Source organism: Mesorhizobium sp. M0938 (assembly GCF_040319125.1).
GTDB classification, from domain to species: domain Bacteria; phylum Pseudomonadota; class Alphaproteobacteria; order Rhizobiales; family Rhizobiaceae; genus Mesorhizobium; species Mesorhizobium robiniae.
This window is the reverse complement of sequence record NZ_JAMYNS010000012.1, coordinates 1-56,283: the sequence shown is the minus strand read 5'-3', so window position 1 is coordinate 56,283 and position 56,283 is coordinate 1. Positions and strand designations below refer to the sequence as shown.

55 protein-coding genes and 1 pseudogene (1 of these 56 only partly in view) are annotated in these 56,283 nt (G+C 62.3%); 23 read left to right on the top strand and 33 right to left on the bottom strand.

The features are described from left to right. From NKH73_RS21310 to NKH73_RS21300, 3 genes are all read left to right on the top strand, one after another. On the top strand, window positions 1-13 hold the 3' portion of the coding sequence (locus NKH73_RS21310; protein ID WP_352935899.1) for an SRPBCC family protein. 878 nt of this gene lie to the left of the window's left edge; 13 of the gene's 891 nt are visible here — the last part of the coding sequence; its start codon lies off the left edge, out of view; the stop codon is at window positions 11-13. 134 nt (window positions 14-147) lie between these two features. Beyond that, on the top strand, window positions 148-378 hold the full coding sequence (locus NKH73_RS21305) for an AbrB/MazE/SpoVT family DNA-binding domain-containing protein (protein WP_352935896.1): 231 nt from the start codon (window positions 148-150) through the stop codon (window positions 376-378). Further along, a complete protein-coding gene (locus NKH73_RS21300) occupies window positions 368-775 on the top strand; it encodes a PIN domain-containing protein (RefSeq protein WP_352935893.1) in 408 nt (135 codons plus the stop codon). Before NKH73_RS21305 ends, NKH73_RS21300 begins: the two co-directional genes overlap by 11 nt. A 101-nt stretch (window positions 776-876) precedes the next feature. Here NKH73_RS21300 and NKH73_RS21295 read toward each other — a convergent pair whose 3' ends face one another. From NKH73_RS21295 to NKH73_RS21245, 11 genes are all read right to left on the bottom strand, one after another. After that, window positions 877-1,503 carry a LysE family translocator gene (locus NKH73_RS21295; protein ID WP_352935890.1) on the bottom strand — a complete coding sequence of 209 codons (627 nt, stop codon included), beginning with the start codon at window positions 1,501-1,503 and terminating at the stop codon, window positions 877-879. Window positions 1,504-1,615: 112 nt separating this feature from the next. Then, complete coding sequence (locus NKH73_RS21290; protein WP_352935885.1) at window positions 1,616-2,053, bottom strand: hypothetical protein; 438 nt, start codon at window positions 2,051-2,053, stop codon at window positions 1,616-1,618. Between the two features lie 140 nt (window positions 2,054-2,193). Then, window positions 2,194-2,574, bottom strand: coding sequence for a hypothetical protein (locus NKH73_RS21285; RefSeq protein ID WP_352935882.1), 381 nt, complete (start codon window positions 2,572-2,574; stop codon window positions 2,194-2,196). A gap of 166 nt (window positions 2,575-2,740) precedes the next feature. Beyond that, a complete protein-coding gene (locus tag NKH73_RS21280) occupies window positions 2,741-5,419 on the bottom strand; it encodes an ATP-binding protein (RefSeq protein ID WP_352935879.1) in 2,679 nt (892 codons plus the stop codon). A gap of 289 nt (window positions 5,420-5,708) precedes the next feature. Continuing rightward, a complete protein-coding gene (locus NKH73_RS21275; protein WP_352935876.1) occupies window positions 5,709-6,794 on the bottom strand; it encodes an ABC transporter ATP-binding protein in 1,086 nt (361 codons plus the stop codon). Window positions 6,795-6,806: 12 nt separating this feature from the next. After that, window positions 6,807-7,595 carry an ABC transporter permease gene (locus NKH73_RS21270; RefSeq protein ID WP_352935873.1) on the bottom strand — a complete coding sequence of 263 codons (789 nt, stop codon included), beginning with the start codon at window positions 7,593-7,595 and terminating at the stop codon, window positions 6,807-6,809. 4 nt (window positions 7,596-7,599) lie between these two features. Beyond that, on the bottom strand, window positions 7,600-8,457 hold the full coding sequence (locus tag NKH73_RS21265; protein ID WP_352935870.1) for an ABC transporter permease: 858 nt from the start codon (window positions 8,455-8,457) through the stop codon (window positions 7,600-7,602). A 206-nt stretch (window positions 8,458-8,663) separates the two neighbouring features. Further along, entirely contained in the window at window positions 8,664-9,818 is a 1,155-nt protein-coding gene (locus NKH73_RS21260) for an ABC transporter substrate-binding protein (protein WP_352935868.1), read from the bottom strand. 317 nt (window positions 9,819-10,135) lie between these two features. Then, window positions 10,136-10,954 carry a carbohydrate ABC transporter permease gene (locus NKH73_RS21255; protein WP_352935865.1) on the bottom strand — a complete coding sequence of 273 codons (819 nt, stop codon included), beginning with the start codon at window positions 10,952-10,954 and terminating at the stop codon, window positions 10,136-10,138. Between the two features lies 1 nt (window position 10,955). Next, window positions 10,956-11,678 carry a carbohydrate ABC transporter permease gene (locus NKH73_RS21250; protein ID WP_352935863.1) on the bottom strand — a complete coding sequence of 241 codons (723 nt, stop codon included), beginning with the start codon at window positions 11,676-11,678 and terminating at the stop codon, window positions 10,956-10,958. A gap of 269 nt (window positions 11,679-11,947) precedes the next feature. Then, entirely contained in the window at window positions 11,948-13,222 is a 1,275-nt protein-coding gene (locus NKH73_RS21245) for an ABC transporter substrate-binding protein (RefSeq protein ID WP_352935860.1), read from the bottom strand. Between the two features lie 269 nt (window positions 13,223-13,491). On the opposite strand from NKH73_RS21245, the gene NKH73_RS21240 reads away from it, so the two are divergent. Genes NKH73_RS21240 through NKH73_RS21225 form a run of 4 tightly spaced genes read left to right on the top strand, consistent with a single transcriptional unit; the run spans window position 13,492 to window position 18,724 of the window. Next, window positions 13,492-14,652, top strand: coding sequence for an ROK family protein (locus NKH73_RS21240; RefSeq protein WP_352935857.1), 1,161 nt, complete (start codon window positions 13,492-13,494; stop codon window positions 14,650-14,652). A 31-nt stretch (window positions 14,653-14,683) separates the two neighbouring features. Next, window positions 14,684-16,171 (top strand): M81 family metallopeptidase, encoded by a 1,488-nt coding sequence (locus tag NKH73_RS21235; protein ID WP_352935854.1) that lies wholly within the window; start codon window positions 14,684-14,686, stop codon window positions 16,169-16,171. A 57-nt stretch (window positions 16,172-16,228) separates the two neighbouring features. Next, window positions 16,229-17,596, top strand: coding sequence for a Xaa-Pro aminopeptidase (locus tag NKH73_RS21230; protein WP_352935851.1), 1,368 nt, complete (start codon window positions 16,229-16,231; stop codon window positions 17,594-17,596). A gap of 27 nt (window positions 17,597-17,623) precedes the next feature. Then, window positions 17,624-18,724, top strand: coding sequence for an ABC transporter ATP-binding protein (locus NKH73_RS21225; protein ID WP_352935849.1), 1,101 nt, complete (start codon window positions 17,624-17,626; stop codon window positions 18,722-18,724). A 43-nt stretch (window positions 18,725-18,767) separates the two neighbouring features. Here the strand turns inward: NKH73_RS21225 and NKH73_RS21220 are convergent, their stop codons facing one another. From NKH73_RS21220 to NKH73_RS21180, 9 genes are all read right to left on the bottom strand, one after another. Beyond that, entirely contained in the window at window positions 18,768-19,424 is a 657-nt protein-coding gene (locus tag NKH73_RS21220) for a GntR family transcriptional regulator (RefSeq protein ID WP_352935846.1), read from the bottom strand. A 102-nt stretch (window positions 19,425-19,526) separates the two neighbouring features. Then, complete coding sequence (locus NKH73_RS21215; RefSeq protein WP_352935843.1) at window positions 19,527-21,164, bottom strand: choline dehydrogenase; 1,638 nt, start codon at window positions 21,162-21,164, stop codon at window positions 19,527-19,529. 54 nt (window positions 21,165-21,218) lie between these two features. Beyond that, a complete protein-coding gene (locus NKH73_RS21210) occupies window positions 21,219-22,718 on the bottom strand; it encodes an aldehyde dehydrogenase family protein (RefSeq protein WP_352935840.1) in 1,500 nt (499 codons plus the stop codon). Between the two features lie 85 nt (window positions 22,719-22,803). Next, window positions 22,804-23,715 carry a dihydrodipicolinate synthase family protein gene (locus NKH73_RS21205; RefSeq protein ID WP_352935837.1) on the bottom strand — a complete coding sequence of 304 codons (912 nt, stop codon included), beginning with the start codon at window positions 23,713-23,715 and terminating at the stop codon, window positions 22,804-22,806. Between the two features lie 110 nt (window positions 23,716-23,825). After that, window positions 23,826-24,917: a Gfo/Idh/MocA family protein gene (locus NKH73_RS21200; protein WP_352935833.1), complete on the bottom strand. Its 1,092-nt coding sequence runs from the start codon at window positions 24,915-24,917 to the stop codon at window positions 23,826-23,828. Then, on the bottom strand, window positions 24,910-25,494 hold the full coding sequence (locus tag NKH73_RS21195) for a DUF1349 domain-containing protein (RefSeq protein WP_352935830.1): 585 nt from the start codon (window positions 25,492-25,494) through the stop codon (window positions 24,910-24,912). Before NKH73_RS21195 ends, NKH73_RS21200 begins: the two co-directional genes overlap by 8 nt. A gap of 75 nt (window positions 25,495-25,569) precedes the next feature. Then, entirely contained in the window at window positions 25,570-26,598 is a 1,029-nt protein-coding gene (locus NKH73_RS21190; protein ID WP_352935827.1) for a proline racemase family protein, read from the bottom strand. A gap of 330 nt (window positions 26,599-26,928) precedes the next feature. Further along, window positions 26,929-28,446: a S10 family peptidase gene (locus NKH73_RS21185; RefSeq protein ID WP_352935824.1), complete on the bottom strand. Its 1,518-nt coding sequence runs from the start codon at window positions 28,444-28,446 to the stop codon at window positions 26,929-26,931. A 92-nt stretch (window positions 28,447-28,538) separates the two neighbouring features. After that, entirely contained in the window at window positions 28,539-29,636 is a 1,098-nt protein-coding gene (locus tag NKH73_RS21180) for a lactonase family protein (protein WP_352935822.1), read from the bottom strand. Between the two features lie 191 nt (window positions 29,637-29,827). On the opposite strand from NKH73_RS21180, the gene NKH73_RS21175 reads away from it, so the two are divergent. Genes NKH73_RS21175 through NKH73_RS21140 form a run of 8 tightly spaced genes read left to right on the top strand, consistent with a single transcriptional unit; the run spans window position 29,828 to window position 37,353 of the window. Next, window positions 29,828-30,379: a MaoC family dehydratase gene (locus NKH73_RS21175; RefSeq protein ID WP_352935819.1), complete on the top strand. Its 552-nt coding sequence runs from the start codon at window positions 29,828-29,830 to the stop codon at window positions 30,377-30,379. A 3-nt stretch (window positions 30,380-30,382) separates the two neighbouring features. Next, window positions 30,383-31,543 carry a CaiB/BaiF CoA transferase family protein gene (locus tag NKH73_RS21170; protein ID WP_352935817.1) on the top strand — a complete coding sequence of 387 codons (1,161 nt, stop codon included), beginning with the start codon at window positions 30,383-30,385 and terminating at the stop codon, window positions 31,541-31,543. Further along, window positions 31,540-32,706 (top strand): extracellular solute-binding protein, encoded by a 1,167-nt coding sequence (locus NKH73_RS21165; protein WP_352935815.1) that lies wholly within the window; start codon window positions 31,540-31,542, stop codon window positions 32,704-32,706. Before NKH73_RS21170 ends, NKH73_RS21165 begins: the two co-directional genes overlap by 4 nt. Before the next feature lie 22 nt (window positions 32,707-32,728). Next, complete coding sequence (locus NKH73_RS21160) at window positions 32,729-33,916, top strand: ABC transporter substrate-binding protein (RefSeq protein WP_352935813.1); 1,188 nt, start codon at window positions 32,729-32,731, stop codon at window positions 33,914-33,916. Between the two features lie 57 nt (window positions 33,917-33,973). Continuing rightward, on the top strand, window positions 33,974-34,711 hold the full coding sequence (locus tag NKH73_RS21155) for an ATP-binding cassette domain-containing protein (protein ID WP_352935810.1): 738 nt from the start codon (window positions 33,974-33,976) through the stop codon (window positions 34,709-34,711). Further along, entirely contained in the window at window positions 34,704-35,435 is a 732-nt protein-coding gene (locus tag NKH73_RS21150; RefSeq protein ID WP_352935807.1) for an ATP-binding cassette domain-containing protein, read from the top strand. The genes NKH73_RS21155 and NKH73_RS21150 overlap by 8 nt, the downstream gene beginning before the upstream one ends. Then, the gene (locus NKH73_RS21145) at window positions 35,432-36,382 is read left to right on the top strand and encodes an ABC transporter permease (RefSeq protein ID WP_352935804.1); all 951 of its coding nucleotides are present in this window, start codon (window positions 35,432-35,434) and stop codon (window positions 36,380-36,382) included. Before NKH73_RS21150 ends, NKH73_RS21145 begins: the two co-directional genes overlap by 4 nt. 5 nt (window positions 36,383-36,387) lie before the next feature. Beyond that, window positions 36,388-37,353, top strand: coding sequence for an ABC transporter permease (locus NKH73_RS21140; RefSeq protein ID WP_352935801.1), 966 nt, complete (start codon window positions 36,388-36,390; stop codon window positions 37,351-37,353). 6 nt (window positions 37,354-37,359) lie between these two features. Here the strand turns inward: NKH73_RS21140 and NKH73_RS21135 are convergent, their stop codons facing one another. Continuing rightward, window positions 37,360-38,196 carry an amidohydrolase family protein gene (locus tag NKH73_RS21135; protein WP_352935798.1) on the bottom strand — a complete coding sequence of 279 codons (837 nt, stop codon included), beginning with the start codon at window positions 38,194-38,196 and terminating at the stop codon, window positions 37,360-37,362. Between the two features lie 67 nt (window positions 38,197-38,263). After that, on the bottom strand, window positions 38,264-39,049 hold the full coding sequence (locus NKH73_RS21130; RefSeq protein ID WP_352935796.1) for an IclR family transcriptional regulator: 786 nt from the start codon (window positions 39,047-39,049) through the stop codon (window positions 38,264-38,266). A gap of 162 nt (window positions 39,050-39,211) precedes the next feature. Here NKH73_RS21130 and NKH73_RS21125 point away from each other — a divergent pair, with 162 nt between their 5' ends. From NKH73_RS21125 to NKH73_RS21090, 8 genes are all read left to right on the top strand, one after another. After that, window positions 39,212-40,531, top strand: coding sequence for a type 2 periplasmic-binding domain-containing protein (locus NKH73_RS21125; protein WP_352935793.1), 1,320 nt, complete (start codon window positions 39,212-39,214; stop codon window positions 40,529-40,531). A 144-nt stretch (window positions 40,532-40,675) separates the two neighbouring features. After that, window positions 40,676-41,572 carry a carbohydrate ABC transporter permease gene (locus NKH73_RS21120; RefSeq protein WP_352935790.1) on the top strand — a complete coding sequence of 299 codons (897 nt, stop codon included), beginning with the start codon at window positions 40,676-40,678 and terminating at the stop codon, window positions 41,570-41,572. A gap of 2 nt (window positions 41,573-41,574) precedes the next feature. Next, a complete protein-coding gene (locus NKH73_RS21115) occupies window positions 41,575-42,441 on the top strand; it encodes a carbohydrate ABC transporter permease (protein WP_352935787.1) in 867 nt (288 codons plus the stop codon). Window position 42,442: 1 nt separating this feature from the next. After that, window positions 42,443-43,540, top strand: coding sequence for an ABC transporter ATP-binding protein (locus NKH73_RS21110; RefSeq protein WP_352935783.1), 1,098 nt, complete (start codon window positions 42,443-42,445; stop codon window positions 43,538-43,540). Between the two features lie 4 nt (window positions 43,541-43,544). After that, the gene (locus tag NKH73_RS21105) at window positions 43,545-44,657 is read left to right on the top strand and encodes a mandelate racemase/muconate lactonizing enzyme family protein (protein WP_352935780.1); all 1,113 of its coding nucleotides are present in this window, start codon (window positions 43,545-43,547) and stop codon (window positions 44,655-44,657) included. A gap of 10 nt (window positions 44,658-44,667) precedes the next feature. After that, on the top strand, window positions 44,668-44,997 hold the full coding sequence (locus NKH73_RS21100; RefSeq protein WP_352935778.1) for an L-rhamnose mutarotase: 330 nt from the start codon (window positions 44,668-44,670) through the stop codon (window positions 44,995-44,997). Further along, a complete protein-coding gene (locus NKH73_RS21095; protein ID WP_352935776.1) occupies window positions 44,990-46,066 on the top strand; it encodes a Gfo/Idh/MocA family protein in 1,077 nt (358 codons plus the stop codon). Before NKH73_RS21100 ends, NKH73_RS21095 begins: the two co-directional genes overlap by 8 nt. A gap of 1 nt (window position 46,067) precedes the next feature. Continuing rightward, complete coding sequence (locus NKH73_RS21090) at window positions 46,068-46,526, top strand: MaoC/PaaZ C-terminal domain-containing protein (RefSeq protein ID WP_352935773.1); 459 nt, start codon at window positions 46,068-46,070, stop codon at window positions 46,524-46,526. A 21-nt stretch (window positions 46,527-46,547) separates the two neighbouring features. Here the strand turns inward: NKH73_RS21090 and NKH73_RS21085 are convergent, their stop codons facing one another. The 11 genes and pseudogenes from NKH73_RS21085 to NKH73_RS21035 form a co-directional block, all read right to left on the bottom strand. Further along, on the bottom strand, window positions 46,548-47,504 hold the full coding sequence (locus NKH73_RS21085; RefSeq protein WP_352935770.1) for a C-terminal binding protein: 957 nt from the start codon (window positions 47,502-47,504) through the stop codon (window positions 46,548-46,550). A gap of 11 nt (window positions 47,505-47,515) precedes the next feature. After that, window positions 47,516-48,274, bottom strand: coding sequence for an HpcH/HpaI aldolase family protein (locus NKH73_RS21080; RefSeq protein WP_352935768.1), 759 nt, complete (start codon window positions 48,272-48,274; stop codon window positions 47,516-47,518). Window positions 48,275-48,317: 43 nt separating this feature from the next. Further along, complete coding sequence (locus tag NKH73_RS21075) at window positions 48,318-49,037, bottom strand: hypothetical protein (RefSeq protein WP_352935765.1); 720 nt, start codon at window positions 49,035-49,037, stop codon at window positions 48,318-48,320. Window positions 49,038-49,063: 26 nt separating this feature from the next. Beyond that, complete coding sequence (locus NKH73_RS21070) at window positions 49,064-50,374, bottom strand: TRAP transporter large permease (RefSeq protein ID WP_352935762.1); 1,311 nt, start codon at window positions 50,372-50,374, stop codon at window positions 49,064-49,066. 3 nt (window positions 50,375-50,377) lie between these two features. After that, window positions 50,378-50,890 (bottom strand): TRAP transporter small permease, encoded by a 513-nt coding sequence (locus NKH73_RS21065; protein ID WP_352935760.1) that lies wholly within the window; start codon window positions 50,888-50,890, stop codon window positions 50,378-50,380. 59 nt (window positions 50,891-50,949) lie between these two features. Next, window positions 50,950-51,927, bottom strand: coding sequence for a TRAP transporter substrate-binding protein DctP (gene dctP / locus NKH73_RS21060; RefSeq protein WP_352935758.1), 978 nt, complete (start codon window positions 51,925-51,927; stop codon window positions 50,950-50,952). Window positions 51,928-52,024: 97 nt separating this feature from the next. Next, entirely contained in the window at window positions 52,025-52,573 is a 549-nt protein-coding gene (locus NKH73_RS21055; protein ID WP_352935755.1) for a flavin reductase family protein, read from the bottom strand. Then, window positions 52,570-53,664 carry an LLM class flavin-dependent oxidoreductase gene (locus NKH73_RS21050; protein ID WP_352936149.1) on the bottom strand — a complete coding sequence of 365 codons (1,095 nt, stop codon included), beginning with the start codon at window positions 53,662-53,664 and terminating at the stop codon, window positions 52,570-52,572. Before NKH73_RS21050 ends, NKH73_RS21055 begins: the two co-directional genes overlap by 4 nt. Next, complete coding sequence (locus tag NKH73_RS21045; protein WP_352935752.1) at window positions 53,664-54,380, bottom strand: GntR family transcriptional regulator; 717 nt, start codon at window positions 54,378-54,380, stop codon at window positions 53,664-53,666. Before NKH73_RS21045 ends, NKH73_RS21050 begins: the two co-directional genes overlap by 1 nt. 384 nt (window positions 54,381-54,764) lie before the next feature. Then, window positions 54,765-55,412 (bottom strand): Vgb family protein, encoded by a 648-nt coding sequence (locus tag NKH73_RS21040; RefSeq protein ID WP_352935749.1) that lies wholly within the window; start codon window positions 55,410-55,412, stop codon window positions 54,765-54,767. Window positions 55,413-55,421: 9 nt separating this feature from the next. Then, window positions 55,422-56,111 (bottom strand): annotated as a pseudogene (locus NKH73_RS21035) (helix-turn-helix domain-containing protein); the annotation flags it as partial. Window positions 56,112-56,283 lie beyond the last annotated feature (172 nt).

Here is a 56,283-nt window from a genome sequence, read left to right as displayed (position 1 = left end):
GCATCCAGGCTGACGGATGGCCCGATGAACTCTGCCATGAATAAACCGGACGATTAGGGTTTTTGCGTCCAAAAACTAGCGCCATTCCTTGATCTCAGCCTCCCACGGATATACATTTAGCTCGACGTATATCCATAGGAGAGAGTGATGCAGGTCGCCAAATGGGGCAACAGCCTCGCCATCCGTCTTCCGGCCGTTGTGGTCGAGGCCCTCGAACTCAGGGAAGGCGATGAGATTGAAATCCATGTCGCCGATGCCCGACGTTTCGGCGTCGCGCGCAAACCTGCGCGCGAGGAATTGCTGAAGCGACTTCGCGCCTTCCGCGGCCGCCTTCCCGCCGATTTCAAGTTCGACCGGGATGAGGCGAATGCCCGGTAGCTTCTTCGACACCAATGTCCTTGTCTATATCGCGTCGGGCGATCCCGTAAAAGCCGACCAGGCGGAGATGGCCATCGCCGCTGGCGGTGCGATCAGCGTGCAGGTTCTCAACGAACTCTCCAATGTCGCCCGCCGCAAGATGAGGCTGTCGTGGATCGACACCCACATGTTTCTGTCCACGCTGCGCGGCCTGTTGACCGTCCATCCCCTCACCGTCGAAACGCACGAGACAGGACTGGCGCTGGCCGAGCGTTACAGTTTTTCCATTTACGACGCCATGATCGCCGCAGCAGCGCTTCATGCTGGCTGCGACACGCTGTGGTCAGAAGATATGCAACATGGGATGGCGCTCGACGAAGGGCTTCGTATCGCCAATCCGTTTCGGCCAAGCGCCTAAAAGAACGACCCGGAATCTCTTAGTGGCCATTCAGTGACAGTTCCCCAATGGTAAACATCCTGCGCAACTTCCCGACTGACGGCATAGCCGTGCGTAGCTCCTCAGGTGGATTGAAAGGCGGACAGGGCCGAGACGACAGCCAGGACAGCGAGCACGGCACCCGCCACCCGGCAGATAACGCGGTGACGCCGCATTGCGGCTGCGCGCACGACTGGGCGCGAAAGGACAATGGCCAGGAATCCGTACCAGCCAATATCGAAGATCGCGACGACGGTCGCCACCAGGAGCATCTCGCTCGAGTTCTGGATCGGCAGCATCAGCCCCATGAAGGCGACCGCAAAGAAAGTGGCGGCTTCAGGCGAAAGAAAGCTGATGAGAAACCCTCCGGCGAACAAGCCGGCCTGCCGTTTGTGAGGCGTTTCGTCCGTGGCAGGCGGCGCTGTTCTGGCGATGCGCAGTGCCATCCAGCAAAGGACTGCCGCCCCTGCGATCTTGACAGTCGGCATCGACAGGGAGGCCGCAAGGTGAACGGCGCCAAACGCCACTAGGACCGCCAGAACGGCGGTTCCGGCGCCGATGCCCGCCAGCAGCGGGATCGTCCTGCCGAAGCCATGCAGCGAGGCGAGGCTGCCGGTAGCCAGTCCGATCGGCCCAGGCGTGATCGTGATCACCGTGTAGGCCGCCAGGAATTGGAGCATCGCCGTCGACAAAAGAAGCGAGCTTGACATGGCACCCCTCCCTGATTGTTGCGTTCCACCGCTACCCGAAGCGGGCTGGCGGGTACGCAAATCGCGCCCCATGGGCGAACGGTTTCGCGGGCATGTTCTTGCTTTTGCGGGATTACCCAATTTCTTGCGGTTCTGGCGCGTCGGGGACTAAGCGTTCTTTTGCGCGGCGCACCGAGGTTTCATGACGTTCGCCAAGCGACGGGAAGCGGTTGAGGGCCTCGGGCTGAGCGCGTTTGGGATCGACCGCATCGCCATCCGTCTGGTGCTGGCTGCGAAGCTCGCGACGCTTGTGAAACGTGAGCAGGATGATAACGATGCAGCAAACGGCGTTGATCGCGAACACCGTCACCATCTGCCAGTCCCCCACCGCTACGAGGGCGTAAACGACGGTGGAAAGATGCGATGCGGCGAAAAGGCTCCAGGTCCAATAAGAGACCGCAGTCGCACCGTTCGTATCCCGGATAATGGCTGCCATCTGAGGAAAATATGCGAGAACACGAACCGCGTTGAATGAAGTGAAGGCAAGGAGCGCCATTTCGATCCTGGTCATGGGAAACCTCGTGGACTCCGGGAAAGCACTCGATGGCCGCGGTTCGCCAGGCTTGGCCTGTCGGCGGTTCTCGACCGAGGACTCGGCTGGCCTGCATCGCCTCGCCCTTCGAGACCGCACTAAACGGCTGAACTACCGGCTCACCGTTGGAGAGCGCCTTGGATCGATGCTTGTTCCATCGGATCGGCCACCGGAGTGGCGGCGGGCTCGCTCACGAGAACCGTGGCGCCGTCCCGCACGATCTCGAAATCGAGAGATGGCTGGCCGACGGCTTGAGGCACGGAGATCATCATGCGTTGCCCCGGTCCGAGCGTGGAGACGAACCGCATCGGCACTGCATCGCCCGCGGAAGCCAGAGTTGCAACGACCCGGTAGCCGTCTTGCTCGACCGTGTAATAGACGGCACCTTTGACGTGGCCGAGGCGGATGCTGTGGCCGTTCCCCGGCCCAAGTTCCGAGGTTGCGGCGATGCCCGTGGTGGCGAGCAAGATCGCTGCAAATGCAGTAGAACATCTGACCATTGCCGTTTCCTCCGATTGGCGAGCTCATGGACTGCCTGGCAGTCCGTTCCAAACTCATGAGCTCATCCTGCACGCGGCAGCACCCGCGCACATCGGTACGGCCACCTAGTTTCCCGGCAGCTGATTTCCTAGTTTTCGCAAGCTTGCCTAGTTTTCACGGACTTGCCTAATTTTCACCGGCTTGCAGTGCGCCTGTCGGCGGCAAAAGCCAGGGCTCGCCGCGAAGGCGGAGCAGAATTTCCATCCGATTTGCTGCGTTGAATTTGCCGAGCACGGCGGAAACCTGGTGCTCGACTGTCCGCGGCGAGCGCGACAGGCGCCGTGCCGCCTCCTTGTTGCCCAGACCTTGAGCAATCATTGTGAGCACCTGTTGTTCTTGCCTCGTCAGGCCCAGTGGATGCTGCCTGGCCACTGTGTACGGCCCCCGACGCTGCTTCGGCAGCTGATTGGAAGCCCCGATGCGCTGCGCCAGCTTTCGCGCCAGCGCTGCGGCGGGGCGCGCTTCGACGCCTTCGAATGTGGTCACGGCGCGGGCCAGTGCCGCGCCGGCATCGTTTCCGCGAGCCTGCATAAGGGCGAGCGCTGACTCATAGGGAAGACCCAGGCGGGACCATTCGGCCGAGGCCGCCATCGGGTCGCCGCGGAGTTCCAAAGCTTGCGGCAAAGGAATACGGGCGATCGGCACCGGCAGGGATCCCGCCATTCCGCAGCGCTGCCACCAGACTGCCAGTTCGCCGATATCCCACGGGCGGAAATTGTCGAGGTCCATTTCGGCAAGCGCCGTCAGCGGCTCCCGGCCGGCGCCCGGCTCCTCGGCAAGCCAGGCAGCCTCGGCCAACGCCAAGCGAACTGGGATAACACGTTGAGCCTCGCCGGTCGTCAGACCCTCCTTGAGCGCCTGCTCCAGTAACGCCGGGCCATCAGGCTCACCCAGCCGGACCCTCACCCTGCCGAGTTCCGTCAGTGCCGGCAGGTGCATCACCATCGGCAGCCGCTCCAGATTCATGACGCCCTGGGCAATCGTTTCGGCTTCGCGAAAGCGCCCCTGCTCGGTGCGAAGCTGTGCCTGCCGGCCGAGCAGGTATTGCGCCGCCGAATCGAGGTCGTGCCTGGCGCAGTGGGCAATCCCTTCGGCGAGCAGCCGCTCGGCCAAGGCGAAGTCCTTGGCCACCACCGCGCATTCGGAGAAGTTCGTGTAGGCTCGCGACGCATGGTCGTGAAACCCGTGATCGAGCGCCAGGGCAAGGCTTTCCTCCAGCCGCTCGCGACCGCCCGGGCGGTCGGCGAACATCAGCGCTGTGCCGACATTGTTCAAGGCGTGGACGCGTGTCTCGACCTCACCAAACCGGTCCGCCAAGCTGATCGCGCGCTCGCCCCACTCGATCGCCTCGTCGAAGCGATAGTGCAGCATGTGCAGCTGCGAGCGCGTGCTGTAGGCCATTGCCAGCTCCGGTCCTGGCGGCAGGTTCTCCACTTCGCGCACGGCCTGATCCGCGTAGTCTTCCGCCTCCTGACCCTCTCCGCGGCGCCAGTGGAGACGCGACAGCCAGCGCAGATTGGCCCCGACCTTGTCGATGCGCCCAAGCTCCCGCCAGATCGCAATGGCGCGATGCCGTGCCTCGATGATTTCGTCGTAGACGAACTGTGACAGGCCCGCCTCGTAGGCCCAGTCTTCACAAAGCTGGGCAGCCAGCGCCGACGGAGCCTCTGAAACGTATCTGAGTGCGGTCGCCAGATGTGAAGCCGCCTCTCTATGCGCGCCCAGACGTGCGGCCTGGCCGGCGGCCTGCGGTGCAAGCTCCAGGACGCGTTCGCCGTTGTCGGCGCCTCCGGCATGGTGCACCCGTCGCGACAGCAGGGCGCTTGCCTGCGCCGCCGGAAGTTCGGAGAGTGCCGCTTCGACTTTCGCATGCAGCGACCGTTGGACCGACGGGGCGAGCCGGTCGAGCGTAGCTTCCCTGGCAAGCTCGTGGCGAAACGTCAGCGCGCCCTGAGCATCCCGCCGCAGCAATCCCCGTCCCACACACTGATCCACGAGAACTTCGGTCTCGTCTCCGAGAAGTGCCCGGATCAGCCACGGCTCAACGCTGCCCGGCATGATGCTCATGACCTCCAGCACCTCGCGCTCTCCCGGGGTCAGGCGCGCCAGGCGCGACCAGACTGCGTCGCGTATGGAATCGGGCACGCGCCCCGGTTCGGCCTCACTGCTGGACAGGAGTTCTGTTACGAAGAAGGGATTGCCCTCGGTGATGCGATAAAGCCCGTCGACGGAGCGGCCGGCCTGCTCGGCCAGCACCGTCACCGCCTGGGCCGACAGCGGTTCCAGCGTCACGCGGCGCACCGAGGCGGACGGAAGGTCGCCGAGCACGTGGGTGAGAGGATGATCGGCACTGATCTCGTCTCTGCGCATGCTGAGCACCAGCATCGTGCGAAGCAGGGAGACGCGGCGACCGAGGTATCTTACCAGGTCAAGTGTCGCATTGTCGGCCCAATGCATGTCCTCGAAAATGAGCACGGTCGTGCCCCTGGTGTGCTGAAGCGCGTTCAACAACGCCGGAAAAAGCCGCTCCGGCGCGGCGGTCTCCTCGAGCAGCGCCGCCACGCGGAGGTCTAGCAGGTGCGCCATGTCCTGAAGAGGACCGAGCGGACGGGGTGTGAAGAGCGCCTCGCACCAGCCCCACAGCATCCGGTAGTTCCCGTCAGCGCTTTCCGCGAATTCGCGCAGGAGGGAAGTCTTGCCTACGCCCGCTTCGCCGTCCACCAACACGGTGCCGCCGTGTCCGGCTGCAGCTCTCTCGGCCCTGGCCAATAAAATTCCAAGCGGCCCCTCTCGCTCAAGCAGCATAAAAGCTCACGCCTCCATAAGCTTCGAAGGTACAGCAGTAAGCCTCGAGTGCAACAACGTCATTTCATGCGGATTGATCGGCCTGACGGTTTTCGTCTATTTCGGCTCGAATCACATCCTGCACAGCCGCCAACTGCGCCAGGATACCCTGATACCGCCGCCGAGGAAAACCCGTCGGCTCAGGCGCTAAACGCTGCCTGGAGGCAGTTTGCTCGCATCGTGAAAGTGACTGCCGGCAGGCCAAGTCGCTTCGGCTGGTCTTCCCGCGGATCTGATCGACAGCCGGCAATCAGGATTGCGGAAGGATGACGACATTTTCGGCGTCCCAGAAGATTTCTGCCGTCTCACCCGGTTTCGGCAGGCTTGTGCGGGTACTCCGTTGGACCTGAACGCGAACGCGGGCGCCGTCAGCCAAGCAGATTGTATAGAACGACCTGCTGCCGATGAAGATGACATCCTCGACCCGCCCCATCGCCGATTGCGTGGTGTCGTTGTCCCTGTTGAAGCGGAAGGACTCCGGTCGGATTGAGACGATCACCTTGCCGCGCAATTCACCGGCGGGAACGATAGTGCTGTGAAAGCGGAGCCCCGATCCAGCGATGGCTGTTATGCCGGAAACGCCATCGTTTGCCAGTGTCGCCTCGAACAAATTGGTCTCGCCGAGGAATTTGGCGGCGAAAAGCGACTTTGGCGCTGCGTACATGATTTCGGGCCGGTCGATCTGTACGATGCGGCCCTTCTCCATGAGAACGACGCGATCCGAGAGGATCATCGCCTCGTCCTGGTCGTGCGTCACATAGACGAAGGTGGCGCCGGTCTCGGCGTGAATGCGCTTCATCTCGACCAGCATGTGCTGGCGGATCTTCAGATCGAGTGCGGCGAGCGGCTCGTCGAGCAGCAGGACTTTCGGACCGTTGACCAGCGCCCGGGCGAGCGCCACGCGCTGGCTCTGGCCGCCGCTCAACTCGGTAATGTAGCGGTTGGCGAAGCTGTCGAGCTGGACGATGTGCAGCATGCGCTGGACCCGCTCGCGGATTTCCGCCCTGGGCGTGCCCTTGACCTTGAGGCCGAAGGCGACGTTCTCGAAAACGTCGAGATGCGGAAAAAGCGCATAGCGCTGGAAGACCATGTTCACGGGCCGCCGCTCGGGCGGCTGGTCGGCACAATCCTTGCCATCGATCTTGACGGTACCCGCAGTCACTGTCTCGAAGCCTGCTATGAGCCGCATCAGGGTCGTCTTGCCGCAGCCGCTGGGACCAAGCAACGTGACGATCTCGCCCTGTTCGATGGACAGGTCTATGTCGCTCAGCGCCTGAAACGAGCCGAACATTTTCTGGGCCGCGGTGATCTCGATCACGGGCGGGCGGGTTGTCATGCCTGTCGATCCTTATGACACGGTGCGGCCGGCGACGGCCGATCTTCTGCGCAGATGGCCGATGAGCCAGGCAGCGAAGAGGATGGCGATGGAGAACACCAGCGCCAGCGTGGAGATGGCGTTGATGAGCGGCGTCACGGTGCGGCGCATCATCGACCAGATATACATGGGCAGCGTCGTCTCGGTGCCGGCGACGAAGGAGGTCACGACGAATTCGTCGAAAGACACGGCAAACGCCAGTATGGCCGAGGCGATCAATGTCGGTGCGATCAGAGGCAGCGTCACCTTGCCGAAGGTCTGCATCTGACTGGCGCCGAGGTCGCGCGATGCCTCCTCCAGCGATGGATCGAACAAAGCAAGCCTGGCGCGCATCGCCACGATCAGGATAGGCAGCGCCAGCACCACATGCGAGATGACGATGGTAACCGTCGAGAGCTGGACGCGGGCCTGCGCGAACAGCACCAGAAGCGAGACGCCGACAAAGAGGCCGGGCAGTGCGATCGGTGTCAGGCACAGCACCTCCAGCAGGGCGCGGCCCCGATGCCCCAGGCGAAGCCAGGCAAGCGAAGCCGCCGCTCCGAGGATCAGCGTGATCAACGCGGTGAAGCCGGCGACGGTGAGGCTCTTGACCAGGGCCGAGCCGAGCTGGGCATTGCCGAGCACATCGGCGTACCAGCGCAGGCTGAAGCCGGCAAAAGGAAAGGACAGCGAAGGGCTCGCGTGGAAAGAGAACAGAACGATGATCACCAGCGGCATCAACAGGAACGCCAGGATCGACCAGACCACCAGTTTGAGCAGCATCGCGTCAGCCCCCCGCTTTTCTTGCCGGCCGGCGCTTGACGATCAGGCCCGTTGCGCGCCCAAGCCCCATCACCGAGAGGTAGATGACGATCGACACCAGGAACATCAGGAAGGCCTGGGCGGCACCCAGCGGCCAGTTGCCGGTCTTGCGGAACTGATCGGCGATCAGCAGTCCCGTGGTCTGTCCCGACGAGCCGCCCAGCATCTGCGGCGTGACATAGTCGCCCGCAACCATGACGAAGGTCAGCATGAAGGCGCCGACCAGGCCGTTGGCGGCGTTTGGCGCGATGACGCGGAAGAAGGCGCCGAGCGGAGAGGCGCCGAGATCGCGCGCGGCATCAACAAGATCCTTCTTGATCTCGCTGAGCGAGGAGACCACCAGAAGGATGCAGAACGGCAGATAGATGTGGATCAGCGTAATGGCGACCGCAAAGCGGCTGAACAGGAACACCCCGACGGGGGTGTCGACGATGCCAGCCTGGATCAGAATGGTGTTGAGGACGCCGCTGGTGCCAAGCAAGGTGCGCCAGGCATAGATGCGGACCAGATAGCTGGAGAACCAGGTGATCAGGATAAGATAGAGGATGACCTGCGAGCGGCTGACATAGACGAGGTAGTAGCCCACGGGAATCGCCAGCACCAACGTGACCGATGCCGTGACCAGCCCGATCAGGATGGCGTTGATGGTCACCGTCCAGAACAATGGCGACATCAGCGAATTCAGATAGTTCGAAAACACGAAGTCCGGCACGATCCTGTACGAGGCCGCCGTCCAGAAACTGTAGACGAACAGAATCAGGCTCGGCACTACGAAAAACACGACCATGTACAGAACGGCGGGAGCCGCCAGCAGGCCGCCCATGCTAGAGCGCCGCGCATCCTTTTGGACGCGCAAAGGACGCTCTAACACTTTAAATCTACGCATCGTGCTTTCCGAAAATCGAGTGCGATTTTCGGGCCGATGCGGTAATTCTTGATGCCTTCATGGACCGATCCCACGCAAGAACGCGCTATCGGCAACAACGCCGATAGCCAATTCTCAATTCAACCTGTTGAAACGGGGAATATCTACATCCCTGCCTTGAATTCCTGCCACGCCGCGATCCAGTCGTCATAGGTGGCATGGGTGTCGGATGCCCGCGGCGGAATGCCGGGCAGGCCGGCTGCGAACATCGTGTCGATGGCGTCATAGTCGATGCGGCTGCGCGACTTCTCATCAAGCAGTGCGACCGCCTTCCTGGAAACCGGAGCCTGTACTACAGCCATGGCAACCTTGGCCTGCACCGCGGGATCGAGCGACTGGTTGATGAACGCGTGAGCGGCCTCGATATTGTCCGCCGAAACCGGAATGAACCAGGCGTCCACCCACAGGATCGGACCTTCCTTCGGCATCGCCATTTCGATCTTCATGTTCTGCTGGTCCGTCTGCGTGATGATCGAGGGATCGGCGCAAAGGGCTGCTACGACCTCGCCGGAAACCATGAGGTTGACAAGCTCACCCTGGTTGAGGGCGATGACGCGGGCCTGAGCACGGTATTTGGAGAATTCCTGGAAAGTCTTGCCGAGCTCGTCCTTGGTCAGCAGCGGATATTTGTCACCGAAGCCGGCAACGCGCGCAGCCACCGGCCAGGAACTTACCGTGTCGTCCATAATGGCGATCTTGCCCTTGAGCGAGGGATCGAGCAGGTCGGCATAGGATGCCGGCTTGGCCAGTTTGTCGGCATTGAACAGGATCGTATTGAAGCCCCAGATATAAGGCGATCCCCAATGTTGCCCGTCAGCGAACCATGTCGGCTGGTCGTAAAACTGGCCGAAGAGATCGTCGGCATTGTAGTTCGGCACTTTCGACATATCGATCGGATTTACGATCTTCATTTCCCTGATGTAGAGATCGGCATAGGCCTGATTGTATTCGGCCAGATCGATAGGCGGCGGGTTGCCGGCCACGAACTTTGCCTGCACGTCGTCCTGATTAGCGATCGACGTGGCCTCCACCGTCACGCCATTTGCCTTGCACCAGTCAGAAAGCTCGCTGGTCAAGTCATAGCCTTCCCAAGCCATGACCTGGAGTTCGCCGCCCGCAGCGGCCTGCGCCGGCAGCGAGGACAGTCTAAACAGGAATGCCCCGGCTCCCAGGCCGGCCATCCCGGCAAGAGCGGCTCTCCTGCTGATCGCCGATGTGAACAAGCACGAATTGGCTTCGTCTCCTGCTTTGCGCGTCATGGTGAGTTCCCCTTTTTGTTGGCAGCTTCGACAACCTTGCTTTACAGGATATTGGATACAATAATCATCGGAGTCAAACGAAATCGTCCTGCCGCTCAAGGCCTGGCTTTGATTTCCTTTTGAAGATTTCGTGGCGGATCGGGATATCGGACGCCTCGGACGCCGGTCCGCTCAAGGGGTTACGAGCGCTTGTATGGCAGTGGCTGACGCTTAACGTTTCATGCGCGTGCGAAAAGGCCGGCCGCCAATGTGACGAGCCCGAAATTGGGGTTGTGTCGCCGTCCGTTCGGGCGGCCACGATCCAGATCGAGCTGGAATTACTTCCCGGCTCCGCCAAGCAGGCCGTGCACAAATGCCTTTTGGAAGAGCAGATAGGTGACCATCACCGGAAGAAGCGAGATAAGCGTGGCTGCCATCAGCGGACCGTACTCGACCTGCAGGCTGCTGGCGAAGCCGGCTATCGTCGCCGTGACAGGCGTCGCTTTGTCACTCGTCGTCAAGGTGATGGCAAAAAGCAGGTCGTTCCAGATGGCGCGGCTCTGGATGATCGCAAGCGCAGCGAGACCTGATCCCGACGCCGGAAGCAGAAGCCGCCAGAAGTAACCTGCCGGAGTGCAGCCGTCGATCAGCGCCGCCTCATACATCGACCTCGGTACCGAGGCGAAGAAATTGCGCATGAAGAAGGTGCAGAAGGGAACGCTGTAGGCGGTGTGCACCAGCCACATGCCGGGAATGCTGTCGTAAAGACCGATCGACCTGATCAGAAAGAATAAAGGAATCTGAACGATCTGGAACGGCACGAGCATGCCCGTCAGCAGGAAAAAATAGACCGCCCGTCCGCCGGCTCCGCGCATATAGGCAAGCGGATAGCCTGAGATCGCGCCGACCAGCAGCGAGAAGATCACCGATGGCACCGTGATCGCAATCGAGTTCAGGAAGCTTCGCCCCATCCGATCGTAAGCGATGGCGTAATTCTGGAAGTAGAGCTCGTTCGGCAACGCGATCACCCGCGTTATTTCGGATGGCGATTTGAGCGACGTCAGGAATGCGACGACCAAGGGCGCGGCGAATATCACCGCTGCCGCCACCAGGATCGAAAAGGGCAACGCCGTGCGCCTGGCAACCGCTGTGTTCATGCTATTCCGCCTCGGCGTTCTGGACGCGTTTTGCCAGTTGGTGGATGTAAGGCATGATGATGACGCCAGCGATCACGAGAAGGTAGACTGAGATCGCACTGGCACGGCCCATTTCGAACCTGCCGAAGGCAGTATCGTACATCTGCGTGGCGAGTACCTCGGATGCGTATGCGGGGCCGCCATTGGTCATCGCCCAGACGATGTCGAACAAGCGCATCGCGTCGACCGCTGCCATGCCGAGGACGACGATCGTCGAGGGCCACAGAAGCGGGAAGCTGACCTTCCAGAACACCTGCCAGGGCGTCGCGCCCTCGATCCTCGCGGCCTCTATGTACTCCACCGGAATATTGCGAAGGCCGGCGAAGAACACCAGGAAGGCGAAACCGGTCGTCCACCACAGCATCGAACCCATGAGCGCGAAATTGACGATCGAAGGGTCGCCCAGCCAGTTCTGGGCCAGGCCGCCCAGCCCGATCGACTGGAGGATCGTCGTCAGCAGGCCGCTGGTCGGCTCATACATCCAGCGCCAAATCGCAGCCACGGCAACGGCCGGGATGGTGAAAGGCAGGAAGAAGACGACCCGGAAGACCGACTCGCCTCTCATGCCCCTGTCGAGCAGGGCCGCCAGGAGCAGGCCGAGGCTTGTCGGTCCAAGCAAGAGGAAGACGAGCCAAGAAATGTTGTTGAGGACGGCGTGGTAGAAGCGCGACTGGTGAAGCAGCACGACGTAGTTCCGCAGCCCTACATATTTCGGCGTGGGCGAGAAACCATCCCAACTGTGAAGCGACAAATTAAATGTGGAAATGATGGGATAGACATAGAAAACAGCAAAAAGGGTCACGGGGAGCGACAAGAAGATTGCCTGCGTCATCCCTGCGGTCTGAAACTTCCGGCGTATGAGTTGGAAGTTGGGCATGTCGAATTGTCTCTTGTGAGCTGATGCCGCGCGGTCAAGGAGGAAGTCGGGCCGGCATGGTCGGCCCGACCCGGAGATCACCACTTCAGGTAAGCACCCTCCGCCTGGGCTTCCTGCCGGAGGCTCTCAAGCGTCGAGATCAACTCGCTCTCATTTGCATCGGAAGGGTCGATCGCGAATTTCTCGAGCTGGACGCCGAGTTCGGTGCCGACTTTCGTCGGCAGTAGGAAGAACAGGTTCGGCAGCACCGCGTTGGTCTTCGACGCATCCGCCAGCTGCTCGGCGAATTTCGCGCCGACGGCACCATAGATCGACGGATCGACGGTCACGTTTGGCGCGAGCGAGCCTTTCGGGACAGCAAAGGCTGCCTGGCCTTCTGCCGACGCCGCCGAGATGACGAATTTCTCAGCGGTTTCGAGCGTGTCGGCCGGACCTTCCGGAACGGCAAAGGCATCCATCTGGAAGATGGCCTTGCCCTCCGTGCCAGGCGCTGGAAACACGTCAAACTTCTCAACGGGTGCGAAACCCGCCTGTTTGAAATAGGCCGCCGCCCAGGCGCCCATCATGAACATCCCGGTATTGCCGTTGACGACATCGTCGGCTGTCTGGGTCCAGGTCTTGCCGCTCCAGTTCTTGGCGTAGCACTTGACCATGGTATCGCGATAAAGCTCGATAGCCTTGCGGAATTCCGGGCTGTCGAAGCCAAGCTCGCCGCTCGCGATCTTGTAGTAGCCCTCGGTGCCAACGGTGGAGACGAGCGGCGCGTAGAAATTGTACAGGCTCCAGAATGGGCCTCCTGCATTGCCCAGGGGCTCGACGCCGGCAGCACGCAGCTTGTCGCAAACGGCGACCAGGCCCTCATAGTCGTTGGGAGGCTGAAGCCCGGCCTTTTCGAAGATCGCCTTGCTGTAGAAGATGTTGTTGATCAGCGACAAATCATAGGGGATGCCATAGGGCTTGCCGTCGACCTTGACGACGCGCTGCACGCCCTCCGGGAAAATCTCGTCGCCCTTGATTTTCGCCCAGGTCTCCGAAAGATCATGGAGCTTGCCGCTGTCGACGAAGGTCTTGAGTTCGAACGCCATCGAGCTCTGATATGCGGCCGGCGGCGTGTCTCCCATGAAGGCAGTCTGCAATTGGCGACGCATTTCAACCGCGTTGCCCGGGATCACCTTGCCTACGATCTGATTGTCGGGATTCTGTTTGTTGGCGAAAGCGATCAAGGCTTCGATGCCGGCCTTTTCAGATCCGGCCGCATAATAATGCCAAAGCTCCTTCGGACCGTCGGCCCTGGCCGCTGATGCGCCGGCGAGCACGCCAAGCGCCACGCCGATCCACTTCAAGTTACGCATTGTTCTACCCTCTGTTGAGCCGAGCGTTGGTGTCCTCGGCATATATTCTGTAAACAAGAAAAACCTACCTCCAAAAATCGACAGACGTCAACAGATTGCGCGCAAAATATCCGAATCGTCGAATGCGATCGACCAGAGATTTGGCCTACATCTTTGTTTTACCTTAGCTTTTTTGAAACATGGGATTCGATGACTGCCCGGAGATTGACAATGCGGTTGATCTCCTCGTATCAATTATTCTCATAACAAGAAAAATATCGGAGCGAGGCTTGGGCAAGTCGTACATCAGGCATTTCAATGCCAATGCGATCTTTCACAGGATACGCATCGAGCCCAACGTTTCGCAGCGCGATATCGTTGCAAGGACGGGCATCGACAAGTCGGTCGTTTCCTCGATTATCAATCAATTCAGTGAGTTGGGCCTGGTCGAACGCAATCCTGTAGCGACCAGCAACAAACCTGGCCGCCCCATGGAAGGTCTTACCATTTCTCCTGAAAGCGGTCTGATCGTCGGCGTCCAGATCGAGGCGGACACAATCGGCTATGTCGCTGCCGCGCTCGACGGAATCCCCCTATCCTCGAGGGCCCAGGCCTTCGACGGAAAGCTCGACGGGGTCGCCGATCTCGTCGCCCAAGGAGTCAAGGAAATCGTCGCGGAATGCGGCCGCACCAGCGACACGCTCGGTGTCGGCATTTCGCTCCCGGGCCTCCTCACCGACGAAGGCGTGCTGCTTCACGCACCCGTCCTTGGATGGCGCGGGGTCCCGGTGGTGGATATGTTCTCCGAGGCACTCGATGCGCCCATTTTCGCGGGCAATGACGGCAAGGCCGCCGCTATGGCGGAATACATGTTCGGCGAATGCATCGACATCAAGGATTTCATCTACCTGTTTTCGGGCTCGGGTGTCGGCGGCGCCCTGTTCCTTGACGGCAACATTTATCGCGGCGCCAGCGGACTGGCGGGCGAACTGGGGCACATCAAGGTTGTCCCGCAGGGCCGCTATTGTTCGTGCGGCGCCTCGGGTTGCCTTTCGCCTTATCTTTCCGAGCCCGGGCTGGCAGAGGAGATCGACAGGCTGACCGGGAATCGGCCATCCTCGTTCAAGGACATTATGGAGCGCGCCGACGCCAATGACGAAGTGGTTGTCGGCGTGCTCGACAATGCCGGCGCCGTCCTCGGTTCGGCGATTTCCAGTCTCGTGAACATCTTCAATCCGCCGCTGGTTTGCCTCGGCGGCGATATGGCGAGCGCCGAGCCCTATCTGCGGCCGGCGGTCGAGCGCGCGATGCAACGACTGGCGCATCCTTCGATGTCGGTTCAGACCAAGGTCATTTTCTCGCAACTGTCGACCGTCAGCCCGTTTCTCGGCGGTGTCGCGCTCGCGCTCGATGGTGTCACCGGTCTCGACTCCCCCCACGTGCTTCCGTGAATTCAGCTCAGGTCAGTTCGAAAGTCAGAGAATGCGCATAGCTATTGTCGGCCTCTCCATCGAGATCATGCTCGCCTCCCCGGTCCCGACCACATGGGACGCAATACAGCACTACACCGGCAAGGACATGTCCGAAGGCGATGTCTGGATGGTCCGAGGCATGCTGGCGCGCATGGCGGAAGATAGCGACGTCGAGGCGGTGCCGTTGTACTGGGCCACTGCGTTGCCCGGCGGCCCGCTCGAATTGTCGGCATACCGAGAGGTCAAGGACAAGACGCTCGCGCTCATCAGCACACACGGTCCGTTCGATGGGATGCTGATCGCCAATCATGGCGCGTTGGAAGTCCAGGGGCTGGACGTCGACGCAGATACCGATTTCATCCGTGCCATCAGGAATGCCCTCGGACCGGATGTGCCGATCGGACTGTCGCTTGATCTGCATGGCGACATGACTCCGGAACTTCTCGACGCATCAACGGTGATCAGCGTTCTGCGCACCGCGCCACACCGTGACGACAGGCAGACGGGGTACCGGGCGGCAGACCAGCTTATCCGGGTCATCCGAACCGGTATCACGCCCAAGAAATCCGTCGTCAGCCTGCCGATCCTCGTCCCTGGCGAGACTGCGGTCACGGCACTGGAGCCCGCGAAAAGCCTCTACGGCGCGCTGCCGGAATACGACAGCGTGCCGGGCATGATGGAAGCAAACATCCTTGTCGGGTTCGCGTGGAACGACAGGCCGTGGACCGCCGTGTCGGCGATTGCGGTAAGCGATGGCGATGCCGAGGTCGCGCGTGCACAGGCGACACGATTGGCGCAGGCGATATGGGCCAGACGCGCCGAATTCGATCTCAAGATGGAGACTGCGGAGGTTCGCCACGGGTTGCGGCTCGCGGTCGAATGTCCCGAGCGTCCCGTTTTCGTATCCGATTCCGGAGACAACACGACGGCGGGTGCGGCCGGAGACCTGACGCTTGTATTGCAGGCGGCGCTTGCAGACGAGCTGGTCAGCGACATCGTGGTCGCTGGCATTACCGCTCCCGAAACCGTCCGCAGGCTCGTCCAGGCCGGGGTCGGCTCGACGGTCGAGATCGAGTTGGGAAGCGAGCACCTTTCCCGCCCGAAGACGGCGTATCGCGTGAGCGTGCTCGTCGAGGCATGCGGAGAGGAATTGGTGCTGCCGGGGTTCCAACCATACCGGTCCAGGGAAGGCGCCTGGGCCAAGGTTCGCAGCGGCAACGTCATTGCAACATTCCATGCCAATGCCATCGGCATAACCACGCCGCACCATTTCCTGGCAATGGACATCGATCCGACAGGGCACAACGCGTATGTCGTCAAGCTTGGCTATCTTCACCCGCAACTCGAGGACATCTGCGCCCGGCATATCCTCTTGCTCAGCGACGGCACCTCGCAACTGAACATGGCGCGGCTCCAATGGAACGTTTTGCCGCGTCCAACCTACCCTCTCGACAAGGATTTTGCCTGGGACGCGCAGGCCCGAATCTACGGCGATTGATCTCCCTCGCAGTCGATTTTCATTGTTCTTGCACCGACACGAAAAAAAGGACGCCAAATGACCATATCCCTCACCTCCGTTCGGTTGCCGGACTTCGGCTCCCTCGGCGAAAAGCCGGACATTCCCGTTGAAATATACGATGCGCGCGCCCGCGCTGCCTACGACAAGGCGGGATGCGACTGGCTGGCGGTCTATGCGGACCGGGAGCATTTCGGCAACGTCGCTTTCCTGAGCGGTTTCGAACCGCGCTTCGAAGAAGCCTTCCTCCTGCTTGGGCCAAACGACAAGCGCGTGCTTCTCACGGGCAACGAGTGCGAGAGCTACGCGCCGCTGGCGCGTCTGCCCGGGATGAGCGTGCTTCTGGCCCAGACATTGAGCCTCATGGCGCAGGATCGCTCTCGCTTCCCTCGCTTTTCCGACCGTCTCGGCGATGCTGGAATGCAAGCCGGCGACACCGTAGGGCTGGTGGGCTGGAAATATCTCGAACCGTTCGAGGACGAAGCTCCCGAAACGGCCTTTTTCGTTCCCGCGGTCCACGTGCAGGCGTTCCAGCGAGCAGTTGGCGCTTCCGGCGGATTGCGGGACGTAACCCATATCCTGATGCATCCTGAAAACGGCATCGCCGTCACCATCGACGCCGATCAGATCGCGGCGTTCGAATGGGCAGCATCACGCAGCTCGTTGGCAATGTGGCGGATTGTTTCGGGAGTGCGGGAGGGCGACAGCGAGTTCGATGCGGTTGCGCGCATGGGCTATGCCGGAGACCCGCTGAACGTCCACACCATGTTCGCATCGGCCAGCAAGGGCGAGCCGGTGATTGGCCTGCGAAGTGCAACGGGCCGCAAGCTCAGGCGGGGCGACGGCGTGACGACCGCGGTCGGACATTGGGGCGGCCTTTCCTCCCGGGCAGGCCTTCTCGATCGTGCCAATAGCGAATTTCTCGCCATCGCCAAAGGCTACTTCCAGGGCTTGATCTCCTGGTATGAGACGGCCGCGATCGGTGTCGAGGGCGGCACTCTTCATGAGGCTGTGACATCGACGCTCGCGAAAGCGAAGCTGAGGCCGGCGCTGAACCCGGGGCATCTCGGCGGCTACGAGGAATGGACGCACAGCCCGATCCGGCCAGGATCCACGGATCGTATCCGCTCGGGCATGCATTTCCAGGTCGATATCATCCCGACGCCGATCGCCGACGGCTGGGCGCTGAACTGCGAGGACGCGGTCGTGCTTGCCGATGAGGCGCTTCGGGCCGAGCTGGAGACCAAACATCCGGCGGTCTTCAAGCGCATGGCGGCACGCCGCGACTTCATGAAAGACAGGCTCGGTGTCGAACTGCGGCCGGACATCCTGCCGCTTTCCTCGACACCGCTTTATTTCGCGCCTTTCTGGCTCGAGAGCGACAACGTCCTCGTCCGCGATAGATAGCCCTGAGATCCAGCACCGGAGGGTCCGATGGCCGCCATCAAGCTGAACAACGTCGTGAAGGCCTATGGAGGCGTTCAGACCGTCCACGGGATCGATCTCGCGATCAAGGATCATGAATTCGTGGTCCTTGTCGGCCCCTCTGGCTGCGGAAAGTCCACCACGCTGCGCATGATCGCGGGATTGGAGACGATAACGGATGGCGAGATCAAAATCGGCGAGCGGCGGGTCAACGACCTGTTGCCGGGAGAGCGCGACATCGCCATGGTTTTCCAGAATTACGCGCTCTACCCGCATCTCTCGGTAGAGGACAACATCACGTTCGGGTTGCGTTTGAAGAAGACGCCGCGCGGCGAAATCCAGACGCGACTGGCCGAGACCGCCCGGATCCTGGATATCGAACATCTGCTCAAACGCAAGCCAAGACAACTCTCCGGGGGACAGCGCCAGCGCGTTGCCATGGGCCGCGCGATGATCAGGAATCCGGCGGTCTTTCTTTTCGACGAGCCACTCTCGAACCTCGACGCCAAACTCCGCGTCCAGATGCGTGCCGAGATTAAACAGATCCACGAAGCGGTGCCGACCACGACCGTCTATGTCACCCATGATCAGATCGAGGCGATGACGCTTGCCGACAGGGTCGTGGTGATGAATGCCGGCAGGATCGAGCAGATAGCGCCGCCTCAGGAACTATATCTGAGGCCCGCAACCAAGTTCGTGGCCGGATTTATCGGATCGCCGGGCATGAATTTCGTCAGCGCGACGCTCGAACGAAACGACGATCGATTCAGCGGCGTCCTGTCCGATGGCACACGCCTCGAACTGCCGAGTAGCGTCTCCAGATTCGCCGATGTGGCGGGACAGATTGTTGATCTCGGCATCCGGCCCGAACATCTTTCGCCCACCCCCAAAGGCGGCCAGTCTGGAAACAGGATCAGCGCCGCTGCGGAGCTCGTCGAACCTCTTGGAATGGACACGCTCGTTCACTTCACCATCGCTGGCACGAAGGCGGTTGCGCGTGTACCGCCCGATGGTTCCTTGCGACGAGGAAGCGAACTTCCCCTCTTTGTCGACCCGCAAGACATCTATGTCTTCGACCGCCAAAGCGGCAGCACTCTGTACGGTGAATAAGGGAACTGTGAACGCGACCGGAATCGAAAAATCCGGGACAGGATCAGCTGGCTGCTTCGCCCCGCTTCAGTTGGCTGACGATCTCATCGGCCGCATCGGCGACATGCTTCTTGAGCAGCCTCGACGTTTCGACCGCGTCACGCCGGCGATAGGCTTCAAAAATGTCACGATGCTCCTGCAGCGCTTTGGTCTGCGCCTTCAACGGTTCGATCTGCAGGCGCAGATAGCGATCCGCCGAACTGTAGAGCGTTTGAAGCACCGCCATCGAGCGCGGTCGCATCGACGGTTCGAGCAGCGCCGTGTGAAAGGCCCAGTTGAGACGGCTGAGCTCCTTCGGATCGCCCCTGGCGATAGCAGCCTCGTAATCCTGAAGCGCCCGCTCGGCATTGGCGATGTCCTGATTGGACAGGCGCGCTATGGCCTTTTTGACGAGGAACGGTTCCAGCAGAAGCCGTGCGTCGAACAGGTCGATCGCATCGTCAGCCGATAAATCGGAAACGACTGCGCCACGATGCGTCCTGATGACGACAAGACCTTCGGCTTCCAGTTGCAGAAGCGCCTCGCGCACCGGGATCCGGCTGACGCCCAACTCGGCCGCGATCGCTTCCTGGCGGATCTGATGGCCGCCGGGATAATCGCCGCCAATAATTTTGGCGGCTATATATTCCGCCACCATCGCGGTTACGGTCTGGCGCTGCAACAGAGGCTTCGGCGGTGTCGGCATAGCAGGCGCTTTCAGAATCGTTCTACTTGTCGCAGGATCGTATCCAATATTTCCTTGAGGTCCAATGTCGGCATCGCATCAACGCTGATCCGCATATTCTGCCGCCTCTGGCGACAGCGGCGCGCGCCCGCGCACGCGGTCCACAAGCTTTTCCGCGATCATCATCGTCGGGCAGTGCAAATTGCCGCTGGTGATACGCGGCATGACCGACGCATCGATGACACGCAATCCCTCGGTCTCGTGCACCTTTCCGTTGGCGTCGACCACCGACATGTCGTCGACGCCCATACGGCAGGTCGAGCAGGGGTGGTATTGCGTGCCGAGGTTTTCCTTTAGCCAGGCAAGCACTTCGGCATCGGGCATCGTTCTGATCCCAGGCGTCAAGGCTTGCCCGCGCATGCCGTCCCAGGCGCGCTGCTGGATGATCTCGTCGGTGTGACGCACGCCGTCGATCAGATCCCGCTGGTCTTGCGGATGCGCGAGGTAATTGGAAACGATCGACGGATGCATCCGCGGGTCAGCTGATTTCAGCGTAACGGCGCCCCGGCTCTTCGGTCGCATCAGGCATGTCTGGTATTGGAACCCCTCCTCGATATTGACCTTGCCGTGCATAAGTTCGCCCAGCATCGGCAAAAACTCGTGTTGGATGTTGGCATAATCGGCAGCCGCACTGCTCCTGAAGAACGTGCCGACTTCCCAAAGATTTGTCACACCGAGCCCGGAACGCAGGAACAGCCATTGCGCGCCGATCAGGCCCATCTTGAACATGTTCAGGTCCATGGCGGGCGAGACGCCCCGACGCGATGCCCTGTAACGCACCGAAACGGCGACATGGTCGACCAGCCCCTTGCCGACCCCGGGCACGTCTGCGACCGACTTGATGCCCAGACTGCCCAGTTCGTCTGAGCGACCGACGCCCGACAGCAGCAAAAGCTGCGGCGAGTTGAAGGCGCCGCCGCACAGCACCACTTCGCGTCCGGCTTCGACGGTGTGGACGGCGCCATCCGTCTCGTAGGTAACGCCGACCGCGCGCTTGCCGTCGAAATTGACCCGATGCACCAGCGCGTTGAGCTTCAGCTCGACATTGCCCTTGCGCATGGCAGGCCTGAGATAGGCCCTGCCGCCGCTCGCCCGCACACCCCTGTCGATGTTCGCCTGGTAAATATGGACGCCTTCCTGGCGATAGGCATTGTAGTCGGGATTGATTGGATGACCCGCCTGTTGACCAGCCTCGAGAAACGCCTTGAAGACCGGCAGATCGCCTTTGAGCGTCGTGACCGCGATTGGCCCGTCGCCGCCCCGATAGGCATTGGCGCCCTTGTCGTAAGTCTCCAGCCTCTTGAAATAGGGCAGGCAATGCGCATACGACCAATCCGGCAGACCGTCCTGCGCCCAGCCGTCGAAATCGCGCGGATTGCCGCGGACATAGACCATGCCGTTGAGCGACCCGGAGCCGCCCAGCATCTTGCCCCTGACATGCGTGATCATGCGCTCGCCGAGCGCGGCCTCCGGTCCCGTCTCGAAACTCCAGATCCGGCGCTGGTCGGTCAGCGGGTAGGACATGGCGGCCGGCATTCGAACGTAGATGGAATTGTCGCTCGGGCCGGCCTCCAGCACCAGCACCCGAACGCTCTTGTCCTCGCCTAGCCTGGCGGCGACGATCGAACCGGCGGCACCTGCCCCGACGACGATGTAGTCATACGCCTTGGAAGCCATGTCGAACTTACCTTCACTTGCACCTGGGCGATTGTTTCGGGCCAGGCTGAATTCCTATGTCGCCCACCAGATGCTTTTGGTCCGGGAATACTGGTCGAGCGAATGAATGCCTTTGTCCTTGCCGCCGAAGCCGGACGTCTTGAAGCCGCCGAACGGAGTCGTGCAATCGCCCTCGCAGAAGGCGTTAATCGCCACGAAACCCGCGTCGAGCGTAGCCGATGCCTCGCCAATTGCGTCTGGATCGTCGCCGAAGACATAGGCACTCAGGCCATATTGCGTGTCATTGGCGCTGCGAACGGCATCATCCAATTCATCGTAGAACCTGACGGACAAAACCGGCCCGAAAATTTCCTCTCTCCAGGCATCGGCATTTTCGGCGACGTCGAAGAACACCACCGGCTTTGTCAGGCGTGGCGACGCGCCCGTGATTTCGGCTGCCGACTCGCTGAAATCATTGTTGCGCCGCTTCTCAGTGTCGATGGCGTGATGGACCTTGGCCGCATGGACGTCGCTGACCAGCGGCCCGATGCGCGTGGCCGGATCGAAAGGATCGCCGATCGGCCATTCCTTCATTTTCGCGGCAAGCATGTCGCGAAGATCGGCTTCCAGCGTGCGCGGCGCGAGAACCCTCGATATCGACGAACAGAGCTGGCCGGAATTCATCAGAAAGCCGGCTGAAATTTCGTCTGCGAAACGGTCGAGCGATTTGACATCGGGCAGGATGATGGCAGGATTCTTGCCGCCGCATTCCAGCGAAATTTCCTTCAGGTTCGAATCGGCCGAATAGTGCAGAAAGCGCCGTCCGGTAGCGGTCGAGCCGGTGAAGTTGATCGCCGACACATCGCCATGCAGGCCCAGCGCCTTTCCGGCAACCGCGCCGGTGCCGGGCACGACATTGATGACGCCAGCCGGGAAACCCGCTTCGATCGCCAATTCCGCCAGCCGCAGCGTGGTGAGCGGCGTATCGTCGGCCGGCTTGCAGACGACCGTGTTGCCGGCGGCCAGCGCCGGGCCGATCTTCAGCGCCAGCGTGGTCAGCGGGTAATTCCAGGGCAGGACGATGCCGACCACGCCTTGCGGCTCGCGCACGATCTGGCTGAGCACGCCCTTGCGACGGGCAGGGCTGAGATCGTAGGCGGTTTCGGTCAGGCTGGCATACCAGCGCAGCACGCCGATCGTCGTCGGCACATCGTCATTGTAGGAATGCAGGATCGGCTTGCCGACGTCGAGGCTTTCGAGAAGCGCCAATTCGAGCCGATTTTTTTCGATGGCGTCCGCCAGCGCACGGATCAACGCCGCACGCCCTTCGTGCCCAATCCCGCCCCAATCCGCCTTCAGCGCCGTACGGGCAGCCTGCACCGCGAGATCTACCTGCCTCTCGCTGGCAAAGGCGACCTCGCTGATCGTCTCCCCGTCGCGGGGAGACATGATGTTTGCGATCTCGGAGCCGCCGTCGCGTGAAAAGCCGCCGCCGATCCAGGACGTGTCCAGCCGGCGCGCCATATCGCGGACCTGCTTCAGATCGGGCACGCCGAACATTGGAACTTTATCCATACAGTCCATCCCTGACACATCGGCTGCGGCTTAGAAGCGCAACCGACGCGGAGCTTTGCCCCTCGACCCAGACGTTCGCGTGAGATCAGGCAGCCCGGCGTGACTGCATCTGCTTGAGCTGTTCGATCGTTGCGGTGATCGTGGCGATGACGCGCTCGCGCTCCTCGCCGGCCAGCGGCAGTCGCGGCGCCCTGGTCCATTCGGGCGCGCCGTAGACGAGGTGCTCGGCCATTTTGATGTATTGAACGAGCTTCACATGCGTATCGAGGTGGAAGGACGGCGTCATGACGCGATAGAGGTCGCGTGCCCCGGCAAAATTCCCGGCCGCGCACAGGGTGAAAATCTGGACGCATTCCTTCGGCCAGGCATTGGTCATGCCCGAAACCCAGCCCGTAGCGCCGAGCGACATGCTCTCGACGATCTGGTCGTCGACGCCGCAAAAGATATCGAAGCGATTGCCCAGCGCGATGAACATGTCGGTGACCCGGCGCACGTCGCCGGTCTCTTCCTTGACCGCCACGATGGTCGGGCAATCAGCCAGCACCTCGAGGATGGCGGGCGTGACGTCGACGCCATAGGCGATTGGGTTGTTGTAAATCATGATCGGCAGGTCGCTGGCGCCGGCGATCGCCTTGTACCATTCCGCCGTCTCGCGCGGGTCGGTCTTGTAGCCGAGGCTCGGGAACACCATCAGCCCTTCGGCGCCGTAATCCTGGAATTTGCGCGCGCCAGCGACCGCGCCTGCGGTCGAAATCTCGGCCAAGCCGGAGAGAAGCGGAACGCGGCCGGCAACGGCTTCCTTCGCGGCCCGGATGACGGCTTCCTTCTCCTGCGGCAGCAGCGAGGCATTCTCGCCGAGCATCGGCAGCACGATGATGCCGGAAACGCCATTGTCGATCAGACGGTTGATGCTTGCCTTCGTCGCTTCGAGATTGATCGAACCGTCCTGGTCGAGCTTGGTCGTAACCGCCGGGAATACCCCCTGCCAATGCGTCATCGTCTGGTCTCTCCTTGGACTCACATTTCGCAATAATGTATCCAATCTACAATATTCTATCTGAAAGTCCACCCTGAAATCGACCTTGCGGCAACGCCTATACGGGCATGTCATGCCACCGGAACGGGCGGATTTCCCTCGAAGCGCGGCACGGACACACGCACCCCCTCTTGTGCCGAACGCCTGACGGCCAGTGCCGTGGCAAGCGAGGCGACCCCGTCCCAGCCCGTCGCCGCCGGTTGTTCGCCATGAAGCACTGCCGCGTCGAACTGGGCGATCGTGGTGGCGTAGAGGTTGGCGGTCTCGACCGGGATTTCCGTCATCTCGGTGCCGCGGCGAAGATAGACCTGACCGGACGGCGCCTCATCCAGGATGCCCCGGCCATAGATCGACCCCTCGGTGCCATGGATCTCAAGCGCGGTCTCGTGATGGGCGAAGACCTGGCCCTCATGCATGTAGGCTATCAAGCCGGAAGCGAAATTGACGATGGATTGCACCTGGTCCTCCACGCCATTCTCGCCGATCAGGCTGCTCGCCTTCATCGACATGACCTCGACCGGCTCGTCCGCAAGGACGAAGCGCAGAACGTCGACATTGTGCACGGTCAGGTCGTAGATGACCCCGCCCTGTTCCTTGTCCTTCGTGCGCCAGGTCTGCAATTCCTTGGGCAGGTATTCACAATACATCACACGTGCGGCAAGCGGCCGGCCGATCTGGCCTGTTTGCACCAGGTCGCGGATGGCCCTGTGCGTCGCCGCGCCACGCATATGATGGTTTGTCGCCAGGACTATGCCGGCGCTGTCGCAGGCCCTGGCCATCTTGACGGCATCATATAGCGTCAGCCCCAGCGGCTTTTCGCAAAGCACGTGCAGGCCGGCTGCCGCAGCCTCGAGCGTGTCGTCGCAATGCCTGTCATTGTTCGTCGAGACGTAGACCGCGTCGAGCGCGGTTTCGGCAAGAAGGGATTTGAGGCTTGTCGCGGATACCGGTATCCCGAGATCGTTGGCGAATGCACGGCCGCGCTCCGCACTCCTGCTGACAACGGCCACCAAATCCGCATCCGGCACGGACTGGATCGCCTTGGCGACCCAAGAGCGGGCGATCTGGCTTGCTCCCACGATCGCCCAGCGGACCTTGCCCGCATCTCGACGCGCGCGGCTGGCGGCCGGCGCCACTTGGGATGTCTCAGTCATCTCAGTCATGGAGTTCCCTCGAAATCGCCGGACCAACCGAAAAATCACTGAATGTCACTTCGAAACCTTCGCGTTGCGGCGAGCAGCACATCATGCCGACATCGATCGTTTTCGAGGGCGGGAAATAGGCAAGCCGCACCGGCTTCCAGTGGCCGTCGGACGCATCGAGATATTGAACGCGGATCGCTTCGGCGTGCCGGGTCAAGCGAATCCTGACGCCGTCCGGACTTGCCGGAATGCTGACCAGCGACCAGTCGGAAGCGTCGTTGGTGACGACGACGGAGAAGTACATCAGCCCGTCGGTGTACTCGATGCCGGCCTTGACCCAGTGCGTCTCGCTCAACCGGACCATCAATCCGGCCTGGTCGTAGAGCACTTTGTAGTCGCCCTTGACCGTGACCTCGGCGCTGAAGTCGCCTTCGACCTGGCGATAGAGGAAATGACCGCTGTCCCGCCAGAAATCGTAGAATGTCTCGCGCCAGAAATCGGTCTCCTTGCCGGTGTGCACATTTAAAGTGTTGCCGGAAAACGCGTGGTGTGGTGGCGGGTTGAGCCAGGTCAGGTCGGTATTCTTTGATTTCGTCATCGGTTTGCTTGCCTGTCCGGTTCGTGTTGCGTGATGGGTCTTGCGCAGTTTGATTAGCCGGCGAAGTTTCTGCGGTTACCTGAACCAGGTGTCCGACAGGCGATAGCCCTCCGGGAAGGGATCCTCCGGATCAACCCCGTAGTGGCTCACTCCGGTCAGCCAGGCGCGCCCGGAGATCTCCGTCACCACCGCGGGCACATTGCCCGTCGTGGCCGTTCCAACGATGCGGCAATCGAAGACGGTGTCGAGTATCGAGGTATGCCGGAATTTCTCGCCCACAGCGAGATCGCCGCGTGCGTGCAGCAATGCCATGCGCGCGGAGGTTCCCGTACCGCAGGGGCAACGGTCGAGCCGGCCGGGAGAGACGACAACAGCATTCTTCGAGGTCTTCACGCCATCGACGACCCGCAGCGGACCGGCAAACTCGGTCTGGTTGATGGTGTTGATCGACGGGTTTTCCGGATGGATCGAGGGAAGCTGTTCGGCGGCGGCGGCCTTGATGCGCTCGCCGAGCTCGATCAGGTCGCGCGCCTCGTCGCGGGCCAGCGTCACGCCGACATCCTCGGCATCGACAATGCAGTAGATCATGCCGCCATAGGCGACGTCGACCCGCAGCGAACCGATCCCGGGCACGTCGACCATCCGGTCGCGATGCATGACGAAGGACGGGATGTTGCGGAACGTGATGCGGCGGCATTTGCCACCACTGCAGTCCGCCGTCACCTCGACCAGGCCGGCCGGCGTATCCACCCTGACAATGGTCTCAGCGCCGCGCATCGGGATCATGCCCGCCTCGAGGGCGACCGTGACCGTGCAGATCAGGTTCGACCCCGACATCGGCACGAAATAATCCGACTCCATGACGATCATGCCGATATCGGCATCGGCGCGTATCGGCGGCGTGATCAGGTTGACGGCTGCATTGACGCTGCCGCGCGGGTCGAACAGCAGCATGTTGCGGAGCCATGCGCTATCGCGTTCCAGGGCCTCCATGCGCTCGAACATCGTGGCACCGGGCGGCGTCAGGACGCCGCCGGTGATCACCCGGCCCACCTCGCCTTCGGCATGGGCCCCGACGACCGTGATGACGCGATCCAGGTTCATTGGCTTCTATCCTCAGGTCCAGGTTTGTCGACGATCATCACGCGCCCGGCATGCTTCTGTTCGCAAGCGATCTACGTATTGCATCCAATATATTGGATTATTGCGGCGATGATTTTTTGTCAATGCGCTCATCGAAAAGAGTTGGCGTCCGGCATTCAGGCCGGCGTCATGCACGCAGTGATGCCGGCTGGATCCTAGGATTAGACGAAGACCATCAGGTGATGATCGACTATCCGGTCGCAGTCGCCGCATTCATGGCCGCACGCATCGTTCGAAGGCGGCCAAAGCGTCTTTCAAATTCGGAAGGCGAAAATTGCTTCACAAAACCGTTCAGTTCGGCGTTCGGTAAAGCTCGGATGCGGCCTCTCTCAGCGCGCGCCGGCTCTCCGGCCTGAAATACATCATGTGACCGCCCTCCAGCAGGTCGACGCGGATGGGCTTTGCGCCAGGAAGCGAAGGAACCTGGCCGACAAGGTAGCGTGACACCAAATAGGGTGTCACCAGGTCGGTGTAGCCGTTGACGATCAAAACGCCGAGGCCGGGGTTCAACGCGCGCGCCTGCTGAAGGTCATCCATCACGCCGACATAGCCCTGGCGCGTCGGGCTCGTCCCGTAATCCCAATTGCCGCTGATTTCACGGTTGAGAAGCCGGTAACTTAGATCGGTGCGGAATTTCAATTCCTCACTGATATAGCCGACAAAGGCCGAAGTGAGCACCGGCACGCTTCGATCGAGCACTGGATCAGGGCCGCTATACCTCAGGCTTTCCGGGGCGATGTCCGCCGTTTCGATCGTGCCGTCATAGGCGCTGAGAACATTGCCCCTTGCCCGGGCAAACTCCCTGGCGAAGAGTGCGGTGGGAATGCGTGCAAAGTTTCGTTTGACGAGTTCGAGCGGCAGGCCGGTGATTTCGGCCACGCGCGGGCTCGCCAAGCGCCCACCCTCTTCGAGCCCGCCGGCAAGCGCAACGAGATAGTCGCCAAGCGCATAGCGTTCGACATCGGCCAACCGCTCTTGCAGCTCGGAACCGGTAACGCCTTCACTGCGCAGGCGCACCGCCGCCAGCGACGGGAGCTCGAGCGCCCAGTGGAGCGGCTGGAACTCGTCTGGCCGCACGAGGGTGAATTCAAGCGCCGGCGAGATGAGCACGATACCGCTCGGACTGATGCCGATATCTTCCTGAAGCGTCTTGGCAAGCAGCGCCGCTCGAAACCCGCCATAGCTTTCGCCAGCAAGAAACACCGGCGACGCGGTGCGGCCCGCCTGTGCCAGATAAAGCCTGATGAAGGCGCCCATCGAGGCGGCGTCCTGGTTGACGCCCCAGAAGCTGCGTGCCTCGGTGCCGGGTGCTTCGCGGCTGTAACCGGTTCCGACCGGGTCGACAAAGACCAGGTCGGTCATGTCGAGCCATGTGTTCGGGTTGTCCAAAAGCTTCTGCGGCGATGGAAGAAAGCTTCCATTAGCCGCCGTCGCCATGACGCGTGGACCGAGCGCGCCGAGATGCAGATAGGCGGAAGCCGCGCCCGGACCACCGTTGAATACGAACGTGATCGGGCGCTTGGGATCAGGCTCCCGGCTTGGCTCGGGACGCAGTGTGTAGGCGACATGAAAAATTTCCGCGGTGACGTCGCCCTTGCCGGATAGCAACGACAGAGTGCCGGCCTTTGCCTGGTAGTTCAGCGTACGCCCCGCGATCACGATCGAATGATCGGAGATCTGGGGCGGCGGAAGCAGCGACAGAACGCCACCCGAAGGCGACGGCCGCTCGGCCACTTCCGCATGGCCGGCTGGAACGCCGCCAACCAGCAGCAGCATAGCGAGGGTGATTTCTAGCAGCTTGGTACGCATGACGACTCCGGGGCGGAAACGACTGGAAGCTACCACGCTGATGGCTCAGCCGAAATCACAGGACCGTGCGTGCCCTGGGAGGACCGATGGCTTTAACGCACGATCTTCACGCACATCGGCGTGCCGACATCGATCGATCGCCCGGTGTCGGCCAGCCGGCCCGTGGCCGCGTCGCGCGCGAAAATCGAGATGCGGTCGGCGTTCTGATTGGCGGAGAAGAGGTGGCGGCCCGAGGGTGTCAGCGCCAGATTGCGCGGCGTGGCGCCCCCGCAGGACGTGTAATCGACCAGCGCAAGCGTGCCTGTTTCCTGGTCGACGGAAAACACCACGACGCTGTCGTGGCCGCGGTTGGATCCGTAGAGGAAGCGGCCGTCGGGCGAGATCTGGATGTCGGCGCAATGATTGCCGTCGCGCGCCGCGGCCGGCACGGCCGGCTTCGTGTCGATGACCGAGAGCCTTCCTGGCACATCGTCGAGCGCGAGCGACACTATCGTTGAATCCAGTTCGTTCATGACGAACACGAAGCGGCCGCCAGGATGCAGCGCCACGTGACGTGGGCCGGCGCCTGAGGCAAGCACCGACTCCGCCAGTCTGGTCAGGCTGCCATCAGGCCCGATGCGGTACGAGACAAGCCGATCGATGCCGAGATCGGCGACGATCGCCACGCCGCCGGCAACCGTCTCGGTGACGCTGTGAGCATGGGGGCGTTCCTGACGAGCTGTGTCAGGACCAGTTCCGGCATGGGCGACGCTCGACAAGGGTGCGGTCAGGCCACCATCCTCGCGCAATCCATAGACAACGACCGAGCGATCGGGACCGCCTTCGCCCATGCCGTAATTGGCGACCAGCAGCTTCGTGCCGTCGCGCGTGATGGTGTTGTGCGCCGTGATGCTGCCGAGGCTGGGCTGCTTGTTGATGTAGGACAGCGCGGCGGTTTGCCTGTTGAAGCGGTAGGCCGAGACCACGCCTTCACGCCAGGCGAACACTTCGGAGTTGGCATAGATGTGGGAACCGTCCGGCGTCACCGACAGGAAGGTCGGATTGTCGACGTCACCCGTTTCGGCCAACTTCCTCGTCTCCAGCGTTTCTTCGTCGAAGCTGTAGACACCCAGCCCGACACCGCGCGCGCCCTGAAAATAAGGCGCCTCGCGGTTGAGGCTGCCCACGAAGACCAGACAGGCATTCTGCATCAAATCCTCCCTTGTTCCGCCGGCGTTGCCCGCTGCGGATCCGAGCAAAATTTCGCCTGTTCACGCTTGCAACACAACCCCATATGTGAAAATAGTATTCACAAAAGAAGATTGACGGGAGGATCGATCATGCAATTCGCTGGTCCGCGGCGCGCCCGGACGGATGATCCATGCTTCCAACGGATACCGTCATGACTGGTTTCGCGCCGACCGTCGGCGTGGCGTCGACACATCCCGCCAACATGCCGAAGGACCACGCCGATCTCCCGGTCTGGAACGCGGAGAACTGGTTCTACGAGGACTGGCCGGTCGGCCAGAAAATCCGTTCGCTACGCAGGACCATGGCCGAGGGCGATAGCCACCTTTTCAACGCGCTGGTGCTCGATATCCACCCTTACGTGCAGGACCAGATGTTCGCCGAAACGGAAGGCATATTCGGCAAGCGCCTGGTCGCCGGCGCCTTCGTGTTCTCGGCCGGGCTCGGGCTCGTTGCCACCAATTGCATCAACGCCTTCTCCTATGGCTACGACAAACTGCGCTTCATCAAGCCGGTGTTCATCGGCGACACGATCTATTCGATCCGCTCCAATCTCGACAAGAAACCCAAATACAAAGAGATGGGTCTGATCCGCGCCAGCTATGAAGTCTTCAAGGGTGAAGGAGAGCTCGTGCTTTATTGCGAGCACCTGCAGACGGTGAAATATCGCAATCCGGCCGATTTCGCCGGCAAGACGGAGAAATAGGCGATGGCCGCCACTACCGAATTGCCGCTGACCGGGCTCGTCGTCGTCGACATGAGCCAGTTCCTGTCGGGCCCTTACTGCTCGCTGCGGCTGCTCGACCTCGGTGCCCGCGTCATCAAGATCGAGCGGCCGGACGGCGGTGACCTGTCGCGCCGGCTTTATCTCAGCGACACCGAGATCGGCGGCGATTCCACAATCTTCCATGCCATCAACCGGGCCAAGGAAAGTCTCGCCATCGACCTCAAGGACGAGGCCGACCTTGCGGCGCTGCGCGGCCTGCTGGCCAAGGCCGACGTGCTGATCCAGAACTTTCGGCCAGGCGTCATCGAGCGCCTGGGCCTCGACTATGAGGCGGTGCGCAAGATCAACCCACGTCTGGTCTACGCCTCGATCAGCGGCTATGGCGAGGAAGGCCCCTGGGTCAAGCGGCCTGGGCAGGATTTGCTGGCGCAAGCCCGTTCCGGCGTGATGTGGCTGAACGGCGACGAGGACCAGGGACCGGTGCCCTTCGGCCTGGCGATCGCCGACATGCTGGCGGGTTCCGCCGCCGCGCAAGGCATCCTTGCCGCATTGGTGCGGCGCGGCGTGACCGGCACCGGCAGCCATGTCGAGACCAGCCTGCTCGAAGCGCTGGTCGACTTCCAGTTCGAGGTGCTGACCACGCATCTCAATGACGGCCGCCGCCTGCCGCGGCGATCGGCCTTCCGCAGCGCCCATGCCTATCTGTCGGCGCCCTACGGCGTCTATCCGGCCAAGGACGGCTATCTGGCGATCGCCATGACGCCGATCCCGAAGCTCGCCGATCTTCTGGGGCTCGCAGAGCTAGCGCCCTACCGCGACCAGCCGTCGACATGGTTCACCGCCCGTGACGAGATCAAGGCGATCATCGCGCAACAAATCTCGACGAAGACGGTCGACGAATGGCTCGCCATCCTCGAGCCTGCCGACATCTGGTGCGCCAAGGTGCTGACCTGGCCGGAGATGATGGCCAGCGAGGGCTTTCAGGTGCTCGACATGCTGCAGACGGTGACGCGCGAGGATGACGTCTCGATCCTCACCACGCGCTCCCCGCTCCGGGTCGATGGCGTCCGCGCCAAGGTCGAGCGCGCCGCGCCACGCATCGGCGAGCACAGCGCAAAGATCCGCAAGGAGTTCGGGCTGTGAGCGACGTGAGGCTCAAAGGCATGACCTGGAGCCATCCGCGCGGCTACGATCCTATGGTCGCCTGTTCGGCGCTGTGGAAGGAACGGACCGGCGTTACCATCGAATGGGATAAGCGCTCGCTGCAGGATTTCGAATCCTTCCCGGTCGAGGAATTGGCCCGTGCCTACGATCTGATCGTCATCGATCATCCGCATGTCGGCCAGATCACCGCCGAGAATTGCCTGGCGCCGCTCGATGTCGCGGGCCGTGAAGCGGAGCGTGCGGCACTGGCGGCGGGCAGCGTCGGACGATCCTATCCGAGCTACAACTGGCAAGGCCGGCAGTGGGCGTTTCCGATCGATACGGCGAGCCAGGTGCAGGCGTGGCGGCCGGACATGCTTTCTGCCGCCCCGACGAACTGGCCCGACGTGCTCGACCTGGCGCGGCAGGGCCGCGTGCTGTTGCCGCTGAGGCCGCCGCATTCGCTGATGGTGTTCTACACGCTTGCCGGCAATCTCGGCCGGCCGGCCACCGAAGAGCCTGGCGATCACATCGATCCGGCAACGGGCAGCCGCGTTTTCGAGATGATGCGTGAGATCACGGCTCTCGTCGACCCGGCCTGCCTTGGCATGGACCCTATCGACGTCCTGGAGGAAATGGCCAGATCCGGCTCGCGGATCGCCTGTGCGCCGCTGATCTATGGCTATGTCTCCTATGCCATTGCCGGGTTCCGGACCAACAGCCTGGCCTTCGCGGACATCCCGGCCGTCGGCAATGCCGGCCCGGTCGGCTCGGCGCTGGGCGGAACCGGCATTGCCGTGTCGGCCTTTTCGAAGGCCAAGCAGGCGGCCATCGACTTTGCCTACTGGATCGCCAGCCGCGAGGTGCAGCAAGGTCTCTATGCCGCGGCCGGCGGCCAGCCCGGCCATGCCGCGGCCTGGGACGATACGGCCGTCAATGCAGCCGCCGGCAATTTCTACAAGGATACGCGCGCCACACTCGAAGGCGCCTGGGTCAGGCCACGGCACGATGGCTACATGGCCTTCCAGCAGGCTGCGTCCGATCGCATCAATCTCGGCCTGACCGAAAAGCACGATGCCGGCCGCGTCGTCGCCGATCTCAATCGCCTGTTTCTGGAGAGTTTCCCGTTGCGGGTGTCCGGCGCTGCCGGTGGAGGAGCCTGAAACAACTTAAATGGAGGAGAACATGAACAGCCTGATCCGCAGCCTTATGGCTGCGACCGCCCTTGCATCGATCACGACAATTGCCTGCGCCCAGGACGTTTCGGGCGTAATCGGTGGACTGCCGAGCGAACTGAAGGCGCAATATGACGGCGCGCCGCAGACAATCCTGCCATCGGCGTGGGACAATTTCACGCCGCCGGCGAAGCCGTGGAAATGGTGCCACTCGGAATCCTACCAGGGCAATCCGTGGCGGGTCACCGTCACCAAGGAGTTGAAGCGGCTTGTCGAAAGACTGATCGCCGACGGCACGGTGGCGAGCTTCGAAGTGTCGGATTCCAACAATGATGCCAGCCAGCAGATCAACCAGATCCGCGCCTTCATCGACAAGAAATGCTCTATCATCACCTCGATCCCCGGCTCGGCGACTGCACTGGACGACGCCATCGATGCCGCCGCCAAAGCCGGCATCCCCTTCATCACCGCGGCTGGGTCGGTGACTAGCCCGAATGCCATCAATGTCGATTCCAACTATGCCCGCTGGGGCTACGACATGATGACGGCGATCGGCAAGGCAATACCGGACGGCGGCAGCGTGCTTCTGGTCGAAGGCATCGCCGGTCATCCGATCGTCGTGCAGGAGCGTCAGGGCGCCGACAAGGCGCTGGCCGAGAACCCTAAGCTCAAGGTCTCGCGCAGCGTCAACGGCAACTGGACGGCGAACGTCACCAAGACGACCGTGCTGCAGGCGATCGCCACCAATCCGGCGCCGATCGATGCGGTGTGGACGACGGGTAGCGAAAGCCGCGTCGTCGCCGAGGCCTTTGCCGAAGCCGGCCGCCCTGCCCCGCTCATCACCGGCTCGATCACCGGCGACGCGCTCGGCTACTGGAAAGCCAATCCGGACAAATATCGCTTCGAAGGCCATGCAGTTCTGCCGCACTGGACCGCCGAGACATTGTTCCGCATCGGAGCGCGTATGCTCGACGGACAAAAGCCAAAGCTCAACACGCTGCTGATCCCGATTCCGCCGGTCCACAATGCCGATCTCGGTACCTGGTACAAGGACTGCATGACGGCGGACGCCGTCTCGATCTTCCCGGTTCCGCCGCAAGATCCGATGCCGGAAGAATGGCTCGATGCCTATTTCGCCAATCCGGCGCCGACCAAGGGCTGGGATTATTCGAAGGTGCCGGACGCCTGCGCCAAGTAAGTTCATGAAGCCGGCTCCGCGCAGGCGGCGCCGGCTTTTCCCTATCAGGAATCCCTTATGCTGGAAGTCCAGGGTGTCTCGAAGCGCTACGGCGAAACGATCGCTCTCGCGAATGCCTCCATCGCGTTCCGCGCCGGCACGATCCACACCATCCTCGGCGAGAATGGTTCGGGCAAGAGCACCCTGGTCAAGCTGCTGTCGGGAATTGTCCAGCCGGACAGCGGCACGATCCTGCTCGACGGAGCGCCCTTTGCCGGCTTCGGGCCGGCGGCGTTCCAGGCTGCCGGTTTCGCCACCGTGTTCCAGGAAGTGCTGATCGCGCCTGACCGTTCGGTGACGGATAACATCCTGCTCGGCCTCGACGGCTTGCTGACGCGCACCGTGCCACGCGCCGAGCGGCGGCAGCGCGCGCAAGCGGTGCTGAGACAGTTCGCGGTGACCGAGATCCCGCTCGACCAGTTGGCCGGGCAATTGCCGCTGGCGGTCCAGCAGCTGGTCGTGCTTGCCCGTGCCGTAGTCCGCAATCCGCGCATTCTCATTCTCGACGAGGTCACCGCCGCGCTCGACTTCGCCGACCGCGAGGCGGTTTTCGCCATGATGCGCAAGCTTGCCTCGGAAGGCTGCCTGATCCTGTTCATCACCCATCGCATGGACGAGGTGATGGCGCTTTCCGACCGGATTTCCGTGCTGCGCGGCGGCAGCGTGGTGACGACCGAGGAACGCGGCACGTCCACCGCAGCCGAGCTTCTCAAGGCGATGGCACCACGCACGGCGGCGGAGTTGGCTCATGGCTGAGCGCGCCAGCCTTTCGGTGCGCGGCGTGGTGATCGCGCCGGGCGCAAGCCCCGTGACATTGACGATTGCGCCGGGCGAGATCGTGGGTCTTGCCGGTCTCGACGGCCATGGGCAGGAGAGATTCCTGAAAGTGCTGGCCGGGCTGGACCGGCCGGCCGCCGGCGATGTGACCATCGATGCGCGCGCGATCACCAGCTTCCGCAAAGCCGTCGCCAGCGGCATCGCCTATTTGCCGCGCGACCGGCGCGCCACCGGCATCTTTCCGACCCAGTCGGTGCTCGACAATTTTGCCGTCTCGACACTGTCGCGCGACATGCGTTTCGGTCTGCTCGACTTCACTGCGCGGCGGCGGCGCTACGAGGCCTACCGCGAAAAACTCTCCATCGTCGCGCCGCGGCCGGATGCCTCGATCACCACGCTGTCCGGCGGCAACCAGCAGAAAGTGCTGCTGGCCAGGGCGCTGGCGCTGGAGCCGGCGATCCTGCTCCTCAACGATCCGACGCGCGGTGTCGACGTGGCGACGCGCCATGTTCTCTACGATGTCTTCCGGGGACTGGCGGCGGACGGCATGGCTCTGGTCATCCTGTCGAGCGAGATCGAGGAGATCCTCCTGCTTTGCCATCGCGTGCTGGTTTTCCGCGAACAGCAGGTGGCGGCCGAAATCACCGGAGACGAGATGAAAAGCGATACGGTGATCGCCGCCATGTTCGGACGCGCGGCATGAGCGGGTTACGGCGCATGGCGGAGCGATGGCGTGGCGCGGGCTTCGCGACCGTGCTGCTGGTCATCCTGATCGCGGTCAATCTGCTGCTCAATCCGACACGCTTCCATCCTTCCGCCTGGGGCGCGCTGATCGGGCTCGCCGCGCCATTGATCGGCGCAGCACTTGCCTCGGCTCCAGTCATCCTGGCCGGGCGTGGCGGCATCGACATTTCCGTCGGGCCGCTGATGGGCTTCGTCAATGCGATCGTGATCCAGCTGCTGTTTCTCAAGCTCGGCATGTCTTCGCCGCTGGTCATCGTGCCGGCAGCGCTTTTGATTGGCGCGATCATCGGTGCCGCCAACGGCTTTTTGGCGACCGTCGTTCGCATCCAGCCGATCGTCGCCACGCTCGGCACCTATCTGATCCTGACCGGCATGACGCTGACCATCCTGCCGGCGCCGATCGGCCCGGCGCCGGTCTGGCTGAAGGCTATGGCGGGGCCCTGGTCGGCACTGCCGCTGGCGCTGATCTTCCTGTTCTGGTGGCTGGTGCGGCGCACGCCTTACTACGACCAGCTGATGGCGGTGGGCAGCGACGACCGCGCCGCTTACACGGCCGGCGTTCCGGTCACCAAAGTCCGTTTCATCGCCTATGTCATAACAGGCATTCTCGCCGCCTGCGCGGGCCTGATGCTGACGGCGCTGATCGGTTCGGCCGATCCCAATATCGGACCGACCTACACGCTGATCGCCATCGCCGCGGTGGCGCTCGGCGGCGTCAGCCTTGCCGGCGGGCGCGGCGGACTTCTAGGCGCCGCGATCGGCGCCATCGACATCTTCCTGCTGCAGAGCGTGCTGACCGCCTTCAACGTCTCCACCTATGTGCTGCAGATCGCCTATGGGGTCATTCTGGTCGTGGCCGTCATCATGACGGCGCTGCAGGAACGGCTCTCGGGACGGAAAGGCTGAGAAGCATGAGCCAGACCTGGTTTCAGTCCACCAATGCCCGCGTCGCCGGCGCTTTTGCGGTCGCTGCCGCCTTGCAGATTGTCGGCACGCTGCTCATCCCGGGGTATTCCGCGCCGTTTGCCATCCGTGCGCTGCTGGTCATCGCTTCGCTGCTGGCGGTGGCATCGATCGGCCAAACGCTCGTCGTCATTCTCGGCGGCATCGACCTGTCGATTCCCTTCATCATCGGCTTCGCCAATGTCGTTGCGGCACAGCTCTACGGCGCCGGCTGGAATTTTGCTTTTGTCTGCGTCATTGTCGGCGTACTCGCCATCCTGATCGGGGCGCTGAACGGCCTGATCTCGCGCGGGCTCGACATCCACCCGCTGATCGTCACGCTCGGCGTCGGCATGATCGTGCAAGGCGCCGTCCTGCTATGGACCGGCGGCTTTCCATCCGGATCGGCGCCTGCAGCCGTTTCCGCCTTCGTCTCGATTGGCGGTTCGGTCGGACCGCTGCCGGTGCCGGCGCTGGTGCCATGCGTGGTGGTGCTGACCTTGCTGGTGGCGCTGGTGCTGGCACGCACGCCCTATGGCCGCCGCCTCTATGCGCTCGGCAGCAATCCCGGGGCTGCCCCGCTGGCGCTGATCGATCCGGTCCGCATGTGGATGGTGACCTATGCCGCAAGCGCCTTCTTCGCCGCTGCCGCCGGTGTGCTGCTGCTCGGCTTCACCGGTTCGGCCTATGGCGATGTCGGCCAGCCCTATCTGTTCCAGACCATCGCGGCGGTCGTGGTCGGCGGCGCCGCCCTTGTCGGCGGCCGCGGCAATTACTTCGGCACCATCGCCGGCGTGCTGGTGCTGACGGAAATCAACACGCTGCTGATCGGCCTCGGCTTCCGGCCCTCGACCGTGCAGGCAGCACTTGGCCTGGTCATCGTGCTGCTGGTTTCGCTCTACGGACGCGAGCGGCACGTCTCGGCGACAATCTGAGGCGGCTTACAAGCTCCAAAGCCGCTTCGCGTTGCCGGACAGCAGCTTCGTCCGCTCGCTGTCACTTGCGCCGCCAAGCACCGCATGCGTCGCCGCCACCCAGGTCGCTAGTCCGCCGCCAAGCGTGCAGACCGGCCAGTCGCTGCCCCAGACGACGCGACCCCAGCCGAAACAGCCGATCGTGTGTTCGACATAAGGGCGCAGGGTTTCAACCGTCCAGGAACCGGCATCCGCATAGGCGACCACGCCGGAGATCTTGCCGACGACGTTCGGACGCCGCGCGATCTCCGTCATATGCTCGCGCCATGGGTGCTCACCATCCCCTTTGATGTCGGGCACGCCGCAATGGTCGAGCACGAACTGCACGTCCGGCGCGAGATCGGCGAGGGCGATCGCTCTTGGGATTTGATGCGGCAGAACGACGAGATCGAAGGTCAGGCCGGTGCCGGCAAGCCGCTTGATATTTTCGCGAAACAGCGCGCCTTCCGACAGCTCGTCCGGCATGACGTGCAGCACACGGCGGAAACCCTTGACGAAGGGATCGGCGCGCTGTGTCTCCAGATAGGCGGCAAAGCTAGGCTCTTCCGGTCGGCAGGAGGCGATTGCGCCGCGCAACAGACCACCCCTCTGTTGTGACAGCGCCTTCACATGGCTGGTCTCGGCCTCGATGTCGGCTGGATCGACATCGACCTCCATGTGCAACGCGCCCTCTATGCCGGCGCGGCGAGCCTGGACTGCATATTCGTCGTGGGAAAAATCGCGATTGAGCGCCGGCACGCCGGAGAGCCAGGGATAGCGTAGCGCCGACTGGTCGATCAGGTGCAGATGGGTATCGAAGATCATGACGGCGCGCTCCTCCTCTGGCGTTTCAGGATCATCTCACGGAGAAATTCTTCATTCAAATAAGAATTCACTTCGAGTTGACGGCCCATCCCGCCAGTTGCGAGAGCTTTTCGCTCGCCGCCCGCAGCAATTCGATTGTCCTGGTAATGTCGGGCGCCTTGGGGGCATTGACCAGCGTTATATAGGGGATCGACAGCGCCGCGATTGCCCTGCCGTCGGAGCCAAGAACGGGTGCCGTCAAATTGAACACGCCGGCGGTCTGCAGCGACGCCATCATTTCGTAGCCGCGCTCACGGACCTGGTCGAGGCGGGCAAAGAACTCCGGTGACTGAGGCGGCCTGTCGGTGCTGCGCAGATATTCGGAGATCATCATCTGCCGCTCTTCCGGCGAGCGGAAGGCCAGCAGCACATGTCCGGAGCCGGTGTCGAACAGGCTGATATGCGAGCCGACGCGGATCGAGATGCCCCAGTAGTCAGGAGCCTCCTGCTGCGCGATCACCACGGCGGAACCGCGGTCGAAGACGACAAGCTGGTTTGCCTGCTGCGAGGTTTCGGCAAGCTCGCGCATCAGCGGCGTCGCGTAGGAAACCAGCCGTCGCACCGGCGCGTGCAACTGCGCCAGGCCAAACAGCTTGAGCGTCAGCGAATAACGATCGCCGTCGGGCCGCGTGACGTAGCCTCGTCGCACCAGCCGGTCCAGCATGCGGTAGAACTCGTTGGGGCTGCGGTCGAGCTTCTTGGCGATTTCCGCTTGCGTCAAGCCGCCGTCGACGCCGGCCAGAAGCTCGAGAATGTCGAGCCCCTTATCCAGCGCCGGGGCACGATATCGGTCATCGTCCTCGTCCTCCGCCATATTCGCTCCCCAGTGAATTTCGACTTTCATATACGCACAATAGCCAGCATCCGGAAAGAACTTTCAACTTGACGGCTGCATAAATGTTTTGTTTGTATATGAATGAAGCGCTGCAGTCGGATCGATACGAGTTCGCCGACACAGGCTTTTGGGAGGAACCAAATGACCAGATTGTTTTACGGCCTATCGGCCGGCGTGGCGCTGCTTGCGCTTGGTGCGGGCACTGCTTTTGCTGCCGAACTGCCCGGCAAGTTCGACGGCGTCACCATCGACGCCAAGCTGATCGGCGGCCAGCAATATGAAGGGCTCTACGCGCGCATCGGGGAATGGGAAAAGCTGACCGGCGCCAAGGTCAACGTGATCTCGAAGAAGAACCACTTCGAGCTCGACAAGGAAATCAAGTCGGACATCGCGTCCGGCAGCATCAACTGGTGCGTCGGCTCGAACCATTCGTCCTTTGCGCCGCAATATCCTGACATCTACACCGATCTCAACGCACTGCTGCCCAAGGAGGAAGTCGCCGCCTTCGTGCCGTCGACGATCAAGGCCTCGACGCTCGACGGAAAGCTGGTGATGCTGCCGCGCGCGCAGTTCGACGTCTCGGCGCTCTACTACCAGAAGAGCCTTTACCAGGACGAAGCCAAGAAGACCGCCTACAAGGCCAAGTACGGTACCGAACTGGTGCCGCCCGACACCTGGGACGAGGTTGCCCAGCAGGCGGAATTCTTCGCCAGCCCGCCGGATTTCTATGGCACCCAGTTCGCCGGCAAGGAAGAGGCGATCAACGGCCGCTTCTACGAGATGCTCATCGCCGATGGCGGCGAATATCTCGACAAGGACGGCAAGCCCGCCTTCAACTCGGAAGCAGGGGTGCAGGCGCTCGACTGGTTCGTCAATCTCTACAAGGCCAAGGCGGTGCCGGCCGGCACCACCAATTATCTCTGGGACGATCTCGGCCAGGGCTTTGCCTCGGGCACCGTCGCCATCAATCTCGACTGGCCGGGCTGGGCAGGGTTCTTCAACGATCCGAAATCATCGAAGGTCGCCGGCAATGTCGGGGTGAAGGTGGCGCCGAAGGGTTCGGCCGGCATTCGCACCGGCTGGTCGGGGCATCACGGGTTTTCGGTCACCGAAAACTGCGCCAGCAAGGAAGCCGCGGCATCTTTGGTCTGGTTCCTGACCAACGAGGACAGCCAGAAGCTTGAAGCTGCAAGCGGACCACTGCCGACCCGCACCGCGGTGTGGGACTGGGACATCCAGCAAGCGGCTGGCGATCCTTACAAGACGGAGGTGCTGGCGGCTTTCCAGGAACAGGCAAAGCACGCTTTCGCCGTGCCGCAGACGCCTGAATGGATCGAAATCTCCAACGCCGTTTATCCCGAGTTGCAGGCGGCCATCCTCGGCGACAAGACCTCCAAGCAGGCTCTGGACGACGCTGCCGCCAAAGCCACCCAGATCCTCGAAGACGCCGGCAAGCTTTGACATCTCCCACGGGGGCGCTGCGCTTATCGAAGAGCGGCGCCCCCGAACCATTTCTAGACCGACCATGCGCAACACGCTTTGTCTCGATCCGAGCTCGCCGATGAGGGCCTTCGGTGTCCGGGCACCAACCAGAACCGGATCGACATGAAAGGCTGGAAACCCTCGCCGCCATTGCTGCTGCTGCTTCCGGCGGTCATCGTGCTGGCGGCGGTGGTGGTGTTGCCGCTGCTGCTTTCGCTCTACTCCAGCTTCACGCCGTTCCGGCTGACCAAGCCGGAGACACTCTGGGTCTTCATCGGCGCACGCAATTACGTCAACATCCTGAGCAACGGGGATTTCTGGATCGCCTTCGCCCGCACCGTGGTGCTGCTGACGGTCGCGCTCAATCTGGAAATGCTGATCGGGCTGGGGCTGGCGCTGCTGGTGGAGAAGGCGTCGCGCGGACAGCGGGTGCTGCGCACCATCATGATGTTCCCGATGATGTTTTCGCCGATCCTGGTCGGCTTCCAGTTCAAATTCATGTTCAACGACAATATCGGCCTGGTGAACAACGCCTTGCAGGCGCTCGGCCTGACCGACCGCGCCATCCCGTGGCTGATCGACGGCAATCTCGCCTTTATTGCCATCCTCACCGCCGAAATCTGGTCGTCGACTTCCGTGTTCGCGATCCTGATCCTTGCCGGGTTGCTGGCGATGCCGCGCGAACCGGTCGAGGCAGCCCGCGTCGACGGCTGCACGCCGTGGCAGACATTTCGTTATGTCACCTGGCCTTTCATCATGCCGTTTGCTTTCATCGCCATGACCATCCGCTCGCTCGACGTCGCGCGCGCCTATGACATCGTCAAGATCATGACCGACGGCGGTCCCGCCGGCCGCACCGAACTCGTATGGACGCTCGTCGCCCGCACCGCCTACAGCGACGCCAGGATGGGCATGGCCAACGCCATGGCCTATTTCTCGATCCTGCTGTCGATCCTGTTCACCGTCTATTTCTACCGCAAGCTTGCCGCGGCGCGCACGCAGATCGCGGCGGAGTGGTGAAGATGGATCAGAACAGCCTGCATCGCGTCCGCAACAAGGCGCTCGGCATCGCTCACGGCGTCGGATTGTTCTTGGCCATGCTGGTAATCTGCCTGCCCGGCATCTGGATCGTGCTGTCGTCGCTGCGACCGACCGTCGAGATCATGGCCAAGCCGCCGGTGTGGATCCCGCAGGAACTTTCGCTCGACGCCTACGTCGCCATGTTCAGCGGCGTCGGCAAGGGCGGCATCCCGGTGCTCGACTATTTCCGCAATTCGCTGATCGTCTCGGTAACCTCGACGGTGATCGCCATCGCCATCGGCATGGCCGGCGGCTATGCCTTTGCGCGCTATCGCTTCCGTGCCAAGTCGGCGATGTTCCTCGGCCTGATGCTGACGCGCACAGTGCCCGGCATCGCGCTGTCGCTGCCGCTGTTCTTCGTCTTTGCGCGGCTCGGGATCATCGACACGCATTTCGGGCTGATCCTGGTCTATGTCGCACTCAACGTGCCCTTCACCATCTGGCTGATCGACGGCTTTTTCCGCCAGGTGCCGAAAGACCTTGCCGAGGCGGCACAGATCGACGGCTGCACGCGCTGGCAGGCTTTTTGGCAGGTCGAGTTTCCGCTCGCCGGGCCTGGCATCGCCTCAGCCGGCATCTTTGCCTTCCTCACCTCGTGGAACGAGTTTGCGCTGGCCTCGCAGCTGACGCGCTCGATCAACTCCAAGACGCTGCCGGTCGGCCTGCTCGACTATACGGCCGAATTCACCATCGATTGGCGCGGCATGTGCGCACTGGCCGTGGTCATGATCATACCGGCGCTCACGCTTACCTTCATCGTCCAGAAACATCTCGTCGGCGGTCTCACCTCCGGCGCGGTGAAAGGCTGACATGGCAACCGTATCCCTGAAGAAACTCACCAAAAGCTACGGCCCGGTGGCCGTGGTGCACGGCATCGATCTCGAGGTCGCCGACCGCGAGTTCATCGCGCTGGTCGGGCCGTCCGGCTGCGGCAAGTCGACAACCCTACGCATGATCGCCGGCCTCGAGGACATCAGCGACGGGGTGATCGAGATCGGCGGCCGCATGGTCAACGACCTGCCGCCGCGCTCGCGCAACATCTCGATGGTGTTCCAATCCTATGCGCTCTACCCGCACATGACCGTGCGCGAGAACCTCGGCTTCTCGCTGAAGATCGCGGGGGCCGCGAAAGAAGAAATGGACCGCCGCGTCGCCGAGGCATCGGGTATTCTCGGTCTCGACCAACTGCTCGACCGCCGGCCGTCGCAGCTGTCGGGCGGACAGCGCCAGCGCGTCGCCATGGGTCGCGCCATCGTGCGCGATCCCGACGTCTTCCTGTTCGACGAGCCGCTTTCCAATCTCGATGCCAAGCTTCGGACGCAGATGCGCACCGAGATCAAGAAGCTGCACGCCAAGGTCCGGTCAACGGTGATCTACGTCACCCATGACCAGGTCGAAGCGATGACGCTCGCCGACCGCATCGTCATCATGCGCGACGGCTTCATCGAGCAGGTCGGCACGCCAGACGAGGTCTTTCGCCGGCCGCAGACGCGCTTCGTTGCCGGCTTTATCGGCTCGCCGCCGATGAATTTGCACGAGGCAACAATCGACGACGGACAATTGCAGTTCGCCAGCGGCGAGAGGCTGCCCCTGCCCAGCCAGTTCAAGGCCAATGTCAAAACCGGCGACAAGGTGGTGTTCGGCTTGAGGCCCGACGATATCTATCCAACGGGACACGGCATCAGCTCCGGTGAAGATGCCGATGTGCATCAGCTGGAACTGCCGGTGACCGTCACCGAGCCGCTCGGCAACGAGACGTTGGTGTTCGCCGAATTCAATGGCAGCGACTGGGTATCGCGCATGCTCAATCCAAAACCGCTGAAGGCTGGCGACCGGGTGAAAATGAGCCTGGACCTGTCGCAGGCCCATCTGTTCTCTGCCGATACCGGCAAGACATTGCGAGGTTGACGTCATGGCCAAGATCGAGAAAGTCGAACTGCGCATGGTCGACCTGGTGCCGAAGGTCAAGCGCACCGATGCGATCCAGAGTTTCGTCAGCCAGGAAACGCCGATCGTCACAATCACCGACGCCGACGGTGCGGTCGGCACCGGCTACAGCTACACGATCGGCACCGGCGGCTCCTCGGTGATGCGGCTGTTGTCCGACCATCTTGCACCGCGGCTGATCGGCCGCGACGCCGACATGATCGAGGCGATCTGGCACGAGCTCGAATTCGCCACCCACGCCACCACGATCGGCGCCATCACTGCCATAGCGCTGGCGGCCATCGATACCGCTCTGTGGGATCTCAGGGCGAGGAAGCAAAACCTGCCGCTGTGGCAGCTGGCCGGCGGCGCCAAGGACCGCTGCCCGCTCTACACGACCGAAGGCGGCTGGCTGCATATCGAGATCGAGGCGCTGGTCGAGGACGCGCTGGCCGCCAAGGCAAAGGGTTTTCGCGGCTCCAAGGTCAAGATCGGCAGGCCGCACGGCTCCGAGGATCTTGCCAGGCTTAGTGCGGTGCGCCAGGCAGTCGGCGATGCTTACGAGATCATGACCGACTGCAACCAGGGCTTTTCGGTCGACGAGGCGATCCGCCGGGCGGAGCGGCTGCGCGATCTCGACCTCGCTTGGATCGAGGAACCGCTGCCGGCCGACGACATAGACGGCCATGTGCGGCTGTCGAATGCGACGTCGACGCCGATTGCCATCGGCGAGTCGCTCTATTCGATCCGGCATTTCCGCGAATATATGCAAAAAGGCGGCTGCTCGATCGTGCAGGTCGATGTCGGCCGCATCGGCGGCATCACGCCCTGGCTGAAGGTGGCGCATGCAGCCGAGGCGTTCGACATCCCGGTCTGCCCGCATTTCCTGATGGAATTGCATGTCAGCCTGACCTGCGCGGTTCAGAACGGCCGATATGTCGAGTATATTCCCCAGCTTGACGATCTGACCGGCAAGAAAATGCGCATCGAGAACGGGTACGCATTGGCGCCGAACGAGCCCGGCATCGGCATCGACTGGGATTGGGACGCGGTCAAAGCGAAGAGCATTGCGGAATTCACGACCGACATAATGAAATAGGGAGCCGGACATGCAGCGGATGGGAATGGTGCTCGGCCTCAAGCCGGAAAAGGTCGCCGAGTATGTGCGGCTTCACGCTGCCGTCTGGCCCGATGTGCTGGCCATGATTTCCGCCTGCAACATCAAGAACTATTCGATCTACCTCAAGGAGCCGGAGCACCTGCTGTTCAGCACTTTCGAATATCACGGCACCGACTATGCCGCCGACATGGCGAAGATGGCCGCTGATCCGAAGACGCAGGAATGGTGGGCGCTGTGCATGCCTTGCCAGGAGCCGCTGCCGACACGCAAGAAAGGCGAATGGTGGGCCTCGATGGAAGAGGTCTTCCATCATGACTGATGGCGTTTTCTATCCTGCCTCGCTCGCCCAGGCCTGGGCGCAGCCATCGAAGCCGAGACCGATCGTGATTTTCGGCGCCGGCTCGATCGTCGGCGATGCGCATTTCCCGGCCTATGCGAAAGCCGGGTTTCCGGTCGCCGGGCTTTTCGATCCCGATTACGACAAGGCGGAAGAACTCGCGGCAAAATGGGGCGTCACCGCTTACCGGTCGGTCGAGGAAGCCGCGGCGAACGGGGACGTCGTCTTCGATCTGGCGACGCCGCCGGCTCATCATGCCGGCGTGCTCAGGGCGTTGCCTGACGGCGCCGTAGCGCTGATCCAGAAGCCGATGGGCGGCGATCTTACCGAGGCCACCGAAATCCTTGAAATCTGCCGCTCCAAAAACCTGAAAGCCGCGGTGAATTTCCAGCTCCGTTTCGCGCCGATGGTGCTGGCGCTGAAGGATGCGATCACCAAGGGCTGGCTTGGCGACGTGGTCGATTTCGACGCCTGGCTGGCGCTGGCAACGCCCTGGCAACTCTGGGAGTTCCTGCTCAAGGCGCCGCGCGTCGAGATCGCCATGCATTCGATTCATTATCTCGACCTGATCCGGCAATTGCTCGGCGATCCCAGAGGCGTTCACGCCAAGACGCTCGGCCATCCCAATCACAAGGTTGCGCAAACCCGCACCAGCGCCATCCTCGACTATGGCGATACGGTGCGCTGTGCGCTGTCGATCAATCATGACCACAAATTCGGTCGCCGGCACCAGGCTTGCGAGTTCCGCATCTGTGGCACAGAGGGCGCCGCCTACCTCAAACTCGGGCTCAATCTCGACTATCCGCGCGGCGAGCCGGACATCCTCGAAATCTATCCCAAGGGCGGCTCCGACTGGGTTACGGTGCCGCTCGTCGGCGAATGGTTTCCGGACGCCTTTGTCGGCCGCATGGCCAATGTCCAGCGCTACGCATCAGGCGAGGACGCCGAACTTGTCAGTTCCGTCGAGGACGGCTGGAACACGATGGCGCTGGTCGAGGCCGCCTACCGATCGAGCGCTGCGCCGGCAACTCCGATCGCGGCGAGGCCCTGACATGGAGCAGACGATTTACTTTGAAGATTACCAGATCGGCTCGTCGCGGATGACCAGCGGGCGCACCATCACCGAGACCGACTTCGTCGTTCATGCCGGCCATACCGGCGATTTCTTTCCCCATCACATGGATGCCGAGTTCATGAAGACGACGCCGTTCGGCCAGCGCATCGCGCATGGCACGCTGGTCTTTTCGGTCGGCGTCGGACTGACGGCAAGCGTCATCAACCCGGTCGCCTTCTCATACGGCTATGACAGGTTGCGCTTCATCAAGCCGGTGTTCATCGGCGATACGATCAAGACCCGCACCACCATCTCTGCTAGGGAAGACGACCCGAAGCGGCCGGATTCGGGCCGGATCATCGAGCGCTGCGAGGTGATCAACCAGCATGGCGATGTCGTCCTGGCGGCCGACCACATCTACATCGTCGAGCGCCGCGACAAGCCCAAGCGGGGTTAACCTATTTGCAGCCGCGAGCAGTCACACCCGGTTGACCGGATAGACCGGCTTGCCGCCGCGCAGGACCGATGCGACATCGGCAAACACCTTGTTGCGGACCTCGGCGTAAGACTGGGTCGAGTAGTGAGCCGCGTGTGGACTGACCAGCACGGCGTCCAGCGCCAGCAGCGGATTATCGGGCGAAGGCGGCTCCTGCTCGAATGTGTCGATGCCGGCCCCGGCCAAATGGCGGCGTCGAATCAAATCCGCCAGCGCGACTTCGTCGACGAGGCCGCCACGGGACACGTTGATGAGTATCGCCCCTTCCTTCATGCGCGACAGGGCTTCGGCCGATAGGATGTTTCTGGTTTCCGGTGTTGCGGGAACATGCAGCGAGACGATGTCGGCCCTGGCAAGCAGCTCGTCGAAACCAACCGGCTCAGCACCACCGGCCGTTATGCGCTCTGCCGGCATGTATGGGTCGTAGGCGATGATATGATAGCCGAAGACCCGCGCCCGCTCGGCGGTCAGGCGTCCGATCTGGCCGAAGCCGATCAGGCCGAGAACCTGCCTGTCCGGCCGCGTGATGCCGGCGCCGTCAGCCATTGCAGCCCAGCGGCCGGCGCGGACTGCGCTGTCAAACTGTTTCAGCCTGCGCGTCAAGGCCAGGATCAGCGCCATTGCATGCGTGCTGACCTCCACCAGATTGGCGTCCGGCACATAGGTTACCTGGACACCGGCACGGCTGGCGGCCTCGACGTCGATCGAGTCGAGCCCGACGCCGAACCGTCCGACTACCCTAAGGTTCTTCAGTTCCGCCAGCACGCGAGCCGTGATCGGCTCCCGCAATATCATCAATGCATCGGCGTCACGGCACTGTTCGATCAGGGCGTCCTCTGTGAGAAGCGTCTTTTCGACAAACTCGGCGTTCAAGCCGTCGAGGTAGCGCAGCTGTTCTTCCTCGACTGACAACACGCCGTCGGTCTTGATTATCTTCATGCCAATTCTTTCTATGAGGCGCTGCGCGCCGCGGCGGCACCGGCGGCAAGGCCGGCGCCGAGAAACATCGTGTCGCTGGCCAGCATGTAGAAGCTGATGCCGTGCTTCGACCATTTGCCGATATCATCCGCCGAGGGACGGAAGATGCCGACGGCCTTGTGGGCCGCGCGCGCCGCAGCCGCGATCCTGACGATGGCGGCATTGAGCTTGTCCTGGCCGGCCGGCCCCATGGCGTCGATCGAGACGGACAGATCGCCGGGACCAATGAAGATCACGTCGACGCCGTCGACCTGGACGATGTCGTCGATGTTGGCGAGACCCTCGGCCGTCTCGACCTGGATGGCGACCGTCAGGACATCGTTGGCCGACTTGAGGTAGTCCGGAATCCTGTACCCATAGCCGGCGGCGCGGCCTGGACCGACGCCGCGTGCGCCAACAGGCGGGTAACGGCAGGCCATGACCGCCATGCGCGCTTGCTCGGCCGTCGAGACGCGCGGCACCAGGACGCCTGACGCGCCGGCGTCGAGCGCGGCCGCAATCCACTCCGGCGTGTGGCCCGGCACACGCACCATGGCGGGAACCTTGTGGACATCGGCGGCGCGGACCAGATCCTCAAGCCGCTCGCGGCCAATCTGCGAATGCTCCCAGTCGATGCACAGGAAATCGACCCCGCTTGCAGCCGCCACTTCGACCGCCACCGGATGCGGGATGGCGCAGAAGGTACCGATGAGGCGATCGAGAGAGACACATTTTTTCCGAAAGTCGTACATGAAAACTCCAGAGATATTTTGGGCGTCGGCGAAACTCTTCGCGCTACGAGGCTTTGGTCCGTGGCAAAGGATGCACGGCTTCCGTCGACATCGGAAAGTGCCGGCTGCCGCCTGAAAAGGGCGGGAAGGTTTTGTAGTCGGCGCGCATCTCCAGCCGCGCCGGCGATTGCAGTGCATGCGTCAGCGCCGCAGGACTGTCGAACATGACCCGATTGCGCTGCATATGGTCGACCCGCGGCCAGGGCAGCGAGCCGCACCAATCCAGTCGCGACAGAACCTCGATATGGCGAATGCCGGGGAAGCCCCGCATCAATTGCGGGTGATGCGTCACATAGTGGTAGAGCCAGCTACTCATGTCTTCAGCCGGCCCGGGGTAGTGGACAAGATAGCTGCAGGGTAGTCCAGACGTCTTCACGCCAGCGTCTTCGACGGGGAACGGACGCACGCACATTGCCTGCTGGGTCGGCCTCGACCCGGCGATGCTTGACAGCATACCCGGAGCGGCAAGCGCCTGCAGATGGCCGGACGGCGCGAGCGCCGCCTCCATGTCCGCCAGCTCGTCGAAATAGAGCTGGAAGCCAAAGACCGGCGGTGGGCCGTCCTTGTTGAACATGTCCGTCGCCACTTCAGGCAGATAGATGTTTGCAAGCGCAAGACCTGGCGTTGTCGCGATCAGGCGCCGCGCAACGTCGACGTCTTCACGGGCTATGGCCAGGTTTGTCTGGCGGTCATCGTGGAAGAAAGCGAGATAGGCAAAGCGCATGCAGACACCTGCGAGATCGAGTTCGGCTAGATCAAGTTCGGAAGGAAGAGGGCGATCTGCGGAAAGAGGACAATCAGCAGGATCAGCAGAAGCGTCAGCGCGATGTAGGGCGCCGCGGACATGGCAACCGTTTTGAGCGACGTGCCTTTCGGCGCAACGCCGATCATGATGAACAGCAGCAGACCAAAGGGCGGCGTGGTGAAGCCGACCTCGTAGGCGAGCAGCAGGATCAGCCCGAACCACACGGGATCGTAGCCGAATTGCTGGGCGATCGGCAGGAAGATCGGCAGCGTGATCAGCATCATCGAGACCTGATCCATGAACATGCCGAGCAGCAGGATGACGAGCACCATCATGAGCAGCATGGGATACGGTCCAAGATCGTAGCCCACGATGAACTGGATAAAGCCGTTCGACGCGCCGGAGAAGGCGAATATCTGCGAGAACGTCGTCGAAGCCGAGATGATCAGAAAGGTCATACCCGTGACCTTCATCGCATCGTCCAGCGACTTCCAGACAACCGACCAGCTGAACCTTCGATAGACAAACAACAACGCGAAGACGGCGGCACATCCGAGCCCTGCCGACTCCGTCGGCGTCGCTATTCCAAGGATGATCGTGCCGACCACCATGAACACGATGACGCTCATCGGAATGATGTTGACGGCGACCGCCCTCACCTTCTCGGCCGCACGAACGGCGGGCACCGGATAGTGCGGAGCGGCGTCAGGGTCGATCTTCGTCTGTGCGAAGATCAGCATCGCGTACATGACGACGAGAAGCAGCCCAGGCAGAGCCCCTGCTATGAGCAGCGCGCCAACGTCGATCTGGGCCAGCGAGCCGAGCAAGACAGCCAGCGAGGATGGCGGGATGATGACCGCAAGGCTTCCGGCACCAAGCACCGGTCCGTAAGCCATGTGCGGCTTGTAGCCCCGCTTCAGCATCTCGGGCACCATCAGCGAGCCCATCATGCCGGTATTGGCGAGGCTCGAACCTGACAGCGCAGAAAAGATCGTGCCGGCGGCGAGCACGACATAGGCAAGACGTCCCCGCAGATTGCCGATGCACAGGTCGAGCGCGTAGATGACTTTCTCGCCGAGGCCGGAGCGGAAGAACAGGCTGCCCATGACGAGGAACATCGGCAGCGGGGCGAGCGCATAGGTCGAGACGGCGTCAGAGAAATTGGCGATCATCTGCGTCACGCCGATCGAGCCGCCGAAGAACAAATACAGCCCGATCACATTGGTGACGAAGAACGCGAAGGCGACCGGCAGCCCAAGGCCCATCAACACAAGAATGGCGCCGACGAGCACGGCGAATGGAAACAGCCAGGCCATCGATCAGAGCCCTTCCATTTCCAGAGGGTCGAGCGTGTACAGCGTGTCATAGCCGAGCAGGTATCTGAGCCATTCCAGCGCCGAGAGATAGAAGGCGAGCGTAATGGGCAGAAAGACCAGCCATTTCGGCATGTCGAAGCTGCGCGTCTCATATTCGCCGCCCGACACGGCGCTTATTAGGGAAGAGAGTGCGACGCTGCCAAGGTAGAGGCTGACGCCAATGCAGGCGAGATAGACCAGCTTTTCAAGCACCGCCCGAGCCCGCACAGGCAGCGCCTTGCGCAGGAACTCGACGAAGACATGGCCCTTGCTGTGGACCAGCCAGGGCATCGGCAGAAATGCCGCGTAGAGCAGACCATATTCCGTCGCAGATACCGCCCAGGCAAGCGGTCTCAGGCCCAGGTTGCGGACGCACACATCAGCGACCACCGCGACGATAATGAGGCCAAGCACCACCTTTGCCGCCGCTGCCAGCGCAAGGCTCAGCTTCCCGATCGCTGCAAACAACTTGTCCATTCCCGACGGCCCTCATGCTCACCTTGATGGAGGGCGCGCAAGGGCGCCCTCCCATCGGACTATTGAAAGAACTTCTTCAACTGCTCGATGTTGCTGGGATCGCGTTTGGTCATCCTCGCCCAGCTCGCCTGGGTGGCAGCCGCCAGGAATTTGTCGCGGCCGGCGCCGGTCAGGCTGATCACCTTCTGCCCTCCGTCGATCATCGCCTGTGCCTGTTTTTCGGACTCGGCAAGATTGGCGTCGTAGCTCTCTCGCTCGTATTCGACGGCCGTATCGGCAAGCAGCTTCTGCGCCTCGGGCGACAGCGCGTCCCATTTCGCCTTGTTGATCGAGACCAGGACATCGGTTTTGAAGAATTGCGGGTCGACGCGGTATTTGGTGAATTTGTCCCAGCCGAAGGACGCATAGCCAAACACCGTGTAGGCGTTGGCATTGACGACGCCGCGCTCGAGCGAGGTGTAGACGTCCCCCGGCGCTTGCACGATGACGGTTGCGCCCAGGGATTCGAGGAAATCACGATAGAGCGGCGACGAGCGGATCTTCAGACTGCTCCAGTCAATGCTGCCTTCGTCATTGAGCTTGGGTTCGTCGATGGTGAAGATGTTGAAGCCCGATCCCGCGTCGACATGCGCCAGCAGATGAGCATTGGCCTTCTTCTCGAAAATTCCGCTGATGAAATCCCAGCCGCCATTTTCGCGAACCTCCCAGGGCGTCTTCGTCGATGCAGAGAAAACCTCGCCTTCGGGAACGAGCTCCAGGAACTGACCTGCCGGCGTGTCGATCACGTCGATCAGGCCGCTCCTGAGCGCCGCACCCTGCTGAATCGGCGGAACGACCTCGGGCCCGCCACGCACGTTGATCTGAACCACGCCTTTGCCCTTTTCGTTCACCCTCTGAACGAACTTAAGGAAACTCTGTGCGTAGCCATTCTGCGTCGGCGTAAAATGCACGGCGTTGAGGACGACCTCTTCGGCCGTTGCGATACCCGCTACACCCGATATGAGTGCAGCCAGAACAAGGGACTTCCAAATGCGCATTGCCGTACTCCCTCTAATAAATCCACTTCGCCTATGGTCGGGGCCCGTGGTCGGGCCGATCTGAAATTGCAATCGCTGCGCCGCCACGTCACGGCAGTCAGTTGGCATCATCTCCTACCGTCAGGAACCGTCCATGCGCGTAGAAGATCGGCGATCGGTCAGCGCGATCCAGCGCGACCCCCGAGACGATGCCGATGACGATCATGTGCGATGCCCGCACGATGATTTCGGCCACCCGGCATTCGAACATTGCCCGCGCGCCGACAAGCAAGGGCGCGCCGGTTTCGCCACGCACCCATGATCCTGACGAGAACCGCGCGACGCCCTTGGCTTTGGTCATGCCGCCAAAGGCACGCGCAACATTCTCCTGGTCGCCGGCGGGAAGATTGACGGAAAAGGGCAAACCTTCGCGAATGGCCGAGGCAAAGGTGCTGCTGCGGTTGACGCAGGCCAGCAGCGAAGGCGGCTCGGCGCTGAATGAGCAGACGGCCGTCGCCGTGATCCCGCAAAAGCCGATCTCGTCATGCTCCGACGCGAGGATGGCGACCGAGCCCGCCACCGCCCGCATCGCCTGCTTGAAGGCGCGCGCATTGATGGCGTCGTGCCCATCCACCCATGTCGTCGGAATGGCGGCCGCCGGCGTCAATTTACGCGAAGCCCGGCTTGGCGCATCAGCGGCAGCACGCGGTCACAGAAGAAGGGCAATTCGTAGGTATAGTTGACGAATGTGAGGGCGGCGCCGGAATAGCCCTGGTCCATGATCTCAGTGAGATCGTCGACGATCTTTTCCGGCGTGCCGATGAGCGGGAACGTTCCTGCACCGCCGGCGAACCTTTGCCGATATTCGGTGAACGCCTTTGCGTCATGCGAGTTCGCGAATTCCTTCTTCTTGCGCATATGTTCGTCGACCGCGCCCTCGTCCGCGCATTCCAGCGCGTAGTGCCTGTAATAATCCTCGGCTTCCTGCTGGGTCTCCCGGCAGACGACGTGGCAGACCGTGTAGACGCCGACTTCGCGTCCGACCTCAGCCGCGCGGTTGGTGATGTCGACCACATGCGCGCGACCATCGGCAATTTCGGAAAAAGTCGAAAACAAGTAGTCGCAGTGGCGTGCCGCGTAGTTGCGCCCCGGCGCGCCGAAGGCGGCGTTCATGGTCACCGGGCGCGGCGCCTGCAGGCTTGGCGGGCGGCTGACGACCCCCTTCAGGTCATAGAACTCGCCGCCGAAGTCGAACGGCTCACTGGATTGATAGGCACGCTCGATGATGTTGATCCATTCTTCGGCCTGATCGTAGGTCCGATCGCCGACCGTCTGCCCGAACATGGCGAACTCGTCCGGGTTCCAGCCGCAGACAATGTTCAAGCCGGCACGCCCGTTGGAAATATGATCGACGGTCGCCAGCGCTTTTGCAGCCTGCAGCGGATGAACCAGCGGCACATGCACCGTCATGAACAGACCGATGTTCTCCGTGGCGACAGCGAGACCCGCCGCCCAGGTGAAAGTCTCGAACGACCACTCCCGCACATGCGTCAGACCGCCGAAGCCGCGCCAGCGCGCGATCGGCAGCAGAAATTCCAGGCCGGCGCGATCGGCGATGCAGGCAGAATTGAGATTGTCTTCCCAGCGGGCGCGCCAGCGCTCGGGAACGGTGGTCATTGCCAGCCCGCCATCGGCGTTCATCGAGAAGACGCCGAGCTTGAACCTGTTCGGCCCTTTCAGCGGATGCTGCTTTCTGATCATGATTTTCCCTGCCGCGGGATGCTTACAGCTTCGTCGTCGAACTGTTGCGACGGCGGGCTCAGCTTCATGAAACGCTCTTCGGCGTTCTGAATGAAGTGGGTCATGCGGTCGTAAGCCGCGACGGCGTCGCGCTTGACGAACGCCTCGTAGATGGCGCGCATGCCGGCCAGGATGACGGCCTGCGTCGGCTGATGCGACAGCGTCTTTAACCGGACGACGAGGACGTGGTCGGCGAAGCGGGCAATCGTTTGCGAAAGGCGGTCGTTCTCGACGGCGCCGAGCCAGCAATTCCTGAATGCCGAATTGGCCTGGAAAAAGCGGGCGGCATCGCCGGCAACGGCCGCCGCCTCTGCCTCCTGAAGTGAGGCTGCCAGCGTCTTGAGGCCAGCGGCGTCAAGTGTGCGTGCGGCGTGCGCTGCGGCCCTTGGTTCGAGCAGGCGGCGGACCTCGAAAATGTTGGCGATATCCGTCGCAGTAAGTGTGGGCAGTGTGAAGCCGCGCGTCGTGCCGACGAGATAGCCTTCATGCACCAATTGCATCAACGCGTCGCGGACGGGCATTCTGGAGATGCCGAGCTGGGCGGCAATATCGACATCGACGAGCTTCTGGCCAGGCGCCAGTTCGCCGCGCTGTATGGTCAGGCGGACCTGCTGATAGACTTGGGCACGCAGATTGCCCTCGCCAACCTGTTTGAACTCTATCGGCTCCGCCATCCACGCCTTCCCATGCGAAGATTTCGTATATGGTTACGGCTGTGTTCCCGCGGTCGCGCCTTTTGAAATGCAGCCTTATCTCGGCTGGATTCGACCTGTCAGCCCTATGTCCGGCACAAGTTGAGCATAGGCTGGACCGCCTGGCAAGATATTTTAAGTCTATAATGTATACTGTTTTGATTTGGCGGACCGGTGACGGCGGCGGAACGGCGCTGGCGCGATGAAAAGCAGAGGCGCGGTGACAGGCAATCGGCTGGGAAAAGGGCTCCCGCGATCGAGTCGGCCATATCGTGGCCAACCGATGCTGACGGTCCCAGCAGACGGTTCGTCGAAGCGCACCCGCGAGGGCGCTTCGGTTACTCTGCTCGTTGAGCCGATCGGGATTTAGGAGCCGGAGCCTGGCCTGGGCCGGCGGACGGCTCTCACCTTGCCGCTGTTTCCACCGCCGCAGAAAAACTGATCGCCGCCATCGGATTCGAGCCCCGACACGCCTGTTCCAGGCGGCATATCAAGCTTCTCCAGGACCTTTCCCGTTTCAGGATCTATCCGCCTGATGTCGCTCTCGTCACCTTCCCAGGTGCCGTGCCAAAGTTCGCCGTCGATCCAGGTGACGCCGGTAACGACACGGTTTGAATCGATTGTGCGAAGAACTGCCCCTGTCTGGGGGTCGATCTGATGGATTTTGCGACCGCGATTCTGCCCCACCCAAAGTGTCCCTTCGGCCCAGGCGAGTCCCGAGTCGCCGCCGCCACCAGGCGCCGGGATCGTGGCCAGCACTTGGCCGGTCTTCGGATCGATCTTCTGGATGCGGTCTTCGGCGATCTGGAACAGGTGCTGACCGTCGAAGGCCGTTCCTGCGTGGGCGGCGACGTCGATCGAGCGTACCGCCTCGCCGTTCGCGGGATCGAAGGCGTTCAGTCTGTCTCCCGACGCAAACCAGACGTGCTGACCGTCGTACGTAACCCCAGCCACCTGGTCGGCGCCCGGGAAGGGTCCATATTCGCGGAGGATTTCGGCTGCAGATCGTTTCATGGTTCTATCCTAGTAGCCCGACAGTGAGCCGGGGAGTAACAAGATTGTCGGGAAACCCGGCACGGGTGGGGTCATCCAGCGGCGCGCTCGCCCACGACCGAACGACTGCACCTTGCCCGCTGCGGCAAGCTGCTCGAGCGAGCGCTGCACGGTGCGCGAGGAGGCTCCGAGCGCAATGGCGAGCGCCGAACTCGACCACGACTCGCCGTCGGCAAGGAAGGCGAGCACCGTCGCATGCTGCTCGTCGACCGGCGGCGCCAGCACGGCGACATCGCCTGCGCGGCGCGGCTTGAGCGCAAAGCCTCGCTTGGTCGCGCTAACGTCCGCCAGCGGCCGCAGCTCCACGCGCAGCCGACCGATTTCGACCCGCAGCCGTGCGCGATGCGATTCATCGGCATGCTTGCCGCCAAAGGCGCGGGCGACGAGCGTGCTCCTCGGCACGTCTGCGGGCCAGGCCTCGCCCAGCGCGCGGGCAAGCGCGAACAAAACCGGGCGCGTCGCGAGCGAGACCACCTTGCCGGCGTCCCGCACGATATTACGGCAGGCGTCCACGACAAATGCCCCCGACGCGAGCAGCGCTTCGACCTCCTCAAGCAGGAGCGGGCGCTCCTCGCCACGCGCGATCAGGCGCGCCGCGGGCGTGTTCATCACGAAGGATGCGCTTTCGACTTCTGCCGTCAGCGCCGGGATGTCCGCCTCGGGGCGGGGGAGGGGGGGCCCGCGGCGCCGCCCCGCCCCCCCCCTCAGCGGCCGGGGGGGGGGTTTTAACCCCCTCTTTGTGTCTTTTGCTAGCCCGCCGCCCGCGGCGGTTGCCCCCCGCCGGGGGCGTCCCGGCCCGCCCCTCCGGCCCCCCCCCCCCGCCGCCTTGGTC

What these genes read in the sequence shown, in the direction of transcription:
- NKH73_RS21160 (WP_352935813.1), top strand. Translation starts at nt 32,729, where the DNA reads ATGAACAGCCTGATCCGCAGCCTTATGGCTGCGACCGCCCTTGCATCG.
- NKH73_RS21265 (WP_352935870.1), bottom strand. Translation starts at nt 8,457, where the DNA reads ATGGGCGGCCTGCTGGCGGCTCCCGCCGTTCTGTACATGGTCGTGTTT.
- NKH73_RS21260 (WP_352935868.1), bottom strand. Translation starts at nt 9,818, where the DNA reads ATGACGCGCAAAGCAGGAGACGAAGCCAATTCGTGCTTGTTCACATCG.
- NKH73_RS21070 (WP_352935762.1), bottom strand. Translation starts at nt 50,374, where the DNA reads ATGGCCTGGCTGTTTCCATTCGCCGTGCTCGTCGGCGCCATTCTTGTG.
- NKH73_RS21100 (WP_352935778.1), top strand. Translation starts at nt 44,668, where the DNA reads ATGCAGCGGATGGGAATGGTGCTCGGCCTCAAGCCGGAAAAGGTCGCC.
- NKH73_RS21105 (WP_352935780.1), top strand. Translation starts at nt 43,545, where the DNA reads ATGGCCAAGATCGAGAAAGTCGAACTGCGCATGGTCGACCTGGTGCCG.
- NKH73_RS21140 (WP_352935801.1), top strand. Translation starts at nt 36,388, where the DNA reads ATGAGCCAGACCTGGTTTCAGTCCACCAATGCCCGCGTCGCCGGCGCT.
- NKH73_RS21195 (WP_352935830.1), bottom strand. Translation starts at nt 25,494, where the DNA reads ATGACGAAATCAAAGAATACCGACCTGACCTGGCTCAACCCGCCACCA.
- NKH73_RS21040 (WP_352935749.1), bottom strand. Translation starts at nt 55,412, where the DNA reads ATGAAACGATCTGCAGCCGAAATCCTCCGCGAATATGGACCCTTCCCG.
- NKH73_RS21095 (WP_352935776.1), top strand. Translation starts at nt 44,990, where the DNA reads ATGACTGATGGCGTTTTCTATCCTGCCTCGCTCGCCCAGGCCTGGGCG.
- NKH73_RS21080 (WP_352935768.1), bottom strand. Translation starts at nt 48,274, where the DNA reads ATGTACGACTTTCGGAAAAAATGTGTCTCTCTCGATCGCCTCATCGGT.
- NKH73_RS21305 (WP_352935896.1), top strand. Translation starts at nt 148, where the DNA reads ATGCAGGTCGCCAAATGGGGCAACAGCCTCGCCATCCGTCTTCCGGCC.
- NKH73_RS21175 (WP_352935819.1), top strand. Translation starts at nt 29,828, where the DNA reads ATGACTGGTTTCGCGCCGACCGTCGGCGTGGCGTCGACACATCCCGCC.
- NKH73_RS21090 (WP_352935773.1), top strand. Translation starts at nt 46,068, where the DNA reads ATGGAGCAGACGATTTACTTTGAAGATTACCAGATCGGCTCGTCGCGG.
- NKH73_RS21255 (WP_352935865.1), bottom strand. Translation starts at nt 10,954, where the DNA reads ATGAACACAGCGGTTGCCAGGCGCACGGCGTTGCCCTTTTCGATCCTG.
- NKH73_RS21200 (WP_352935833.1), bottom strand. Translation starts at nt 24,917, where the DNA reads ATGACTGAGATGACTGAGACATCCCAAGTGGCGCCGGCCGCCAGCCGC.
- NKH73_RS21065 (WP_352935760.1), bottom strand. Translation starts at nt 50,890, where the DNA reads ATGGACAAGTTGTTTGCAGCGATCGGGAAGCTGAGCCTTGCGCTGGCA.
- NKH73_RS21230 (WP_352935851.1), top strand. Translation starts at nt 16,229, where the DNA reads ATGACCATATCCCTCACCTCCGTTCGGTTGCCGGACTTCGGCTCCCTC.
- NKH73_RS21210 (WP_352935840.1), bottom strand. Translation starts at nt 22,718, where the DNA reads ATGGATAAAGTTCCAATGTTCGGCGTGCCCGATCTGAAGCAGGTCCGC.
- NKH73_RS21290 (WP_352935885.1), bottom strand. Translation starts at nt 2,053, where the DNA reads ATGACCAGGATCGAAATGGCGCTCCTTGCCTTCACTTCATTCAACGCG.
- NKH73_RS21135 (WP_352935798.1), bottom strand. Translation starts at nt 38,196, where the DNA reads ATGATCTTCGATACCCATCTGCACCTGATCGACCAGTCGGCGCTACGC.
- NKH73_RS21075 (WP_352935765.1), bottom strand. Translation starts at nt 49,037, where the DNA reads ATGCGCTTTGCCTATCTCGCTTTCTTCCACGATGACCGCCAGACAAAC.
- NKH73_RS21085 (WP_352935770.1), bottom strand. Translation starts at nt 47,504, where the DNA reads ATGAAGATAATCAAGACCGACGGCGTGTTGTCAGTCGAGGAAGAACAG.
- NKH73_RS21215 (WP_352935843.1), bottom strand. Translation starts at nt 21,164, where the DNA reads ATGGCTTCCAAGGCGTATGACTACATCGTCGTCGGGGCAGGTGCCGCC.
- NKH73_RS21120 (WP_352935790.1), top strand. Translation starts at nt 40,676, where the DNA reads ATGAAAGGCTGGAAACCCTCGCCGCCATTGCTGCTGCTGCTTCCGGCG.
- NKH73_RS21270 (WP_352935873.1), bottom strand. Translation starts at nt 7,595, where the DNA reads ATGCTGCTCAAACTGGTGGTCTGGTCGATCCTGGCGTTCCTGTTGATG.
- NKH73_RS21300 (WP_352935893.1), top strand. Translation starts at nt 368, where the DNA reads ATGCCCGGTAGCTTCTTCGACACCAATGTCCTTGTCTATATCGCGTCG.
- NKH73_RS21170 (WP_352935817.1), top strand. Translation starts at nt 30,383, where the DNA reads ATGGCCGCCACTACCGAATTGCCGCTGACCGGGCTCGTCGTCGTCGAC.
- NKH73_RS21150 (WP_352935807.1), top strand. Translation starts at nt 34,704, where the DNA reads ATGGCTGAGCGCGCCAGCCTTTCGGTGCGCGGCGTGGTGATCGCGCCG.
- NKH73_RS21110 (WP_352935783.1), top strand. Translation starts at nt 42,443, where the DNA reads ATGGCAACCGTATCCCTGAAGAAACTCACCAAAAGCTACGGCCCGGTG.
- dctP (WP_352935758.1), bottom strand. Translation starts at nt 51,927, where the DNA reads ATGCGCATTTGGAAGTCCCTTGTTCTGGCTGCACTCATATCGGGTGTA.
- NKH73_RS21125 (WP_352935793.1), top strand. Translation starts at nt 39,212, where the DNA reads ATGACCAGATTGTTTTACGGCCTATCGGCCGGCGTGGCGCTGCTTGCG.
- NKH73_RS21285 (WP_352935882.1), bottom strand. Translation starts at nt 2,574, where the DNA reads ATGGTCAGATGTTCTACTGCATTTGCAGCGATCTTGCTCGCCACCACG.
- NKH73_RS21295 (WP_352935890.1), bottom strand. Translation starts at nt 1,503, where the DNA reads ATGTCAAGCTCGCTTCTTTTGTCGACGGCGATGCTCCAATTCCTGGCG.
- NKH73_RS21130 (WP_352935796.1), bottom strand. Translation starts at nt 39,049, where the DNA reads ATGGCGGAGGACGAGGACGATGACCGATATCGTGCCCCGGCGCTGGAT.
- NKH73_RS21245 (WP_352935860.1), bottom strand. Translation starts at nt 13,222, where the DNA reads ATGCGTAACTTGAAGTGGATCGGCGTGGCGCTTGGCGTGCTCGCCGGC.
- NKH73_RS21225 (WP_352935849.1), top strand. Translation starts at nt 17,624, where the DNA reads ATGGCCGCCATCAAGCTGAACAACGTCGTGAAGGCCTATGGAGGCGTT.
- NKH73_RS21205 (WP_352935837.1), bottom strand. Translation starts at nt 23,715, where the DNA reads ATGACGCATTGGCAGGGGGTATTCCCGGCGGTTACGACCAAGCTCGAC.
- NKH73_RS21045 (WP_352935752.1), bottom strand. Translation starts at nt 54,380, where the DNA reads ATGGCGGAGCCGATAGAGTTCAAACAGGTTGGCGAGGGCAATCTGCGT.
- NKH73_RS21185 (WP_352935824.1), bottom strand. Translation starts at nt 28,446, where the DNA reads ATGCGTACCAAGCTGCTAGAAATCACCCTCGCTATGCTGCTGCTGGTT.
- NKH73_RS21180 (WP_352935822.1), bottom strand. Translation starts at nt 29,636, where the DNA reads ATGCAGAATGCCTGTCTGGTCTTCGTGGGCAGCCTCAACCGCGAGGCG.
- NKH73_RS21280 (WP_352935879.1), bottom strand. Translation starts at nt 5,419, where the DNA reads ATGCTGCTTGAGCGAGAGGGGCCGCTTGGAATTTTATTGGCCAGGGCC.
- NKH73_RS21275 (WP_352935876.1), bottom strand. Translation starts at nt 6,794, where the DNA reads ATGACAACCCGCCCGCCCGTGATCGAGATCACCGCGGCCCAGAAAATG.
- NKH73_RS21145 (WP_352935804.1), top strand. Translation starts at nt 35,432, where the DNA reads ATGAGCGGGTTACGGCGCATGGCGGAGCGATGGCGTGGCGCGGGCTTC.
- NKH73_RS21155 (WP_352935810.1), top strand. Translation starts at nt 33,974, where the DNA reads ATGCTGGAAGTCCAGGGTGTCTCGAAGCGCTACGGCGAAACGATCGCT.
- NKH73_RS21190 (WP_352935827.1), bottom strand. Translation starts at nt 26,598, where the DNA reads ATGAACCTGGATCGCGTCATCACGGTCGTCGGGGCCCATGCCGAAGGC.
- NKH73_RS21235 (WP_352935854.1), top strand. Translation starts at nt 14,684, where the DNA reads ATGCGCATAGCTATTGTCGGCCTCTCCATCGAGATCATGCTCGCCTCC.
- NKH73_RS21115 (WP_352935787.1), top strand. Translation starts at nt 41,575, where the DNA reads ATGGATCAGAACAGCCTGCATCGCGTCCGCAACAAGGCGCTCGGCATC.